Below are 55371 nucleotides of genomic sequence, written 5' to 3' on the forward strand. Positions count from 1 at the left end.
CGGCGGCCGCCGTCGACCGCATGCACGACGGCGTGCGCACAAAGTACGACAAGGAGCTGCGCGCGCAGGGCGTGGGCAACTTCCTGTGCGGCCTGTTCGGCGCGCTGCCGATGACCGGCGTCATCGTCCGATCCTCGGCCAACGTGCAGGCAGGCGGGCGCACGCGTCTGTCGACCATCATGCACGGTGCCTGGATTCTCGGCTTCGTCGCGCTGCTGCCCTGGCTGCTGCGCGAAGTGCCGATGGCGGCGCTGGGCGGCATCCTCGTCGTCACCGGCTGGCGCCTCGTCAGCGTGAAGCACGTCACCCACCTGTTCAAGGCGCACGGGCCCTTGCCTGCCGCGATCTGGGCGGTGACGTTCATCCTGGTGGTGACTACCGACTTGCTGACCGGCGTGCTTGTCGGCCTTGCGCTCTCGGTCGTCGAACTGCTGCCGCATTACCGCCACCTGCGTCTCAAGGTGGACGAGCACGAGGACGGCGAGGGCACCCGCGTGGCGCTCAATGGCGCCGCCACATTCGTCGGCCTCACCCGCCTCAACGCGGTGCTCGAGAAGCAGCCGGCAAACCGCCCGGTCCACCTCGACCTCGACCGTGTCAGGGCGATCGACCACACGACGGCCGAGACGCTGTCCGAATGGATCAGCCGCCGCCGCCAGGGTGGCCAGAACGACCGCGTGACCGGACCCGACGCCATTCTGAGGCCGCTGCCCGCGCCGGTCTGAATCTCGACACGTACACCTGGCGGGCCGGGAACCCTCACACCCGGCCCTCTAACCTTCCGGGCGGAGCGCGAAAGCGCCTCCGCCCGGCTTTCTGTTCGCAGGGCGGAGAAGGGCAACAGCCGTACTGGCCAAGTGGTCGTGCCCCTGCTTTGTGTTGCAATGCGAACACACATGTTGCGCTGCAGAATTCAGCAATGTTTCGTCACGATCAAGCAAGAAGCGGGACAACGGCTCTGCGTAGTCCTCGTCATGCCGGAGTGAAACGGGCCCGCCACGCAGCGAGGACCGCGCCCCGGACGCAGGACGGAACGTGATACAAACAGCAACATGAGGGTGTTCCGTATGAAGTCTCGTCTTTTTGCCGGCGTCGCCGGCTTCGCGGCCGCGTTCGTCGCCACTGCGACCCCCGCGATGGCGCAGGAGGAAGCGCCCAGCGAAATCACCGTCACCGGCAGCGTCGGCCTCGTCACCGACTATCGCTTCCGCGGCGTCTCGCAGACCGACAAGGAAATGGCGATTCAGGGCGGCATCACCGCCACGCACGCCAGCGGCATCTATGTCGGCACCTGGGCGTCGAACCTTTCGGGCTGGGGCACCTTCGGCGGTTCCAACATGGAACTCGACCTTGTCGGCGGCTTCGCCACCGAAGTATCGAGCGGCGTGACGCTAGATGTTGGCCTGACCTGGTACATGTATCCGGGCGGCGCTTCGGACACCGATTTCGCGGAACCCTACGTCAAGCTCTCGACCACCATGGGTCCGGCCAAGGCCCTGATCGGTGTCGCCTACGCGCCCAAGCAGCAGGCTCTCGGCCGCTGGTACCTTGACGCCGACTCCTACGCCACCGGCATCCCCGATGCGCCTGGCGCCAAGACCGACAACTTCTATGTCTGGGGCGACGTCAGCGGCGGGATCCCCAACACCCCGCTTTCGCTCAAGGCCCATCTGGGTTACTCGGACGGCAACTCGGGCCTAGGCCCCAACGGCACCAGCGTCGCGCCGACCGGCAGCTACCTCGACTGGATGCTGGGCGCCGACCTTGCGCTCGGCCCGGTGACGCTCGGCGTGGCCTATGTCGATACCGACATCTCGAAGTCGGAATCGGCCTACCTCAAGCCGAACTTCTCCTCGACCAAGAACGGCTCGCAGATCGCTGGATCGACCGTGCTGTTCTCGCTCTCGGCGGGCTTCTGATCTGAAGCGCGCGTCCTCCGCCAGGCCACATGCAAGGCCGGGCGGGGGATTGCCGCGACGAGCGGTGGAACGGTTACAATGTCACGCGGCAGTAACCTTCCTTTGTAAATTATTGTAAATGGCAGATATTTTTGCGACGAACCGAGCAACCTCGCGCCGTCTCGAAACTTGATCCTTCCGCAAAGGCGATAATCCGCCCCATGCTCAGGAAGGATCCTATGACCAATCTTCATCGCGCGATGTCCGCCATCGCGCTTGCCGCCACCATGACGGCAGCACCCGCCTTCGCTCAGGACGCCGCGCCCTCCGGCCGCGACAGCCACTTCGACGGCCTCTACATCCAGGGCTTCGGCGGTTACTCCGCCCAGAACAAGGACAACGCCGAGCGCCTCAAGTTCGACACCGACGGCGACGGCAGCTACGACAACACCGTCAGGACGGCCACCGGCGCCGACGCTTTCGCGCCGGGCTTCTGCAACGGCCGTGCCAATGGCGCCACCCGCGCTGCCGGCGGATGCCGCGGCGATCGTGACGGCGCCGAATACGGTGCCCGCATCGGCTACGACCGCCGCATGGGCAACTTCGTCGTCGGCGGCCTGATCGAAGGCGCCAAGACCGAAGCCAAGGACGCTGTCTCCGGTTACAGCAGCACGCCTGCCGGCTATGCGATCCAGCGCGAGATGGACTGGTCGGCATCGGCCCGCCTGCGCGCCGGCTACACGCCCGGTGGCGGCGCCCTGTTCTATGTCACCGGCGGTGGCAGCTACGCCAAGCTCGACCACACCTTCACCACCACCAACACTGCCAACTCGTTCGACGAGCAGCGTAACGGCAAGGGCGTTTGGGGCTGGCAGGCCGGCGGCGGCACTGAGATCATGCTCAACGACCACATGAGCCTGGGTCTCGAATACCTCTACAACCGCTACACCGACAACAAGTACAACGTCGTCGTGGGCCAGGGCACCGCGCCTGCGACCAACCCGTTCCTGCTCGATTCGGGTTCGACCCGCATCAAGGGTGGCGACAAGAACTTCGACTACCACTCGCTGCGCGCGACGGTCGGGTTCCAGTTCTGACCTGATCCTCCCGGAGGATCGCAGGAGGGACGACGGGCCGCGTCTGTGCCGGCGCCCCGTCGTCCTTCTGGCGAGCGTGAAACCCTTCGGGTCAAAAAACATGAAAAAAGGCGCGACGGTTTGACCGTCGCGCCTTTTTTCATGTGCCGCCGACCTAGGTCGGCGAGGACACGCCTCAGGCGTTTTCCTTCTTGCGGCCGGCCTTCTTGCGCTCGTTCGGGTCGAGCAGGGCCTTGCGCAGACGGATCGACTTAGGGGTCACTTCGACCATCTCGTCGTCGTCGATGTAGGCGATGGCCTGCTCCAGCGTCATCACGCGGGGCGGGGTGAGGCGGATGGCGTCGTCCTTGCCGGTCGAACGGAAGTTCGTCAGCTGCTTTGACTTCATCGGGTTCACTTCGAGATCGTCGGGCTTGGCGTTTTCGCCGATGATCATGCCTTCATAGAGCGGCTCGCCCGAACCGACGAACAGCACGCCGCGCTCTTCGAGTGGGCCGAGGGCGTAGGCAACGGCTTCGCCGGCACCGTTCGAGATCAGCACGCCGTTCTTGCGGCCTTCGATCTTGCCCTTGTGGGGGCCGTACTTGTCGAACAGGCGGTTCATGATGCCGGTACCGCGCGTGTCCGACAGGAACTCGCCGTGGTAGCCGATCAGGCCGCGCGAGGGCGCGACGAAGGTGATGCGGGTCTTGCCGCCGCCCGAGGGGCGCATGTCGGTCATCTCGCCCTTACGGATCGCCATCTTCTCGACGACGGTGCCCGAGAATTCCTCGTCCACGTCGATCACGACGGTTTCGTAAGGCTCGGTCTTCTTGCCGTTCTCGTCTTCCAGGAACAGCACGCGGGGGCGGCTGATGCCCAGTTCGAAGCCTTCGCGGCGCATCGTCTCGATGACCACGCCGAGCTGAAGTTCGCCGCGACCGGCAACTTCGAAGCTGTCCTTGTCGGCGCTCTCGGTGACGCGGATGGCGACGTTGGTTTCCGCTTCGCGGGCCAGGCGGTCGCGGATCATGCGGCTGGTGACCTTGGAGCCTTCACGGCCGGCCATCGGCGAATCGTTCACGGCAAAGCGCATCGACAGCGTCGGCGGATCGATCGGCTGAGCCTGGAGCGGTTCGGACACCGAAGGGTCGGCGATTGTGTTCGACACGGTCGCGGCGGTCAGCCCGGCGATCGAGATGATGTCACCGGCCTTGGCGACGTCGACGGGGACGCGGTCGAGCCCGTGGAACGCCAGCAGCTTGGAGGCGCGGCCGGTCTCGACGACCTTGCCGTCGCTGTCGAGCGCGCGGATCTGGTCGTTCAGGCGGACGGTGCCCGACTGGACCTTGCCGGTCAGGATGCGGCCGAGGAAGTTGTCGCGGTCGAGCAGGGTGACGAGGAACTTGAAGGGACCATCGACGTCGGCTTCCGGCGCAGGCACGTGCTCGATGATCTTTTCGAACAGCGGGGTCAGCGTCCCTTCGCGTGCATCGGGATCTTCGCTGGCGTAGCCGTTGCGGCCCGAGGCGTAGAGGGTGGGGAAGTCGAGCTGCTCGTCGTTGGCGTCGAGGCTGACGAAGAGGTCGAACACTTCGTCGAGCACTTCGCTGTGGCGGCCGTCGGGACGGTCGATCTTATTGACCACGACGATCGGCTTGAGGCCGAGGCCCAGCGCCTTGCCGGTGACAAACTTGGTCTGCGGCATCGCGCCTTCCGAGCTGTCGACCAGCAGGATCACGCCGTCGACCATCGAGAGGATGCGCTCGACCTCGGCGCCGAAGTCGGCGTGTCCGGGTGTGTCTACGATGTTGATGCGGTAGCCGTTCCACTCGATCGAGGTGGGCTTCGCCAGAATCGTGATGCCGCGCTCTTTTTCAAGGTCGTTCGAATCCATCGCGCGTTCTTCCACGCGCTGGTTGTCGCGGAAGGTGCCGGACTGGCGGAAGAGCTGGTCGACGAGCGTGGTCTTGCCGTGGTCGACGTGCGCGATAATCGCGATGTTGCGCAAGGGAAGCGGGGCGGACATTCAGGTCTTCTTTCGAAAGGAGGGCAGCACCTGCAGATGCGTGCTGCACTGCAAAATTTGCGCGCCATTAGCTGATAAGAGCCTTTTCGGCAAGGGCGCTGCGATGGACCGGATTGTGGCGTTGGCGCCACAATGGGTGCGAAATGACCGCAGTTGTTATCGGACTTCGATTGTAGCGCGTCCGGTTACTTCGTAAAAGCCTGTTTACGATACGCGGTGAGGCCGGTGCGCTCGATGCCGACACCCGCGTGGAGAGAACAGGGGATCCCGATGAAGGGTATGGCAGCAGGCTTCGCCGCGCGTGGACAGCGCATGGGCATTCAATTCGGTCGCTGGGGTCTCGGGGCAGGGGCCTCGCTGGGCGGGCTTGCGCTGGCGGCGCTGGCCTCGCAGGCCCATGCGCAGGACGCCGTTCCCCAGGTGGGGGAGGAGCAGTACTCCGATACCATCATCGTCACCGCCACCAAGCGCGAACAGACGCTACAGGACGTGCCCGTCGCCGTCTCGGTGACGACTGGCGCCACGCTGGAACGCGCGCAGATGCGCGATCTCAAGGACCTCCAGTCAGTGGTTCCGAGCCTGCGCGTCAATCAGCTGCAGTCAAGCGCGAACACCAACTTCTACATCCGCGGCTTCGGCAACGGCGCCAACAACGCGGGGATCGAGCCTTCGGTCGGTCTGTTCATCGACGGCGTATATCGCTCGCGCTCCGCCTCGATGATCGCGGACTTCCCCGACGTCGAGCGGATCGAGGTGCTGCGCGGGCCGCAGTCCACCCTGTTCGGCAAGAACGCCTCGGCCGGCGTCATCTCGATCGTGACGCGAAAGCCGCAGTTCGAATTCGGCGGCAACGTCGAGGCGAGCTACGGCAACTACGACGCCATCGTGGTCAAGGGCATGGTCACCGGCCCGATCAGCGAGAACGTGGCGTTCAGCCTCGGCGGCGGGCTCAACAAGCGCGACGGGACGGTCAAGGACCTCAACACGGGCGAGCGCACCAACGAGCGCGACCGCTGGTTCGCCAAGGGCCAGCTCCTGTTCGACAACCACGATGGGCTCGAAGTCCGCCTGATCGGCGACTATGGCAAGATCGACGAGAACTGCTGCGCCGTGGTCAACCTGCGGCAGGCAACCCCCACGGCGGCGATCTTCGCGCTCGGCGGCGCGGTCAACCAGCCCGGCGAGAAGTACGACAACATCGCCTACGGGAACTTCCAAAGCTCCAACGACATCGAGAACTGGGGCCTTTCGGGCGAGGTCGGCTATGATCTCGGCGGAGTACAGCTGACCTCTATCACCGCCTACCGCCGCACCAATTCATTGACCAACCAGGACTCCGACTTCTCCAGTGCGGACCTGCTCGGCCGCAACTGGCAGAACCTGCGGATCAAGACCTTCACCCAGGAACTGCGCGCCAACTTCGAACTGGGCGACAGGATCACCGGCCTGCTCGGCGGCTACTACTTCAACGAGAAGATCGACCAGAGCAATGAAGTGTTCTGGGGCGACGATGCGCGGCCCTATGCGAACCTGCTGGTACGTAGCCTTTCGGGCGGGGCGCTCAGCGTGCCGCAGTTGGAGACGACTTTCGGCGCGCTGGAGGGCAATCCGGCCAAGTACGTCGGCCGGTTCTTCGCCTCGGGCACCGGGCTCACCGAGGCCTACAAGCTCAAGGACGAGGCATTCTCGATCTTTGGCCAGCTCGACTTCGAGGTGGCGCCGGGCCTGATCGTAACTGGCGGCATCAACTACACCCACGACGAGAAGCGCTTCTCCACCGCGACGACCTCGAACGACGTCTTCGCCGCCATCGACTTCGACGATCCGCGCTATGCAGCGTTCCGCCAGCAACTGCTGCTCGGCGGGGCGCTGCGCTCGGTGGGCGTGGACCCGACCAACATGGCGCAGGTCGTGACCTTCGCCACCAGCCCGGCGACCGCGCCGGTCTACCAGCAGCTCGTCGCCTTCGCGAACGGCAACGCCAACAATCGCGCGGCGAATCCGCTGGGTCCGCTGCGGGCGCTCCAGTACTTCCCACCGTTCATGAATGTGCCCAACGCGGTCGAGCCGGGCAAGGTATCGGACGGGGACTTCAGCTACACCGCCCGGGCGGCCTGGGACGTGACGCCGAGCATCAACCTCTACGCAGCCTGGGCGACGGGCTACAAGGCGGCTTCGATCAACCTCTCACGCGATAGCCGGCCGACCCCTGCCGACCTCGTCGCGCTGCGGGCACAAGGGCTGGCGGTGACCAATCTGACCTCGGGCAGCCGCTATGCCGACCCCGAGGATTCGACGGTCTACGAACTGGGTTTCAAGGGCAACTGGGGGCTGGTCTCGGCCAACGTCGCGGTGTTCAAGCAGGTCATCAAGAACTTCCAGTCGAACGTCTTCACGGGCTCGGGTTTCTTCCTCGCCAACGCGGGCAAGCAGTCCGCCTTCGGCATCGAGTTCGAAGGCTCCGCCAAGCCGATCGAGCCGCTGACGCTGACGCTGGCCTGGACCTACCTCGATCCCAAGTACGACAAGTTCCAGCTCTCCGCCTTCGGCGACCTCTCGGGCACGACACCCGCCAGCGTCTCGCCGCTTTCGGTGACGTTCGGGGCGGAATTCGTGCAGCCGGTGGGGGCCAATGGCGACCGGATTATCCTGCGCGGCGACTATCACTACGAAGCGCAGTTCCGGCTGGTCGAGGGGCTTCCCGGCCTCGTCGTGCGCGACAGCGTCGGCAACGTCACCAGCGTGGCGGCGGCGCTCTCGGCGGCGGAGGAGTTCAAGCAGGACATCAACGACGTCAATGCTTCGCTCACCTATGCGATGGGCAGCGGGCTGGAACTGAGCGTCTGGGGTCGCAACCTCCTGAACGACCGCACCATCCTGCAGATCTTCGACAGCCCGGCGCAACCCGGCTCGATCTCGGGCTATCCCAACCAGCCGCGCACTTACGGCGTGGCGGCAAGGATGCGGTTCTGACGAGATGGAAATGGTGGGGCGTCCTTTGGCCAGGTCATCCCAATTTCCCCATGTTTGCAACGGAGTGAACTGCCCCGTTGCCCGCCAAGTCATTCCTCTTATAGTCCCGCCGGGCAAGGCAGGCACAGGCGCTTTTGCGTCCGCGCGGGTCTCCCGCGACGAATAAGGGGAAAGACATGCTCGAATACATGCTGATGCCGTTCCGGCGTTACGCCGACTTCAAAGGCCGTTCGCGGCGGATGGAATACTGGGCGTTCACTCTGTTAAACGTCATCGTCTACGCCGTGATCGGCATTCTTGCGATGGCGATGGGCCTGTCGTTGAGCGCCCTGACGAACCTCGATGGCGGCAACTTTTCGTCCGCGGCCGTCGGCGGCGGCTTCATGGTGCTCGCCGGCGTTGGCGGGCTCTATTTCCTCGCCACCTTCATCCCCGGCATATCGGTGGCCGTGCGCCGCCTGCACGACCGCGACATGAGCGGCTGGTGGTATCCGGGCTTCATCGTGCTGGGCATGATCCCGTTCGTCGGGTGGATCGCCAGCATCGCCTTCCTGGTGATCCTGTTCCTCCCCGGCACCCCCGGCCATAACCGCTTCGGCGAAGACCCCAAGGACCCGATGGGCGCCGAAATCTTCGCCTAAAGCTCCCTGAGCGCACGCGCCGGTTTCGCCCGCAGCAGCGGCAGCGAACCGGCCAGCGCGAAGCCGAGGATCAGCAGGAGGCCCGCGCCCAGCACTGCAAGGACGCGCGGCCAGTCGGGCATCCAGCTGAATTCGAACAGCTTGACGACCACCGCCCAGGCCATCGCACTGCCCGCCGCCAGTGCCACCACGGCAAGGACTGCGGCGATGAGCCCGTACTCGGCCATCTGTAGCACTAGCAGCTGGCGCCGGCTGGCGCCCAGCACGCGCAGGATGACGGTGTCATAGGTCCGGCTCGCCCGCGCGGCGGCGATGGCGCCGAGCAGCACCGCCAACCCCGCCAGAACCGCCACCGAGGAGGCCGCGAGGATCGCCGCCGACATCTGGTCGAGCAGGGCCCGCGCATCGCGCAGCAGGCTGCCGGTCTCGATCACCGAACTCGACGGGAAGGCGCGGACCAGCTTGGGCAGCAGCCCGGTGGTCGAGGCACCCGGCGGCACCTCGATCGTGGCGGCGAGGTTGTGGGGGGCGTCCGAGATGGCGCCGGGCGAGAACACCAGCACGTAGTTGAAGCCGAGCGAATCCCAGTCGATCCGCCGCAGCGCGGCGATTTTCGCGGTGCGCTCCACGCCCAGCACGTTCACCGTCATGTAGTCACCCACCTTGACGCCGATCGCTTCGGCAAGGTCCTGGTCGAGCGAGACCAGCGGCTCGCCCCACGGAATTTCCGGCCACCACTTACCGGACGTCACAGTGCTGCCTTCGGGCACGCCGACCGAGTAGGTCAGCCCGCGCTCGCCCCTGAGCGCCCAGGCGCCATCAGGCAGGTCCTTGCCGAGGCTCGACACCTTGGTCATGCGGTCCTTGGGGCCATAGGCGACGATCCGGCCGCGCAAGTTGGGCACCAGCTTGAGTTTCGCGCCGGGCACGGCCTGCTCGACCGCTTCGCGGAAAGGCGCGGCCTTGTTCAGCGGCACGTCGAGCACGAAGAAGTCCGGCGCTCGCTCGGGGACGGTGCGGCGAATGTTGGCGTCCAGGCTCGTCTGTACCGCGGCGATCAGCACGAAGGCGGAAAGCCCGAAGCCGAGCGCGGTGACCAGCGCACCGGTCTGCGCGCCGGGGCGGTGGAGGTTGGCGAGGCCCGCGCGCAGCATCGGACCGCGCGGGCGCGGCAGGCGGGCGGCGCCCTTGCGGATGCCGGTGCCGATCAGCGCCAGCAGTCCCAGCATCGCCGCCGATCCGCCGAGGAAGCCCAGCGTCACCAGCGGCTGCGCGGCGTTGACCAGCGCCAGCGCGGCGATGGCGGCAAGGCCGAGGCCCACCGGCAATGCCAGCGCCTTGCGGTCGGCGGCCAGCGGCGAGACGCGCGAGCGCATGAGCGCCATCGCCGGCCATCCGCGCGCCCGCACCAGCGGCGGCGCGGCAAACACCAGCGCCACCAGCAGGCCATAGGCCGCCGCCGTCGCCAGCGCTGCGGGCGAGACGGTGAAGCCGGTGTTGACGGGCAGCACGCTCGCCAGCGCCGAGGCCAGCAGCGGGGTCACCATAACGCCGGCGGCAAGGCCCGCCGCGCTTCCCGCAAGCGCCGCCGCGCCGACCTGCAGCAGATAGATCCGCGCGATGTCGCCGCTCGTCGCGCCCAGCACCTTGAGCGTTGCGATCGAGTTGCGGCGCGCCTCGAGGTAGGAGGAGACGCCGCCGCCGATCCCAATCCCGGCGATCACCAGCGCGGCGAGGCCGACCAGCACGAGGAATTCGCCCATCCGGCCCACGAACCGCTCGGTCGAGGGAGAGGCGGCCAGCCGGGTGCGGGTCTCGAACGCGGTGTCACCGAAGCGCGCCTTGAGCGCGTCGATCACCGGCTCCGGGTTGCGCAGCGGATCGGCGAAGCGCACGCGCACGGCACTGCGGTACATCGCGCCGGGGCTCGTGAGGCCGGCGCGGGCGGGGAGGTCTAGCGGAGCGACGGCGGTGTCGCCCAGCGCAAAGCCCTCGCTCATCTGCTCCGGGTCCGCGGCGATGATGCCGCCAACGGTGACCGGCACGCCGCCCATGTCGATGCGCGATCCGGTGGAGACGCCAAGCCGCGCGGCGGTGCCCTTGGCGATCCACACGGTGCCCTCGGGCGGCGCTCCGACGCGGCGGCCGTCCGTAAGTTCGAGCCTGCCGTAGAGCGGCCAGGCGCCATCCACCGCCTTGAGCGCGACCGGCGCCGTGGCGTCGCCCTTGCTGGCGATAGCCTGCATGCGCTGGCCTTGCGAGACCTTGCCCAGCCTGTCGAGCGCGGCGTTCTCCTGCGCCGTCAGCGGGCGCTGCCAGACCCTGAGTTCGATGTCGCCGCCGAGGATTTCCCGGCCGCGCGAGCCCAGTTCGCTCTCGATCGAACCGGTCAGCGTTCCGATCGCGGCAATCGCGCCGACACCGAGGAACAGGCAGACGAGCAGGAGCCGCAGGCCCCGGAACCGCGCCGAAAGGTCGCGCCGCGCGATGGTCCAGGCTGTGCGCCAGGGAAGGCTGGTGTCAGGCAAGCGTGTCGCTCGCGATCTGGCCGTCGGCCAGCGTCACCACCCGCCCGCACTGGCGGGCCAGCGTTTCGTCGTGGGTGATGATGATGAGCGTGGCGCCGCCCTCGGCGCGGCGGGTGAAGAGGAGGTCGACGATCGCAGCGCCAGTGGCCGCGTCGAGATTGCCGGTCGGCTCGTCGGCGAAGACCAGCGCGGGGTGGGGCGCGAGGGCGCGGGCGATGGCGACGCGCTGCTGCTCGCCGCCAGAAAGCTGCGCGGGATAGTGCGAGAGGCGGTGGCCGAGGCCGACCGCGATCAGCTCCGCCTCGGCCCTTTCGCGCGCCTCGGGCATGCCGGCCAGTTCCAGTGGGGTCGCGACGTTCTCCAGCGCAGTCATCGTCGGCAGCAGGTGGAAAGCCTGAAGCACCACGCCGATCCGTCCGCGCCGGGCCCGCGCGAGATCGTCCTCGCTCATGCCGACGAAATCCTGCCCGGCCACCTGCAACGTACCGGAACTGGCGCGTTCCAGCCCGCTCAGCACGGCCATGAGTGATGACTTGCCCGAGCCGGATGGCCCCAGCAGCGCAATCGTCTGGCCCTGCGGCACGGCAAGGTCGATGCCTTTGAGGATCTCCACCGCGCTCGTCCCCGAACCCAGCGTGAGCCGCAGGTCGCTTGCAAGGATTGTGGGATGGGGAAGGGCGATGGGGGAGTGGGCAGGGCTTGTCACGCTGCCCATATGGGATAGCACCATGCGGTCCGACAAGTCGGGCACCTGAAGGAGTTTGCCTTGCGCTTCCATTATCTCGCCCTCCTTGCCGTTTCCACGCTTGCACTGGCCGCCTGCGACAAGGCGCCGCCGCCTCCTTCCGAAGCCTCCGAGAGCGCCGTCGACGCGCCGCCGCAGATCCCCGTGATGGGTCCGGAGCGGCGCATCCTCGCCTTCGGGGACTCGCTGCTGGCGGGCTACGGGCTGGAGGACGGCGAGAGCTATCCCGACCGGATGGAGCAGGCGCTGCGGGCGCGCGGGGTGAATGCGCGGATCGCCAACGCGGGCGTCTCGGGCGACACCACGGCGGCGGGACTGCAGCGGCTGGACTTCACGCTGAAAAGCCAGGCCGCCAAGCCCGAGCTGGTGATAATCAGCCTGGGCGGCAACGACATGCTCCGCTCGCTGCCCCCGGCCGAGACGCGCGCGAACATGGAGGCGATCCTGAAGCGGCTGCAGGCAGAGAAGATCCCTATCGTCCTGCTCGGCATGCTCGCGGCGCCGAACCTGGGGCGCGACTATGCGGCGGGCTTCAATCCGATCTACCCGCAGCTGGCCGAGAAATACGGCGCGGTGCTGGTGCCGTTCTTCCTCCAGCCGGTGATCGACAAGCCTGATCTGCTGCAGGGCGACCACGTCCATCCCACTGCCATCGGCATCGACGCGATCGTCGCGGCGACGGTCGACGACGTGCAGGACGCGCTGCCGAAAATGAAGGGCTAACCTACCCGCCGAACCGCGCCGCCGCTCACTTCCCACACGGCGGCCTCGGCCGCGATGGCATCGAACGGGGCGAGTTCGGTGCCGGTCAGCCAGACCTGCGCGGAGCCGGCGCGGAGCCGGTCGAACAGCGCCTCGCGGCGCAGCGGGTCGAGGTGGGCGGCGACCTCGTCCAGCAACAGCAGTCGCGGGCGCGCCTCGCCGCTGCTCTCGAGAAGCTGCGAATGGGCGAGGGTGACGGCGATCAGCATCGCCTTCTGCTCGCCGGTGGAGCAGTCAGCGGCGGGCTGGTCCTTGCCGGCCATGGTCACCGCCAGCTCGTCGCGGTGCGGGCCGGTGAGGGTGCGCTGGGCGGCACGTTCACGGGGTCGGCCCTCGCGTAGGGCAGCGGCGAGCGCCTCGGCCTCCAGAGGTCCGCCGGGCACGTAGGCCAGCGATGGCCGCGCGAACGGCGCGTCGGGGAGGGTGGCCAGCGTAGCTTCCAGCTGTGTCACGAGGTCGGCGCGGGCGGCGGCGACCAGCGCGCCGGCTTCGGCGATTTGCACCTCGATGGCGTCGAGCCAGCGCGGGTCGGCTGCCCGCTCGTCGGAAAGCAGGCGGTTGCGTTCGCGCAAGGCCGACTCCAGCCTCGCCGCATTGCCCGCATGACCGGGCGCTAGCGCGAGCACCAGCCGGTCGAGGAACCGCCGCCGCGCGCCCGCGCTCTCGACGAAGAGGCGGTCCATGGCCGGGGTCAGCCAGCCGATCGACAGCCACTCGGCAAGGCTGAGGGCCGAGGCCTGTGCACTGTTCACCTGCACCAGCCTCCGCCCGGGGCGCTCCGCCGCGATGCCGGTGCCGAGCCGCACCGGCTCTCCCTGCCGCATCGCGAGGTCGGCGCTCACGGCGAAGCCGCCATCGCCGTTCTGTCCCGGCATATCGGCCAGCTGCGCGCGGCGCAGCCCCCGGCCGGGCGCGAGCAGACTGATCGCCTCGAGCACGTTGGTCTTGCCGGCGCCGTTCTCGCCCACCAGCAGGTTGAACTGCGCCGTGCCTTCCACCGCGGTCTCGCGGTGGTTGCGGAAACGGGACAGGAGGATGCGGTCGAGCATCGGCGCGGCCTAGCCGCTCAGCGCGCTGCGCTCAATCTCAGACCGACCGCGTCTTGGCGAAGGGCGAGAAGTCGACGTTGTCGTCGAACACTTCCACGCCCTCACGGCGCTTGAGCCAGCCGACGACGACATAGGTCACAGGCGTCAGCACCGCTTCCCAAAGCACCTTCATGCCCCAGTTGGTGACCATGACGGTGAGCACCTGCCCGGTGGTCCAGGTGCCGAGGAAGGCGATGGGGTAGAACAGGGCGCTGTCGATCGCCTGCCCGAACACGGTCGAGCCGATGGTACGGGTCCACAAGTGCTTGCCGCCGGTCAGCAGCTTCATCTTGGCCATCACGAAGGAATTGACGAACTCGCCCGCCCAGAACGCGGTGACAGAGGCGAGGACGATACGCCAGGTCGAGCCGAACACGGCCTCGTAGGCGGACTGTCCGTCCCACCCGTCGGCGGGCGGCATGGCGACGACGATGAAGCTCATGAACGCCATGAACACCAGCGCGAAGAACCCTGCCCAGACGCAGCGGCGCGCGTTGGCGTAGCCGTAGACCTCGGTCAGCACGTCGCCGATGACGTAGCTGACCGGGAAGAACAGGATGCCCGCGCCGAACGTCACACCGCCCAGCGAGGCAAGCTTGGAGGCCCCGATGAGGTTGGACAGCAGCAGGATCGCGACGAAGGCGACCATCACATAGTCGAAGTACCGGAAGTGCCGCCGCGCTCCGGCGAGGCCGTCGATGCGGGACAGGTTAGTGCTGGGCGGCGCGTCCGGGATGGCGTTCATGTCTCTTGCGTAACGCGGGTCGCCAGCACCGCAAAGCACAAGTTTGCGCGTCCGCGACGTTTGCCAAGTGGCACAACCGCGCTATGGGGAAACCGCGCGCGCCCGTAGCTCAGCTGGATAGAGCACGAGCCTTCTAAGCTTGGGGTCACAGGTTCGAACCCTGTCGGGCGCGCCAATAGCCCTAAAACCTACGGAACTCTGCCAAACCCGCAGGTACGTTGGGGTTTTGTTGAGAGATTGGTCCTAAACGTGGTCCTAATGGAGGACTGCAGATGAGGGCGACCAAGCGGCGGGTGCCGGGATTTGAGTACCTATATTCCCGAGGGCGGAGCTACGAGGTTCGCCTGCAGGTTCCCCGCCCTGTGCGAGGTATCGTAGGCAAGGGGGAACTCAAGCGGTCTCTGGGCGGTGATTTTGCGAAGGCAAAGGCCAGCTACCATTCTGTGGTGGTGCGATTGCAGGAGGTCATCAACGCAGCCCGCCGTGAGGCTAATCAGGCTCCACCAACCACGAACACAAGCTTGCGGGAGCCTTCCCAGGACGAGATCAACGCAGCCAGCTACCGCCATTTCAGGCTCACGGTCGAGAACATGCGCGGAAAGAACTGGTCGCCCACCGGTGAAAGCGCAACGAAGCGTTCGGAGCGGATAGAGGCTGCCCGCGAAATGTTAGAGTTCCTGTTGGACAGGGCGGAGCACGAGCAGTGGGGCGCGATGGCGGCGCAAGCGTCGTGGCTCTGCAAAGACATGGGATGGAGCCTCAACTCTGAAGGGGGGGCGTTTGAGTATCTCTGCCAGACGATGATGAGGGCGCGCATTCAAGCCCTCAAAAACGAAATACGCCGTTTGAAGGGGCGCTTCGGGGGTGATCCAGAAGCCGATCCTCTGTTTGGTCAGACGCCGCCCACCCCGGAAGAGAAGGGCATGACGCTTGCCGAACTTGTGGAGAGGTTCAAGGCGGCCAAAGATCAGAACTGGTCAGCGTCCACACGAAAAAACTACGCGATCATTTTTCGCGTCATCGATGAAGTTTGCGGCGGGGGGACGCGGCTTGACCTCATCGACCACGATTATTGTGTGAGCGTCTGGCAGACGTTTCGGCGATTGCCTTCCAACTTTCAAAAACACCCGGCGACGCGAGGGAAAGCTATTGTCGATGCCATCACGATAGCCGAGGAAATGGGGCACCCGACGATAAGTCCCTCCACGATCAATGGCCATTTGAGCAAGTTGGCTGCGATCGTCCGCTATGGCCGGGATAAGGGGTGGATCAGCGGCAATCCCATGGACGGGATCGAGGAACGCGATCCCGTTCCAGCGAGCGAAAAGCGTGATGCGTTTGACGATGACCAACTAAGCGTCATCTTTGAGAGCGAGCCGTGGAAGTCCGGGCCGCTCGCTTCGGTAGATAAGCCATCCCGGTACTGGGCTCCCCTGATTGCGTTGTACTCTGGAGCTCGGCTTTCCGAAATTTGCGGCCAAAGGGTCGATGAGATGATTGAGGAGCGGGGCATCAAGGCATTTCATTTCCGGCTTCGCCCTAATGATCGTTCCATCAAGAGTGGCAGCAGCAGAAAAGTGCCGGTGCACCCTGAACTCATCCGCTTGGGCTTCTGGAGATATGTCGAAGAGGCTCGCCGATCCAAGCGAGACATGCTGTTTCCGGACGTGTCGCGGGACAAGTTGGGTAAGTGGGGGGATAGCACGTCGAAATGGTTCGCGCGGTTGATTGATCGGCTTGAGCTGCAAGGTACGGCATTATCATTTCATAGCTTCCGCCATACTTTTGAAAATGCATTGAAGGAGGCCGATTTACACGACACTCCTGTGGGCAATAAAATCACTGGCCGTTGGTCGGCAGGCGTGTCGAAAAACTATGGGTCGGAATTTACGCTACGGAAGCTCGCATTGGCCATGGAAAAAATCGAGTTTCCTCACCTACAGCTTCCGGCTCCGTCGGCCCCGATCACAATGGAGGTTTAGGCGTGCATTCCAGGCAAAAGAGCTGTTGCAGACATCGTTCCCGATGAGAGCAGATTTGATGATCGTGCGTGTCAAGATGGGGGCGGGCCAAGGGACGAGAGCCGGGGGATAGAAGGTCGCTTCATCCTGGATGTCTCGGAAAACCTTGTATTTTCAAATGCACCAGTTTTTTTGATGCGTCGAACAAGTTTTATGTTTAGATCCCCCGTGCATCGACGAAGGTGGGCGTCCATGCCATGAAGCTAGTAGAATTGTTTTGCGGAACCGGGGGGTTCTCTCGGGGGGCGCACGCCGCTGGCTTCAATGTCACTTGTGCGTATGACATCGATCCAATCCTGACGTCATCATACCGGCTCAACTTTCCGGCCACCAAGTTATATCTGCGGGACATTAGTTCGCTCACCGGTGCAGAGATAGAGCGAGATGTCGCCGGTGAGGTGTTCGGTGTTTTTGGGGGGCCTCCGTGTCAAGGTTTTAGTGACATGGGCCGCCGAGATATTAGCGACCCGCGCCGCGACCTTTTAGGTCATTTTTTCCGGGTAGTTTCTGAGCTACAGCCATGTTTCTTCATCATGGAAAACGTTCGCGGGCTGAGCTACCCGGATGCCCTCCCGGTATTGAACGATGCACTCGACCAGGTGAGGAAAGATTACGACCTCACCGAACCCTGGATTTGGAACGCCGCTGACTTCGGCGCGGCCACTAACCGCAACCGTTTATTTGTGGTAGGCGTCCGAAAGGACCTGCGCACGCCATTCTTATGGGAAGATCTAGACGCCTTTCGGCGTACTGCAGCGACTGTTCAACAGGCGCTAGCAGACCTTGACCGGCCAGAGAGGTTGCCGGACTGCGAAAGCCATCCTGGCTTTGATCAATGGAAGATCACCAAACGAGGGCCACCGTCTGACTATGCCCGCGGTATAAGATCACGTGATCGCAAGTTTACCGGACATCTGCCGACTGCTCACACAGAAAAGGTGGTCGAGAGGTTTGCGAAAGTCAGGCCGGGGAGGATGGATACGATTGGTCGCCACCCCCGCCTAAAGCTCACCGGGCAATGTCCGACATTGAGAGCGGGTACCGGGTCAGACAAGGGGTCGTACCAGGCCGTCCGGCCGATCCATCCTATCTTTCACAGGGTTATTACCGTTCGCGAAGGTGCGCGTCTCCAGGGCTTTCCGGACAATCATTTGTTTCATCCCACCATTTGGCATAGCTTTAGAATGATAGGTAACAGCGTTTCCCCGGTGATGGCCGAGGCGATTTTTAGCGCCGTCCGTGATCGCCTTGGGCTAGAAGTTGGTGAAGCCGTAAACGTGATGGCGGAGGCAGCGGAGTAATATCTGACAGATAGAATATCTCCTGAACGTCGGTCATGGCTAATGTCCCGCGTGGGTAGCAAGGATACACTGCCGGAATTGGTGGTGCGTCGCCTATTGCATTCAATGGGTCTGCGCTTTCGTCTGCACCGAAAGGACTTACCTGGTCGCCCCGATCTTATTCTGCCAAAATATCAAACTGCCATCTTCGTTCACGGGTGTTTTTGGCACAGGCATCCAGGCTGTTCGAAGACTTCCAATCCCAAAAGTCGGCCAGAATTTTGGCAGGCAAAATTTTATGCTAACGTTCAGCGGGACGCCCGTGTAGTTTCCTCGCTTGAAGCTATCGGATGGAAAGTAGAAGTTATCTGGGAGTGTGAAACTCGCGATAAAGTTAAGCTCGAAAAGCGCTTGCGCGACATATTCTGCTTGGATGAGGGTTGGGGTAATCGACCATGAAGGCAGTCTTGGACACAAAAGTCTCGTCTGCTTACGATGATGAAGTCGCCGAAAGGTATCATTTTCCTAAGAGATACTTAGGACTTCTTGTGCAGTCCATTGGTGATTGGGTAATATTTCGCCAGCCTCGCGCCTCTGGAGGCAGCTTGGCCTATTTTGCGACTGGTTTAGTCCGTGAAATACTAGAAGACGCGACAATGCCAGGGCACTACTACGCATATATTGAGAATTTCTTGCCTTTTGATGTGGCGGTCCCTTGGTTCGCAAATGACCGATACGCAGAGCGGACTTTGCGCGAGATGCCGAGTCGTGCTCAAGTTGGCATTTATCTGCGGGGCAGGTCAGTAAGAGCGCTTGGTGATGACGACTTTTTCGCAATCATCGAGGCTGGATTTGAGGAAGCATGGAACGAAGATGTGCTCACCATCGACGAGATCGCCTCACCGTTGCTGCATCGTTCGTTAATCGACACAACTATCTTTCATCGCGAAAGAGCTATCCTGACGCGTCTCACCAATCGAGTTATTCGGGATCGGAGTTTTCGCCGTGCCGTGTGCACGGCTTACGAGAACCGTTGTGCTATCACCGGCTTACAAATATTTGATCGGAAGGGCGGGGCTGAAGTCCAGGCTGCCCATATTCTTCCGGTAGCGAACGACGGACCCGACATAATATCAAATGGTATAGCACTGTCGAGCACTGTTCACTGGATGTTTGATCGACATCTAATTTCTATAGGCGAAGACCATCGCATACTAGTTGATCATGAGGCCGTGCCGAAAGTCATACAATCATATCTCGCCTCGCTGTCGGGAATGGTGTATCTTCCAAAATATAGTCAGTACTGGCCGTCAGAAAAATTCCTGTCTATTCACCGCAGAATTTTCTTTAGCGGCAATTTGCGGGATTCTTATTAAGAGAGTATTTGAGCAAATGTCGGATAATGGCGATAGTGCTCTTCAAATGCTCTCAGCTGTTCTTCTTCTAAATCAAAGCCGAGTTCGCGCACATCAGAACGGGTGAGGTTCCCCCGCCCCGGTACGGCCGCTTGAAGCACCGCAACCTCCTTGGAAGTGAGATGGGGCGCAACGATTGGCTCTGTGACAAACCCGGGCCAGTCTCGACGTAACATCGATTGTCGAATTTCTTTCGTGAGCGCTTCGTGGGGAAAGACTGACCCAATTGTCACCATCGAAGCCTTATCCTGATAAGGTAAATGAAACGCACGAATGGATGGGTTGGGTTTCGATGCCCGCCTACTTGCATTATCAAGCAATGTGAGCAGCAGTTCGCCAATCGTTGTCGATAATTGGAGTCCCGCCACATCCGAACGTGTTAGATGGCGCGTGCTTCGGCTACCAAATAATTCAGCTAGCCGCTCCAAAATTTGACGAGGATTGGCGCCATATCGTTTTTCACTCGTATCGACGGTTACCAATATGACACTGTCGTCTTTTGCTTCAGCGACGACCGCTCTTAATTCCTCAACGATCGATTCCTTTACTTCGCAATCATAGTCTAGCCACAAAAGGGTTGGTGTATTAACGAATCGTGCCTGTCCAAGCAGGCTAGGCAGCACTACGTCAGACGTCCCACGCTTTACTTCTACGAAACGGTAGGGGCGATTGAACCGTGCTCTTCTGAAGCCTATCAAATTTTGCTCGATAGAGACCATCCGCTTTATGCCAAGAATTTTATGGGCAAGGATGAAGTCAGTGAACCATATTGATCCAAAGCCGATGTACGCGGCGTTGCGCCATTGCAACTTGTCTTGCAACCGACGGAGGCCATCAAAAACAAGTCCACGTTGGATAGTTTTACTCGGGCGAAGGCTGTAATTTATCGCCGTGAATGATGGCGGTTTCATTCTTCATCCACCATGTCGTTATAGGCGTAATCAAATGCCTTTTGCCCAACATCCCGGTTTGACAACGTAGTGTCGCCCATCGCGCGAGCAAGATTTTTTACACGGTCTAAGGCTACTCGAAACTGAATGCTAGTTTCTCTAGGACCTGAACGCTTTAACGCAGGAAGTGTAACTTTCGCGCTATGGGTCATTGAAAATATCGAGGTTTGCTTCGCAAGGCTTTCTCTTTGCTCGGCTGCGGCGACTTCATTTTTACGAGCGTTAGTATAGTCGATCCAAGCTCGCGTAGGAGGCTTCATTTTCGGTCTGGCTCGGCGATAAACAACAGATGAAAGATCGATGCTTCGCTTGGTGGTTGTAAGGGGAAGCAGCTCCGTGTTGTCAGAAGAAAAGATCATGATACCGTAGAAGCCGGTGTATTGGGGGTGCCAGGCGGGAAAGTCATCTCCCCAAACTGAAAGCATGCTTTTATCAGCCGCCATAACAACGCGGCCATTACATGCTACGTACCATCCCGATTTTTCTTCACGTTCGGTCTTTTCTGTCGGATCATTGCTCTCTGGAGGGGGGAACGCATATCCAGCCGCAATTTCCACATGAACTTCATCTTCACCAATTTTTTCGACATAGCTGTCATTCAGAGGTTCAAAATCTCCACCACTTAGCAGTTTAAACACTTCGCCCCGGACCTTATGCCCATTCACTTTGATTGTTAGGCCATGATGAAGGTGTAGCGCGTAATCGCGGGCAATGGTATCTATCAGTAGAGGTTCAAAATCACCGTCTCCCAGTCTCGCTTTGGCTGGATCGGTTAATTTTGTCACAGTAATTTTTAGACCATCATTCTCAAGATCGGCTGCCGATTTAATCGGAAAGTCCCAATCTTTACTCTGTCCTTTGACCCACGTAGGCACGTCGATCGGGACTACAAACGATGACCGCTTCGTTCCGACTTTGTAGGTGCTGTTGATGTCAATCTTCTCACCAAGTTTGAAGATGGCGCGCTTTAGGCCGATCCCATATACACCGATACTAAATTCAGCTTCTTCTTCGCGAGCAACGTCTGTTCGTCCGAAAGTAAAAGCGTACGCTTTTGCAACTTCCAATGACATGCCGCCGCCATTGTCCGTGATTGTGAAGCCTTTTTCGTCGAATTTTACGTCGATCATAGCTTTGGAGAAATTGGGCCCAGATTGCAGCCCAAGGCGTTTTTTTCCTAGCTTACGCCACGCCGCGTCGACGCTATTATCAATTAGATCAAGAATACAGTCTTCGACGGATATGTCGCGGGTCAGCATTCTAACAAAAAATGCTCTGCTAGCATTTGCATTTGCACGGGCTATCTCAGGCACTGCGTTCTCCTAGTGCTCTTATCCCAATCGCTTTAACGTCATCTTATTGGACTGGACTTGTCCATTGGAAGACCAGCCGCTCCAGTAACCTGATCCGTGATTGAGGGAGCCATGCAGCGTCACTTGAAAAACGCCGAAATAGCCACGACCTTCATCCTTAGGGTCATACCATCGTCCGGTGAGCGTGCGCTCCGATAGCTTGCCGACGAACACGCACTTTTCTTTGCCGCCGTCCAGCAGCACGGTGTTAGTCGTAAATGTGACATTGCCGAGCACGGCGTGAATGCTGACCTGGTCCGTATTTTCGTTTGCAAGCCGTGAGCCATTCACGTGCCACGTGACTTCCCAAAGGCCGTCAAAAGGCTTGCGTGGAAAAATAACGGAAAGTCCGCGGATAAATCGGGCCCGATCTGTTGCCGCTTTTACGGGCGCGATCATAACTGAGCGGATGCCGAATGTAATCGCCGAGGCCGCTGCTCCGCCCACCGCAGACAGTACGTCAATGCCTAGAATTTCCACGTTAAATAGTCCCCCTGGCTAGGTGACATAATCTGCGACCAGGGGAATATCAACACGCTGGTTATCATGCAGATATTTGGTCCAGTTCCGACGACGTGCCCCAGAAGGTCCTGCCCATGTGGGAATGGGAAAGGGGGCGAGCCTGGCCTCGTTTCGTGTCCCACACGGGTCGGCCCTCTTTTTTGAAACAGTCGTCCCTCAAGGTCTAAACTCATGTGGGGCGTTGCCTGCTGCTGGACGGTCCCGGCCTGACCTATAGGGGCTGGCAGTGCCCACAGGCTTTCGAGAATGACCCGTCAGCCCGGCCTAGCCTCCGAGTGAAGGATCGTAGGTCGGCGATGTCGTTGGCCACGACTTTCCGGTAGCCCCGTTCTGTGTAGGAACCGTCATCCCTGCCGGTAGCGATGGTGCGGCAGGTCGCGCGATGCAGGACGGTATAGGCCGGTCGGAGCCCGCGTTCGACGTTCAGGACAAAACCATCTGGATGATCCGCAACCCAACGCAGGTAGCCTGCGTCATCGTCGGAAAACTCGAACGCTGGCACCGGGGTCAAAGCGGGTTCGCGATTGTCAGGCATAGCTTGCAACTTGTTGCACGGCGGGGGCCTTCACCATTCCGGCCATCCCTGGCGGCGAGGGCCAGATGATCGCCGCCGTCTCGAATAGGGTCGCCGCGCGCGCGGCGATGGTACTCTCGTTCCACTCGGTCGGATGGTCGCGCAAAAGTCGGGCGTTGAGTTCCAGCTTGGTATGCAGTCCGAGCCCGGCTTGCTTTGAACTCTGTCCGTCCGGTGCGGTCCACGGGCCGTGGCTTAGGGCTTTATTCAAGGCAGCGCTTACCAGCGTCAGGTTTCCTATTCCCTGCACCCGCCAGTTACGGTCGTCGCGCGTGACGGTGGGGTCGTGGATCGGCCAATGCGTGTCCCACGTCTGCGGCATGATGTGCTCGATCTCCAACTTGTCGAAGTTGAAGACCAGCACCGGCTCGGACTTTACCGCCTGCCGCTGGTAGTGCTCCTCAATGGCGCGCAGGACCATGAGGACGCGGTTTCTTCGCAGATTGCCGTAGAACTTCTTGTTCAGCCAATCGGACCTGAACGCTTCGTCGGTGGGCCACCTGTCCGGCCCATCGGGCGCTGCTGACAATGCGGCGTGCAGCGTAGGGGCCGCAGGGCTGTCGTCGGGAAGGCCAACGACCTTGTCCAGGAGGGCAAGCGCCAGCGTGCCGTAACCGCGCGTCTGCATTCCGCAGACCGTGCGGCGGACCAGATAGCTTTCCAAAATCTGGCCGCACAGGTTGCGGTCTACGGCATCGGACCCCGGACGCCCCATAATCGCCAGCAGGAGCGGATGAAACACGATCACATCCAAGACCTTCAAGCGGCGCAGGAAGGTATCGAAGCGGGTCTTCCCGGAGGGGCCGTCAATCTCGCGGAACCGGACGGCATCGGCCTGAACATCCTTCATCAGGGCTGAAACGTCGAGCTTGCCCGCCTCGGTGCGGGCACCTCCAGAAGCAACATATGACAGGAAGCGATCATACAGGTGCTTTGCGGAGACCTGTTCACGAACGTGGCGCGTGATCCAGTTCAATAGGAACGTGTCGATCCGGGCTCGGGCGGCATGGCCGGTGCCGACATTGGCGCGCCAGTAGTCGCTGTCACTGTCGAATGGCCGCCAGTGTTCCGAGTACAGGTCTACGGTCTCCAGCCTTTGCCGAGTGCCCTCCCAAAGCAGCCAGTTCTTGATGAGGTCTGCCGGGAGAAGGGGCGTGCCATGCGCATTCAGTGTCTCGAAGATCGCTTGAGGTTCATCGCTGCTGTCCAGATCGAGAACGATCAGACGCAAATGATCCTTCAGAGCGCTGGCGAGCGCCTTGGCGCGCTCTCCATGCTGGTCCACGTTCAGCCACGTGGCGAACTCCTGACGGAAAAAGGCATAGGCTTGAGCCATTCGCGTATGGTGATGCAGGGGCCCATCAGCGGCGTTCGCATCCATGACATCGCGGAAGGGTACCCTGTCCTCATTGGTCGGCCAGACCTTGTAGCGCTCCTCATCCTCGGAATACGCAGGATTGCTTGTCAGTGGAGCGATCTGGCGCGCGGCAATGTCTACAGCCTTGGCGGCGGCCTCATCGCCCGTGACGAGAGGGCGCAGTGCTTCAAGGGCGTGCTCTGCCGCCTTCAGTACGAGTTGCAGCGTCGTAAGCCGCTGCTGGCCATCAATAACTTCGCGGCGAGGGAGGCTAAACACCGGGTTCGGGGTCTGCTCCAGCACCACCGTACCAAGGAAGTGGGCAGGCACCGCCTTGCCGTCGGCATTGAGAACCCGATCTGCCGCCGCCCGGACATCTTCCCACAGCGGCTCCCATTGATCTTCCCGGCTCCAAACGTATGGGCGCTGGAACAGTGGCACCGTGTAGCGGGTCTGCTGGGTAAACACATTCATCACGGAAATGTAGCTCGGCTGCATTTCTACCCCTGTTGGATCGCGCGGGCCGGAAGTGGCGCTTCTGCCTACGAATAGAGCGAAGTGACATTACCAAATCTACAAAGCCGACCACTTTTTTTGTCAACGCCGACTATAGCACGTGACATGTTATGTGCCTCTTGTCATTGTTTATAAACGATAAAAGAGGTGAAAATGCTTGTCGGTTACGCCCGTGTATCCACGGTCGATCAGGTTGCCGGGCTGGAAGGCCAAGTGCGCGACCTCGGTGCAACAGGTTGCACGAAGCTGTTTTCGGAACGGGTCTCCTCGGTCGCGCAACGCGATGAGTTGGCGGCGGCGCTGGAGTTCGTGCGCGAAGGTGACACGTTGGTCGTAACCCGTCTTGACCGGCTCGCCCGGAGCACGGCGGACCTGTTAGCGATCATCGCAACTCTCGAAGGCAAAGGAGTGGCCCTGCGCATTCTCGACTTCGGCGGGCAAGCTGTGGACACCACCTCGCCATCGGGCAGGCTTATCGTGACACTTTTCGGCGCTGTTGCCCAGTTCGAGCGGGAGCTTCTGTTGGTCCGAATGCGTGAGGGCATTGAGAAGGCGAAGTCCGAAGGGAAATACCGTGGCCGCGTCCCTACAGCCTTACGGCAGGCTTCTCGTGTCCAGGCCATGCGGGCGTCAGGTGCCGGAGCGTCACAGATCGCAGCTTCGCTGAAAATCAGCCGGAGTTCCGTGTACCGCATTTTCGCGATGGGTGCCTCCTGTGAGAGCGTTTGATCCAGACCGGTTGCTGGCCTCGCTTCCAGTTGCTTCGCTATGCCCACCACGTGATAGGGCCCCTACGCGCTTCCGGGAATGGCGATGGCCGTCAATGAAGCCTTACAACGGCTTCGGGCATGTCGAGCGGGTACGTAGCTGGCAGATCGGGCGGTGGTTAGTCGATGCAGGCTGCTTGCTCCGGCCAGATCACTGCTCGATTTGTGGCGGCTCGGATCGTGTTCGGCGGCATGGGGAGAACTATGCCGATGTAACCCGGTCACCCGCCGTCTGCCATCGCTGCCACATGAGGGTTCATCGTAGGTTCGTGAACCAGCAAGCATGGCGGACCATGATCGACACCTATATCGTAAGCGGCGAGGAATGGTTTGCTCAACTTCCTGCCGAGCCCTTCGATCTCGCGCGCCATCTTCGGAACCTCCATAGCCCGGAGGGGGCGGTGATCGAGTGGGCATTGCCGCCAGCGTTGATCGAGTTCGCGGCAATACGTGATGCACTCCCGTCAGGCTCACCATGACGGGCAAAACGCGGACCTACGAGACCGCTTAGGAAGCTATGCGTGCCCGCGAGATTGTGGCGATAAGGGCGTTCGCTTCTGCATTGATCCGCTCGCGCTTGCGCTCGAAAATGGTGATCTCGCCCCAGCCCGGCATGTGGTCCGGGATGAAATAGTATGGATCGCCATGCGGGACGCAAAGATGGGCGAGGACGACATCTCGAACCGCCGTGCCTAGGTTTTCCGGCGTCGAAAAGGCGAAGTAGCGGGCGCAGGATAGGGAGGCGCGATCTTGGGCCTCGCTCGTGCCCTTATCTCGCCAAAATGGATAGGAACGGTGATATGCCGCGACCTTGCCCTCGGCGCGCTCAATCTCGGACAAGCTGGGGCTGCTTCCGTGCTCCCAAATCCAGTGTTGCGCCCGTTTCTGTTCGTTGGGCTCCCACGAAAAGTCTCCGGCGCTGTCAACCAAGCCGATTTGGCCGACGAACGGCACGCCCATCGAGAAGTGGTCAACTCGTTGCGTGCCGGGCTGCATCATGTGTCCCCGGCCTTTCTCCCTCAACCTCAATCCACCGAAAGCTGGCTCTTCAGCCAAAGCCACTAGGAGGTCTGCTCTCGCAGCCGCTTCCTGCTCTGATGACCCAAGGACCAGCAGATTGTCGGCGTAGGTGATGACGCTCGGACCGAAGTCGATCCGGTTGTCGGCCAGCAGTTGGCCTATCAAAACCTCTCCGGCAATGGGAGACGACGCGGCACCCAACGGCAAGCCGTTCGATGAACCGAGGGGAGGAGAACCCGGTACACTCCGTACAATAGCACGGGGACGATCATCGCCTCGTTCGATAGTCTCGTTGAAGACCACGAACCTGACGACGGCCTCCGGTAACGGACGCAGCGTTACCGCCAGCGATGAACGCTCGATGCTTCCGTAGAAGTTCGTGGCATCCAGTTCGACGGCATGTGTCATGCCGCCGTCGCGGGCGACTTCGACAGCTTTGAGGGCTGCCGGTATCCCACCGTTGAAGAGAAACTGGTTCTCGCGGGGGGGATGGAGGGCGCGGATCAAACGAGCCGCGAAGTTCTGATGTGCCCGCTTGAGCGGGCCGAAGGATTGGACCGTGCGGACACGGCTATCGGTTTCTGTGATTTGCCGGATCAGCACGGGTTCATGACTTGGCCTGCGCAGATCGAACCGCTCGGCGAGGGCCGTTATGGCGGCTGGCGTGGTGCCGTGCAGGCGACCCGCCCGCACCATGCCTTCGTATACGAAAAGAACCGCCAGCTTGCGGTCGTGCAACAGTTGTCGGACCCTGTCCCGCTGCGCGCGCCTCGGCAAAGCAACGAGGGCCGCGAAAACCCGTTCACGCTCCGCCCGTAGTGCGGTGATCAACGCAATGAACTCGGGATTGGCATCGACGAACCTACGCCAGTCCCAGTATCGCGGCGTCATGCGTAGCGTCGGGTATATCTGTGCGCGCGGTGCCGTAGCCATTCCCGGCAGTCTACTGTCGGTGCGTAAACAACATCTTACGGGCGGTCAGTGAAGTCGCATCCCACTCGGCCAACCTGTGTCAGTCGAGCAACGTCCCGGCGTTGACCCCCAGCGCCTTTGCCAGCCGCTCGACCACTTCAATCGTGGGGTTGCGAGCGCCGCGCTCGATGTCGCTGATGTACGACCGGGCGATAGGTACGTGATCCGCGAACGTCTCCTGTGACATCCCAGCCGCCTTACGCAGGCGGGCTACGTTACGCCCCAATCGATTTTGGATGTCGCCCATCGACGAGCGTAAGCCGCAAATGCCACCGATCAGGCAACCCGCGATGAGTGGCATTCCGCTCATGCTGTCCTCGCCAAATGTCACTCATCGTATACGAAGGCTTCACGTTTTTCCCGTATGCTCCAGAGCATTGCAGCAAGCGGGATATGTATGACTGGTGCGCAGGTGATCCGGGTTCCGGCCTATCGGGCCGAGACGACAGAGCGGCAGAGGAGATGGTCACGGATTTGCGCCGTGGCTGGTGTGGGGGCCATCATCTTGGGGATCGCATCATGCACGTGGGCGAACTGGGCGGAACGGGCGAGTACGCAAAGCGAAGCAGTGCAACATGTTGCACCCGCCGCCCCGGTCGATCTGAAGGCCAAGATAGCGCCGGACGCCGTGGAGATCATGAAGCGGTCGGACTATTCCAAGACCTATGCCAAGCTCGGCAAGGCCCAGTTCGCAAACGCCAATGAACTGGCCCCTTGGGCCGCCATGGCGGCGGCAGCGGACGATGCTTGCCCGAAGGTCAACCTCGTCGGCATTTCCGACACTGCCACCCGCGCGAAGCTGGTCTGGTACGTCGACTGCGATGGGGGGAAAAGGATGATGATAGATCAGGAGAGCGCAGAGGCTGCACGGACGCAGCATGACGCCGAGGGGGGCGCGTAACCATGTGGTTCGTCATTATCGGATGTGTGTTGCTCGTTGCCAGCCGCCTGTGCCTCCCAATGGAAAGCCCGGAGAAGCGGAAGGCGCGTGCCCTGTCGCTGGTGCCGAACTTCACTCCCGTCGTGGAGCATCAGCAACCGGACAAGGCTCTGACCCTGATGCTTGACCCGGCCAGCGACCGCTTCGTGCTCATGAAGGGTCTCGACGAGTTGCGCGTGTTCGACTTCGAGCAACTGGTTTCGGCGGAAACTGTCAGTGACGGCAAGAGCATCGAAAAGACCAACCGGGGGAGCCAAGCCATGGGCGTCGCGGTCGGCGGTGCGCTACTCGGCCCGGTCGGCATGTTGATTGGCGGCCTGTCAGGATCGAAGCGCCGCCACGCCACGGTGAAGCAGCTATCGTTGAAGCTCTACACCAACGATGTCCATTTCCCGGTATCCGAGATAGTCTTCTTCAAGAACAGTGCGGGACTTCCCGTGGACAGCCGCCCGGTCAAGCAGGCAGCATCCCAGCTTGATGAGTGGTACGCGAAGTTCCTCACGATCTTGCATGGTCAGCGGAAAGAGCACCCTGAACCTCTCCCGGTGCAACCGGTCGCCTCAAGCGCCGGTTTCGGGCGACGCCGAGGATTGCTTTCGGGCAACTAACTCTCGCCGTCGAATATCGGTATGATCAGCGCTCACTTGCGAGGGTACCATGCTCATTAGGGCCAAAGTGGTTTCAGTTGTCCCCGCTTCGACGTTTCATATCATTATGGTACCGGGTAGAGAAATGGGAGGCTAGGGTGCGGTTTTCTGCCTTGTTATTCTTGATATGTGCGCTTTCGGCCTGCTCAAAATCCAACGGTGAGTTATGCGTCGATAACTACATGGAGATTTACGATCAAGGCCATCCTAAAGCGTCGGCAAAGACCCGAAAGGCCGTGAAGCAGTTGGTGACCGTGGAGTGTACCGACCCAAACAGCAAATGATCGCCTAAATGCGCAGTGGTTTCATGGCTTTTTGCCGTTCCAGAGGCATGTTCCTGTGTCCAAAACATCTAATCCTTGCCCGGCCCGATGCATCGCTGCGAAACCTACGCAACATGACGTAGACGAAGAGGCGCTTAGTAATGCTGGCATTTTAGGCGACTGGAAGAACCGTGCGATGCGTTGCGCGCATTGTGGTGAGATTTACTCTAACGAACCGCACGGGAAAATCCGTCGTGGTTATTTCAAGGGCAATACCCTCATGACGGCGGAAAACTGGCAGCCATTCAACGGCTAGTCATGATAAGTTGCGCTACCACCAAATAGCACATTACGTCGTCTAGAAAGGACGATTGAGCGTTTTTATGTTCTTCCGTGAGAGGTTTTCATGATTTGGCTTGTTGGTATCGCTGTTGTGCTGCTGGCCATCCTTGCCGTGATAGGTATCCAGTTGAATACCCATCTTTATGAAGTCCGGTGTGCTGTAGACCGCTTATCATCTATCCGGCACTTGGCCGAGGGCCAAAGGGACTTGGCGCAAACAGCGCTGGAGACTTTAGGGCACATAGAGAGGCACACGGCTACAATCGCCGCCCCCGAATATGACCGGCAATATGAAGCTGACCACTATCCGTGGGGCAGGCCGAAGGGAGAGTAAATGTCTCTGCGGCATCGCTTACAACGTAAGCGTCCGGCCTCCGGCGTGTTGCGGCATTTCGGCTCGGCGCTGATGGACCTCCGCTAAGGAGTCTCTTTCTGGACTCCAGAAGGAGGCTAAGTGAAGGATCGGGTGGAGATCATTGCGCGTACCGAACGGCGCAGGAAGTTTTCGGATGCTGAGAAGGCAGCGATCCTCGCCGAGGCGGATGCAGACGGAGTATCGGTCCGTCAGGTCGCAGAGCGCCGCGAGATTGCCGAGAGCCTAATTTACAACTGGCGATCGGCGCGTCGCCAGGCGGCGGCCATCGCCAGTGAAGCTTTGGAGTTCATTCCCTACGGTGCGATAATAACGACGGGGCCTGCGGCTGCGCCGGCGGTGCCGGAGACCCAGAAGGCACCGCGACCTGTTTCGTCGCCGATGCCGTCAGCGCCGGAGGAACTGGACCGCCCGCATCCCGGTGCCCGCCCCGGCGCAATAGATATAGACCTGCCCAGCGGCGTTCGCCTGTCGGTGGACAGCTACGTCAACGAGAAGGCGCTGGCCCGCGTGCTGCGTGCATTCCGGGATGTCTCGTGATCTCGTTGGCACCCGGAACGAAGGTCTATCTGGCAAGCAAGCCGGTCAGCATGCGGCTCGGCTTCGACGGGCTGGCGGCATTGGTCCGCCCCCTGTTCGCGGTCGAGACCTACGGGGGGCATGTCTTCCTTTTCCGCAGCAAGAGCGGCAACTACCTGAAGGCGCTGCATTGGGACGGAACCGGGCTTTGCCTGTTCGCCAAGCGCCTGGAACGGAGCCGTTTCGTCTGGCCGCCGCTCATCGAGGGCGGTGTCGTGCTGACCCCAGCACAGTTCGCATTGCTGATCGAAGCAATGGATTGGCGGCGCACAGTGGCCCCCGATCCGCCCCGCCTGCCGGTGCAGATTTGACGCGATAATCGCCGCATTTCCGGGCTTTCTGCTTGGGCGGAAGACCGGATTCTGCTATCGGGAAGCGTGTCTCCCGACGATCTCGAACTTCCTGCTGACCCTGCAGAACTGCGCGCTTTTGCCGAGGCGATGCGCGCGCGTCTGGCAGCTTCGGAGCAGGCGCTGGAGGCCGAACGGACGGCCCATGACGCGACCCGCGAGAAGCTTGAGACCGCCCAGAACTCCATCAAGCTGACGGCACTGCAGATCGAGAAGTTCAAGGTCCAGTTAGCCCGCCTCCGGCGCATGAAGTTCGGGCAGTCGTCGGAACGCCTTTCTCTTCAGGCCGATCAACTCGAGCTGACGCTGGAGGATCTCGAGGCCGAGCATGCCCATGCCGAGTGCGTGATCGAGGGGCATGTGCCCGAAGATGCTTCGGCCAAGGCTGCCCCTCGCAAGCCTCGCCGTGCTCCGCTGCCCGACCACCTGCCTCGCGACGAGGTTATGCACGCAGCGCCGGATGCCAACGGCTGCTCCGCCTGTGGGGGCACGATGGGCAAGCTCGGCGAGGACGTGACCGAAGTGCTGGAATATGTCCCCGGCCGCTTCCGCGTCGTCCGTCACGTCCGACCCAAGATTTCCTGCAACCGCTGCGATGTGATCAGTCAGGCACCGGCGCCGGCGCTGCCCGTTCCACGCGGCCGTGCCGGTCCCGGCCTGTTGGCCCACGTCATCGTCTCCAAGTTCGCCGATCACCTGCCGTTATACCGTCAGTCGCAGATCTACGCCCGCGAGGGTGTGGAGATCAGTCGCTCGACAATGGCGGACTGGCTCGGCCAGGCAAGCTGGTTGCTGCAACCGCTCGTCGATCGGATTGCCGATCACGTCATGGCCAGCGTGAAGCTCCATGCCGATGACACACCCGTCCCGGTGCTGGCGCCGGGGACCGGCAAGACGGCTACCGGCAGACTATGGGTCTACCTTCGCGATAACCGACGATGGAGCCATCTGGATAAGCCCGCGGCGCTGTTCCGCTACAGTCCCGATCGCAAGGGCGAGCGACCGCGCGAGCATCTCAAGACCTTTGCGGGCTTCCTCCAGGCGGATGCCTATGCCGGTTTCGAGCGTCTCTACGCGAGTGACCGCAAGCCAGCGCCAATCACACCGGTTGCCTGCTGGGCCCATGCGCGACGGAAGCTGAACGATGTTTATAAGGCGGACCCGAACTCGGCTGCGCTCGATGGGTTGCAGATGATCGGCGAGCTTTACGACGTCGAGCGGCAGATCGTGCGCGAACCCGCAGATTTCCGTCGCAAGGCTCGTAAGCTCTCAAAGCTCAAGGCGCTGGATTTCTTCGTGTGGGCCGACGAGGTGCTGTCCAAGGCATCGGCCCGGTCACCACTAGCCGAGGCGCTGCGTTATGCGGTCAAGCTGAAGCCGCAATTGCTCGCTTACACCGACGACGGCAGGCTGGAGATCGACAACAATCCGGCGGAGAATGCTCTCAGGGGCATAGCCGTCGGCCGCAAAAACTGGCTCTTTGCCGGTGCCGATTGCGGCGGTGAGCGCGCCGCTTCCATGCTTTCGCTTCTGGAGACGGCCAAACTTAATGGCGTCAATCCGCAGGAATGGCTTGCTGATGTGCTCGACCGCATCGGCAAGGGCCACCCGATCAACCGGATCGATGAACTGCTGCCTTGGCGATGGATTGAAGCGCGCCTTAACGTCGAAGCTTAAAATGTTGCGCAAGTCTCCTCAGTGGAGGCGTCAGGCGCGCCAATCTGCGGTAAAATCCACTGAGTTGATCAATACGCCAGGCCACACCATCGGATTTCGCAACTGCGAGAAGGCCGGGCAAACGTTGGCTGGACGTTACATCCCCGAGATTAAGGCCGAGAAGGGCGATCTTATCCCCCGCCCTCATCCAAACCATTCCCTCAGAGGTCATCACCCCATCTATCGTTTCACCTGGACCATTTTGCCACCCAGCACCCATACGGGTAATACGCCGCCCCGCTGCTTCACATAAGTCTTTGGCAAGATCGTATCGAGGATGAGACTTGTGGGTCTCGATTTCCGCAACAGCGCGAGAATGCTGTCGTGGATTAAGCCTTCCGATTGCCGTTATCGTCGATCGCAATGAACTATCTTGAACAGGATCAAGATCAGCCTGATGCCGCAGAAATCGGGCGAGTTCAGTCCAAACTGTGGATCTTTCAAGCGCCAGAAACGCCGCGTCTATCCTCTCAATCTCGGGTTCCAATTCGCCGAAGCCGCACCCTTCGGCGATAAGGTCGGCTCGAGCATGATCTGCGTCGAGAAATTTCCTGAATCGCAGATATAAGTCGAGAAAGGGCTGAGCATTCAACGCACTCAGACCTTCTTGCACTATAGGGAGAAGGTTCTCATACCTGCGTCCATTGCCAAGGAATTGACCGTGCCCGCCATTCTCAACCTGGTGAACATAGTACTCGACCAAGTAAGCCATTGCGGACGCGTGCGGGATTTCATTAATATTGTAAAAATGATCTCCAATCAGCCTTCGGATAGTGCTGGAATGACTGTCGATCAGGTCCATTGGATCTAAAGACTGCAGCGCGCCGTCAGACACCGGAACTCGAAAAGGGGGCAGGTACACAGCACTCTCCGCAGTGGCCGATTTCCTGTATGTCCGATCAGAATCTCCATCGCAACATCAGGCTACGGGCCGGGGCAGTCCCTCCTCACCATACAGATATGAGTTTCCCCTCAGCCATGATCGGACGCTTACCTTACAACTGATGTGATCTTTCGCTGATCAGGTAACTGAAATGAAGTTCGATAGATCATCGCTTGAGGATGCCGGGTTCAGAGGTTGGCTATCATTCCACGAGGTGCGTGCCAGCGACGCGATCCCGACAACTGGCGGGGTCTATGTCGTCACCTACGCCTGTGCGCCTCCAGCGGCCTTCCTGTCGCAAAATCCGGGCGGTAGGTTCAAAGGCCGTGATCCCAGTGTTCCCGCCACTGCTCTTGCCGCGAACTGGATCGACGCCGAGGTGGTCTATATCGGGAAAGCTAACCAGCTACGACGGCGCATCCGTGAGTATGCCGACTTCGGGGCAGGCAAACCCATAGGGCACTGGGGCGGTCGCCTTATCTGGCAGCTTGCCCGGCCAGACCTACTTCGCATCGCATGGAGAGAGACACCCGGTGAGGTGCCGCTTGTCGTCGAAGGAGCGATGATTACCGAGTTCAGGCGGCAACATGGCAAGCCGCCCTTCGCCAACGATCCTCACAAGCTGGGTCGGTAGAGCGCGATCAAAATCGGGCTGCTGACCGGCACGCAATAAGCGAATATCGTGGCATGAACGTCAACCGTAACGTCAGGCATTCCGTCGTTTTCGGCTGCGGACGGACACGCCTGTTTGACAATGAGACCAAGAAGTCTAGCGATCTAATATGGTCCTAAGGGTGGTCCTAACACTGTCGTCGAGGACATGCAGAAATGGCGGAAAACCGTGCAACTTGTTGCATGGCGCGCTTCCCTGTCGGGCGCGCCAGTTTCCTACTTCTCCTGTGCGAACCACCTACCCGGTGCGGCGCGGGGCTGCGGGCCGGTGATTGCCAGCGTGTCGGGGTCGTAAAGAAAACCGCCCTTCATCACGCCCGCGATCTTCGTGGTGTTGGTGATGTCGGCGGCCGGGTCGGCATCGAGGATGACGAGGTCGGCGTACTTGCCGGGCTCGAGGCTGCCGACGTCGGCCTGGTGACCGATCACTTCGGCCGAGCCGATGGTCGCCGCGTGCAGGACTTCCATGGGCGTACCGCCGCCCGAGGCCAGCGCTTCCATCTCCCAGTGATAGCCCAGGCCCTGGATTTCGCCGTGGCTGCCGACCCCGATCAGGCCGCCGGCGCGCTGGACCTCCAGCGCGTCGTGGGCAAAGCGCTGGTAGGTCTCGGCCTCGTCCGGGAGCCAGGGGCGGTTGCGCAGCTTGGAGCTGGCGACGCCGGGGGGCACGAAGTGAGACCAGCGCGGATCGCGGTCTGGCCGGCGCTCGCGGATGAACTGTGCATAGGCGCCCGCGCCACCGTAGAGCACGCCGATGGTGGGCGTGTACGACATGCGGCTGCGCGCGATGAGCTGTATCACGTCGCCATGGAGCGGGGAAATCGGCAGTGCGTGCTCGTTGCCGGAATAGCCGTCGAGCGCGTGGGTGAGGTCCATGGTCAGGTCGGCAGCACCTTCGGTGGTGGGCATCATGCCGAGGTCCTTCGCCGCCTCGATCACGTATTGCCGCACCGCCCGGCCGCCCGCCATGTACTGCTTGATGTTGCGGGTGCCGTAGTGGTCGCGGTAGCGTGTGAGTACGTCGATTGCGTCCTGCTTGGAGGCGATGTTGCTGTTCACGAAGACGCCGGGGCCGGTCGACCATGCGCGGGGTCCGGGCATCATGCCGGCGTCGATCATGTCTTGGTAGACGAAGGCGTCCCAGGTGAACGGCTGCGGATCCAGGCCCGAGGTGACCCCGTAGGCGAGGTTCACCGCGAAGTCCCAGTGCTCGGGGTCCTGGATGGTGCGGCGAATCTCGAACCAGTGGGCGTGGGTGTCGACGAAGCCCGGGACGATGAACTTGCCGGCGCAGTCGCGTATGGAAGCGCCCGCCGGTATCGCCACGGACCCGCGCGGGCCGACCGCCAGCACGCGGTCGGCGGAGATGACCACGTCGGCGTCGCGGATCACTTCGGGGCCGGCCATCGGGTAGACGGTGGCACCGCGCAGGACCTGAACGCCCTGCGGCACGAACCGGGGCACGGTGATTTCGACGCGGTGGGTCTCGGCGGCGGCTTCGGCGGTTCCGGGGGCGGATGAAGCGGCGGCGCTCGCGGCGATGCGGCGGAAGGTGGAGCCGACCGACCAGCTGAGGGTCTTGCCGTCGTCCGACCAGTCGGCGAAGTCCGCGCCGATGCGGGTCAGCTTACGCGCGGCGATGGAGGGCGCGTCGAGGTCGATGGTCGGTGCCTGCGCGCCGTTGGCGGGCGGGATGTTGACGAGATAGAGTTCCGAGGCGGCGCGGGCGAGGACCTGGTGGCCGTCGGGGCTGAGGCGCAGGTCCTGCACCGGCGTCGGCACGCCGACGTACTGCCCCATGTTGCGCGCGACGACCTTGACCTCGACCTGCGCCGGACCGCCGCTGAGCGGCACCGAGGATAACCCGGCCGGCGCCAGGAACCACACGCGCGCTGCGTCGGGACCGAGCTGGAGCGAGCGCGCGCCGAAGGCATGGGCGACGAGCCGGGGCTCTCCACCGGATGCCGAAATCGTCACGATGTCGGTCGGGCGATCGGGGTCGATCTCGCTGATGGTCTCGAGCCGGTCGAACTGACTGGCGCGCAGCAGGACCACGCTGCGCCCGTCACGCGTGAAGCGCGGTTCGGTGTAGTAGGCGGGGGCCTTGGTCAGTTGCCGGGGTTTGCCGCCGCTGGCGGGCACGGTCCAGACCTGACCGCCATCCTTCGCGGTCCAGGTGACGTAGACGAGGGTCTTGCCGTCGGGCGACCAGTTCGGCTGGAAGGCGTCGGCGGGGACCAGCTTTCGTGGGGCTCCCCCGCTCAGCGGCTTCACGTAAAGCGCGCCTAGTGCGGTGAAGGCGAGGGTCTTGCCGTCCGGCGACTGGCGCGGGCCCTGGATGATCCGCGCGCGGACCGGGCCGTCCTTCTGCTTCTGCGAGACGCGGGTGAGCGGGCCAATGGCCTGATCGACCTCTGCGGTGAAGGGGATCGGCGTGGACCGGCCGCTGGCGATGTCGAGCCGGGCGATGCCGCCGTTCAGGCCCATGACGATCGACTTGTCGTCCGGCGCGAAAGTGAAGCGCGGGGTGAGGTCTGCGTAGTAGCCGCCCTCCTGCGCGTCGTGGTCGATCCTGGCCGCGATCCAGCGGTCCTCGCCGGTGACCAGGTTGCGCAGGCGCAGGCCGGTCTGCGCGCCGTTGCGGCTGGCGTAGGCGAGCAGCCGGCCATCGTGCGAGAGCGCGGGGTGGAGGGCGCCGCCGGGCGCGCTGACGGCGGTATCCTCGGCGCCGGTGCGCAGGTCGCGGCGCGCGACCTGCCAGTTCGGCGGGTCGTCCTGGGTCCAAGTGTGGCCGAGCTTGGCGGAGTAGTAGAGGAAGTTCCCGTCGGGCGAGACCACCGCGCCCAGCGCGTTGTGGCGGGTGTCCCAGTTGGCGGGCGAGCCGGCCTCGGTGATCTGGACCCCCGCGCCGCCGTCCACGTCGAACAGGAACAGCTCGAAGGCGAGGATCGGCCGGGTCATGCGCGAGGCATAGACCTTGCTGCCGTCGGGAGACCACGCAGGCGAGGACCAGACCTCCATGCCGGTATCGCGGGACAGCTGCTTCAGGCCGGTGCCGTCGATGTTGGCGATCCACAGGTTCATCGCGCCCGAGCGGTCGGATACGAAGGCGAAGCGCTTGCCGTCGGGCGAGAACACCGGGTTACTCTCGAAGGCCATGCCGGTGAGCACGGGCCGCGCCGCGCCGCCGCCCTGCGCGTCGAGGGAGTAGATGTCGCCGAGGAGGTCGAACAGCACGATCCGGCCGTCGGGCGAGAGGTCGAGCTGGGTCCAGGTCGCGGTCGTCGCGGTGAACTTGAGCGGGCGGGTGGGCCGGAGCGTGAGCGCTTCGTCTGCCGCGTGGGCGGGGACGGACAGGGCGAGCAGGCTGGCGGCGAGGAGGAAGGCGCTCGAACGCATCTGAGGAAATTCCCGCAAAATGAAAGCAAGGCGGCAGGCCCCTCCGGTGAAGGGCCTGCCGCCGGTCGTTGGCAGTCTTACATCGTCCAGTCGAGCTTCACGCCGATGGTGCGGGGGCGGATGATCGAGCCGGCCGGCACCGCCTGCGACGTGAACGGCGCGTTGAGGATGCCGAACTTGTCGAAGATGTTATTGGCGAAGGCCATCACGCGGATGTTCTCGCCAAGGCCCATCGAGGCGCGCAGGTCGAACACGCTGAAGCCGCCGCGCTTGGCGTCGTTGCCGAAGGCGACGGGAGCCTTCGAGAGGTAGCGGTGCGCCAGCTCGATGCTGGGCGCGCCGGGCGTGTCGACCATCTCGAAGCGCACGTTGCTGGCGACCGACCACTTGGACGAACCCGGCAGCGTGGTGCCCGATCCATAGCCGCCGCCGACGGCGAAGGTGTCGGGCAGGAACTTGCTGAGGCGGCCGTCCTGATGGGTCACGTTCGAGCCGAAGCTGATCATGCGGCTCGCCTGCACGGTGCCGGCGAACTCGACGCCGTCGATCTTCGCGCCGCCCGCGTTGGTGACGTAGGAGTAGTAGTAGGGCGCGTCGGTGAAGAGGCGGGCCTGGATGTCGTTCCACTGGATGTGGAACGCGGCGAGGTCGATGGTCAGCACGTTGTCGAACAGGCTGGCCTTCACGCCGGCCTCGTAGTTGTCGACGGTGTCGCTCTTGTAGCTGGTCGGGATGCCAGTGAGGATCGCCGCGTTGGGGTTCGGCCCGCCTTCACGGTAGCCCTGCGAGTAGGTGGCGTAGGCCAGCAAATCCTTGCTCGGCTTCCACGAGAGCGAGACCTTCGGCGTGAAGCCGTCTTCCTTCTGCTTCACGCCGAAGCTGGAGGCGACCGTGGTGTAGCTGCCGGGCGCCAGCGAGCCGGGGGCGTTGGTGATCTCGGCTGTGTTGCGGGTGTTGTAGTAGCGCCCGCCCAGCGTCAGGGTCACGGTGGGCACGAACTCCCACGAGGCTTCGCCGAACACGCCCCAGTTCTTGTTCGAGGTGTCCGAAAGGTACCCGTAGATCGCGTCGTTCGGTGCGATCAGGCTGCCGGGATTGCCGCCGTAGAGCGCGGGGTTGGCGTCGATGAACGCTTCGGCGCCGCCCTGGTAGATGCGGTCGTCGCTGTGCTTGCGTGCCTTCATGTAGCTGAAGCCGATCAGCCACTGGAACGGGCCGTCGCCGGACGATGCGAGGCGCGTCTCGAACGACTTGATGTTCGCATGGGCGTCACCCAGCGAATAGGCGGCATCGTCGCCGGTGGTGACGCCGGTGACGTAGGCATACGGGTACGAATAGAGCGTGGTGTTGTTCTTGGTCGTGATCGAGCCGAGCATGGTCAGCGTCGCGAAGGACAGGTCCTGGTCGAGGCGCAGGCTGTTCAGCCAGAAGTCGGTCTTCTGCGGCTCGGCGCGCGGCGTATTGCGGATGTAGGGGTTGTCGAGGTCCAGGTAGGTCTGGTCGTCGAGCTTGGTGTCCTGGTAGGTCGACAGGTAGGTGAGCGCGGTCCCTTCCACGGGCGTGGCGACGATCGACCCACGCAGCCCGCGCGTGCGATAGTCGCTCGAACCGTTCACGCCGATGCCGGGGTTGTCGAGGTAGCCCGCGTCCACGCGCTGCAGCGCCATGACGCGAACCGCAAGCTGGTCCTTGACCAGCGGGATGTTGACCATTGCCTTGGCCGCGTAGTTCAGTTCGCCCGAGGCGTTCTTGGTCGTGCCGACGAGACCCTGCGCCGCAGCATCGAACTTCGAGGCGTCGGCCGTCTCGGCCACGTAGTTGACGGCGCCGCCCAGCGTCGAGGTGCCGAACAGCGTGCCTTGCGGCCCACGCAGCACTTCGACGCGCTTGAGGTCGAAGGTGTCGATGTCGGGGATGCCGATCGGGAAGCCCGGCTCCACCAGCGGCACTTCGTTGAGGTAGTAGCCGACCGTGGTCTGGCCCTGCTCGTGGTACGTGGTGGCGGCGATGCCGCGGATCACCACTTCCGAGATGCCCGGCTGGTAATCGTTGAAGACCACGCCCGGCAGGCGCGTGATGTAATCGGCCAGCGAGTTGGCGTTCATCGCCTTGAGCTGGTCGCCCGAGACGGCGCTGATCGGCATCGGCACGTCGTTGATGCGCAGTTCGCGCTTGGTCGCGGTGACGATGATGTCGTCCTTGGCGAGGCCGTCCGCGGCGGCGTCCTGCGCCAGAGCGGGCATGGAAACGCCCAGCCCGAGAACGGTGGAGGTGAGTATCGCAGTCCTGAACATGGTCTTCATCGGCTTGCCCTCATGTTGTCGGGGGCGATCCCGTCTCGTGGACGGTCCACCCTCGTTCGATTGTGCCGGCATTATGGCCGGCTTCCCTGACTTCCTCCGGGCCGCGCTGTCGCGCGATCCGGAAAACTCCCTAAATTGCCGTCTCACCAGCTTGCGCCGGCGGCGGCTTCATTCCGAGGCGAGCGCTTCCTGGGGGAGGCGCTGCGCGTTCATGCGTGTCATCCAGCCGGCAAGCGCATCGTCGCCGGTGCCTGAAATCAGTTCGGACAGCGCGGTCAGCGTCTCGTCCTGGCCCATCTTGAAGCTGGCCCAGGTCGAGCGGACCTGCGCGCGGAAGGCGATGATGCGGCCGAGCATCGGCTCGACGCGGGGGCCGGCGCGCTCTATCGTCCAGGGATCGGGCAGGCCCTCCTCCATGGTGTCCGACAGGCGGACCACCGATTCCAGCGTCTCGTCCGGGACGAAGTCGACGTCCACCTCGATGGCGGCGACTGCGTAGTTCCAGGTCGGCACCCACACCGGATTGCTCACCAGCGAGGGCGACATGTAGCCGTGGGGGCCGGAGAACAGCGCCAGCGCGCGCGGGTTGGCGCGCAGGTGCTCGACCTGCGGATTGGCGCGCGAGCAGTGGCCGAACAGCGAACTCAGTCCGCCCGAGGCATCCGTCTCGGCCAGCAGCGGCAGCGGGATCGCCTGGAAATGGCCGCCCTGCGCGGAGACAAGCCATGCGAGGGGATGCTCGCGGATGAGCTTCAGCAGGTCTTGCGCGGTGCCGGACGGGAACTTCATTTCCGCACTGTCGCGCCGAGCGATCGTCCCTTCAATCGGCCAATTTCGAAAGACTCAGGGGTCCAAGCGGGACCAATGCTCAGCCGTCGCCCGGAAAGGCTTGCGACCGGCAGCAGCGCTGCGCCCAGCGCGATCGGCGGGCCGCGCCGTCCTGGGACCTGCGGCTCCGGCTACGGGCCACATTTGGTTTCGCGCCTTGCCTCAGGCCCCAAGCACCCTGACCCAGGCTCGGCGCCTAGCGCCGGCGTGTTTCACAAAGGCGACGGCGCTTCGCTCACGGACCCGTCACCACCGTGCCGTAGGATGCGGGCGGCGACTTTTGCATGGTGGCAAGAAGATCGCGCATCGGGGTCTGCGGCTCGCGGATGCCGCCGCTGGTCGGGCGGTCGATGTCGAGGATCAGCAGGTAGGCGAGGGTCACCAGTCCCAGCAGCACGGCGGTGGCGGTCCGCTTGGGCGAGCGGGACATGACGTAGCCCAGGATCAGCGCCGCGATGACCATGTAGACCAGCAGCACTACCAGCACCCGCGGCGGGACGTGTGCGCGGCGCGCGGCGACGCGGGCGGCGCCTTCGTCGATGGTCAGGTTCATGGCGTCCACGAAGGTCGATGCAACCTCCAGCCCCCGTATCGGCCGGATCGCGGCCACCGTCTGGTTCCAGAGGCGCTTCTGCAGCACCTCGGACTGGGCGAGCAAGCCGAGCTGGAGATCCCCGGCGGGGTTTCGGCAAGTTCCAGTCGGTTGCCGGTGTACTCATGCAGTGTCGCGCTTATCTGCGAGCAGTAAGGCTCGTCGAGCAACTGCGCGCGCAAGTTGGTCGTGCCGATGGCGTTCGCATCCTCGAGCACCAGCGCCCGGCGCCCGTCGTGGCGGTCGACGACGAAGGTGAACCCCAGCAGAAGCGCGAGCAGCCCGAGCGCACCCGAGACGATGTAGCCCTCGTGCGTGTCCTCTTCTGCCTCCTCTTTACTGACGGCGGCGCCCTTGCGGCGGCGGCGGACCAGGATGCCTACCTGCATCGCGCCCCAGAGCAGGAGCAGCAGCAGGATGCCGAGCAGGGGCACCGGAGCCTGCGTGAACACGCGTGCGGTAAAATCGTCCGTCCCGTATCTCCCTATGCGGCGCGTGTGGCGATGCTGACGAACAGCGCGACGCCCGCGATCGACATGATCAGCGCCATGACCAGCACCGGTCGTCCCATTCGGAATTCGTTTGCCCGGCGCATTTCATGGAGCGTTGCCCAGTAGCTTATCGTGCCCAGCACCATCGCGGCCGTGCCCATCGCGGCCAGGAACAGGCCGACGCGCTGGGGGCTGTCCTCGTGGGCCTGCCCCGGCGCGCGCGGGATGCTGTCGAGGAACTTGTAGATCGTGAAGCCGAAGCTCAGCATCGAGAGCGAGGTTCGGATCCACGCCATCAGCGTGCGGTCGGCCGCGAGAATCGTGCGCTGTTCGCCGAGGTCCTTCGGCAGGATCGGTGGTCTCGCCATGACTTACGTGTCCCTCCTCAAGTCTTCACGGCTTCGGACTGTCCGAAGACTTCGACGTCGCGTCCCAGGAAAAAGCCGAGACCCGTGCGGATCGCAGCGATCGAGGCGAGCTGGCCGATGTCGTTCCAGGTCGGCGCGACGGCCGTCTCGATGATGTCGGCGCCCAGCGCGAACTCGAGCGCGAGCAGGATCGAGGTCGCGAAGTTCACCCAGATCGCACGGGCGGCCGGAGTGTCCAGCGAGCGCCTGGCGAGGGCCGCCACCAACTCGACCAGCGCGCGAACGCTGCCGGCGAGCACGACGACGACAACGACGAACTCCAGCAGCAGGCCGGCAGATTCCGCTATGTCCTTCAGCCAGCTTTCCATCGCTGTCCCCAGTTGCGAGCAACCGACAATGCCGCCTGCGCACGGGGAGGCGGCATCAGCAATTTCCCGCAGGAACGCCGTGCCGATTGCCTAGCCCGGCTTGCAGGTCGCGGCTTGCGGGCATGCGAGGCCCTCGGGCGAGGGGCAGGGAAATAAACGGCGGGAACTCGGCAATAACCCCGATGGGATAGCTCGCGCCAAGGCCGATAGTCTCGGTCGGCAAGAGAGCCGACGGCCGAAGCAAGGAGTTCGTCATGACTTCGAGGATTACAGGCATCTGCGTGGTCGCCTTCGCGGTGATGGCGATGGGCCCCGCGCAGGCCCAGACGACCGCTGCGCCGGACGCCGCGCCAGTCATTGAACCCGAGGCACTTGCGGCGATGGACCGCATGAGCGCAGCTCTCCTCGCGCTGCCCGGCTTCGTTCTGACGTCCGACGTCACCACCGAGAAAGTGCTCGAAACCGGGCAGAAGCTGCAGTTCGGCGGCACCGTCGATATGGCGATGCACCGTCCCGACTCGTTCAGGATCGTCGCCAATTCCGACATCCAGCAACGCGAATACTATTTCGCGAGCGGGAAGTTCACCGTCCTGTCGCCGCGCCTGAAATACTATGCGACCGCAGACGCCCCCGAAACGATCGGCCTCGCACTCGACAGGCTGAAGACGAAGTACGGCATCGAACTGCCGCTGGTCGACCTGTTCACCTGGGGGACCGACCAGACCATCCGTTCGCGGGTGGTGTCGGGCTACATGGTCGGGCCGGAGAAAATCGGCGGCCGGACCTGCGATCACATCGCCTTCCGCCAGAAGCTGGTCGACTGGCAGATCTGGATCGACAAGGGCGCGAAACCGCTGCCCTGCAAGATCGTCATCACCAACACCGACGACCCTTCGATGCCCCAGTACAGCGCGGTGCTGAACTGGGACGTGAGGACGGTCCCGAACGCCGCCGACCTCGCCTTCGTCGCGCCCGCCGGCGCCCACCAGATCACGCTGGTCGACCAGATCGCGAAAGCCGCTCAAGGAGACAAGCAGTGAATCCACTCCGTTCGCGCCGCCTGGCTGCGCTCGCATCGCTCGCGCTCGTCGCCGACCCGGTCGGGACGGGGCTGGCCGGCATCTCCGCGCTGGTCCTGACCGCGGCCGCACTTGTCCCGGTGCAGACCGAGGCCGCGCAGCGCAAAGGGGGCGGCGGTGGAGGCCGCGCAAGACCGGCTTCACGGCCTTCCGGCGGCGCCTCGCGTCCTGCGGGCGGCGGTGCCCGGCCTTCGGTCGGGAGCGGCGCCCGCCCCGGCGGCGGCGGCGCGGGGCGGCCTCCCGTTCGCGGCGGCTCCACCAACAACATCAACCACAGCAATCGCAACAGCGGGAACGTCAACGTCAACAACGTCAACGTGAACCGCAACGTGAACGTCAACGGCGGCGGAGGCTATTACGGCGGCGGTTACGACCATTACGACGACTGGGACGATCACTGGCATCCGCTGGCGACTGCTGCGGCCGTGACGATGACGGCGGCGGTGGTCGGCTCGATCGTGCGCAGCGTGCCTCCCAGCTGCTCCACAGTGATCGTGAACGGCACGAGCTATTCGCAGTGCGGGAGCACCTGGTATCAACCGCAGTACTCGGGCTCCTCGGTGCAGTACGTCGTGGTCAATCCGCCGCAGTAACGCGGGGAGACGTTGTTCGGTCATCCAAGAAGGGCGGCGGCCAAACCTGGCTGCCGCCCCAACCGTGTTCAGAAAGAGGCCTGGAGCACCAGCGCCGGCCCCCTCAGCTTGTATTGGATGCGCCCGTCCCAGCGCTGCTTGTCGATCCCGATTCGGTAGTCGACGTAGCGGTAGACGGCGCCGATCGCGACGTTCTTCATAATCGAATAGTTCGCGCCGACCTGCGCATTCACCAGGCGTCCGTCGTAGTCGTCGATCTTGAGCGACAGATAGTCGACCCGCGCATTCAGTTCGAGGCCCGGTGCCACTTTCCAGACACCGAAGACGCCGAGCGTGGGCAGCGGCGCGAGCACGTCGCGGCGCTTGGTTTCGATTTGCACGCCTTCGCCGCCGGCCGTGCTTTGGCCCGCCAGGGACAGTTCGAATTTCGTGACGTGCGCCCCCAGCGCCGCGCCCAGCTCCAGCGTGGGCGTCTGGACGATGGCGTAGCCGACGGTCAGCCGGTAGATGTCGCTGTCGAACCCACTCTGCACATGCGCCGCAACCGGATAGGTCACGCCGTCGAAGGTTATGTCGCGGGCGAGGTCGATGGAGCCGTTGCGCTTGAGCTTGTAGAAGTCCGCCCCGACGATGACCCTTCCGAAGCGGGCTCCCGCCGTCACCGAGGGAAGGACCTCGTCGTTGTCCATGTTGAGGTCGCTTTCGAAGTCGATGTCGGTGCCGACGGGCTGGTTGGGGCCTTTGACGGATACGCGGACGTCGGTGTCGATCTTTGGATAGAACGCCATAACGCTGATCCAGTACTTGTTGTCGAGCGTCTGGGCCTGCGCGGGTGACGCGATGGTGAAGGCGGAGCAGGCCGTCGCGCAAAGACAGCTCGCCCGCAGGGTGCGCTGGAGCAGCGTGGTCGTTCCCGGTGTCCTGCCCGACTTGTCGTGTACCATGGTCTGCTCCTGGCGAGGCCGCCTGCCGTTCGGGTCAGTCGGCGAGTGAAATGCGCGGCTTTTCACATCAGGGGATATGGTCATCGGGGCTCGGCGCGTATTGGGATTACCCAGCAGCATCACTCAGCATAAACCCTGAGGCCCCGGCATGCGGAACGCGGCTCCGGTTAAGCGATGATAAACGGAATCGCCGTAAGACCACGCGATGACCCGCCGCATCCTTCCTCGACGTTCGCAACGACGCCCCGTGGCGATGGCCGTCCAGTGCCGGACGCAGACCGGGCTGCGCGATGACGGCGAGATTTCCGACATTTCCTCCGAAGGCTGCTGCCTGCGGATGCGCGGCCTCTATTTCCGCGTCGGTGCCCGCCTCATCATCCGGCCGCAAGGGCTGGAGGGCATGCCCGGCGTGGTGCGCTGGATCAGCAGCGACCTTGCAGGCGTGGAGTTCGACCGCCCGATCTACGGCCCGGTGCTGGAGCATCTGGCAAAAGCGCACGCGATTCCCCAGCGCGCGTAACGTCGCCCCTGCGAATTCTCGTTCACGATAGCTGAAAGTTCTGGCCAAGCCGCCGGAGCGCTGCACACTCCCGATGGTATACGATCGGCGCGCTCAGCGCTGGCGGCCGCACAAGCATCGGGAGAGAGCGCTTGGCACTATCGACTGGCCCCGTGAGCGAGGCCCCCAATCACCCGCTCGCAGTCCGCATGGGCGTGATCGCGGGCGTATCGCACAACATGGTGATAGGCACCGTCATGGGCTCGTTCGGGCTCATGCTGGCTTCCGTCGAGCAGCGCCTCGGCGTCAGCGGGGAGCAGGCGGCGGCGGGCATCCCGCTGGTGCTGGTCGGCTCCTCGGTGCTGGCGCCCTTCGTCGGGGTGCTGATCGCCAAGGTCTCGCTGCGACTGCTGCTGCTGATTGGCGCGATGCTGACGGTGGCGGGCTATCTGACGCTGGCGTTCACGCATAGCTACGCGCTCTACCTCGTCGCCTATGGACTGTGCTTCGGCCCGGCGATGAGCTTGGCCGGATCGATCGGCCCGGCCACGCTGGTGACGCGCTGGTTCAACCGCAACCGGGGTCTCGCGCTCGGCATCGTCCACCTGCCGGTGGTGATCGCCGTGGTGCCCTGGACACTGGAGCGGGCGCTGTCGGTGACTTCGCCCTCGACCATCTATCTCGTCATCGGCGTGCTCTGCGCGGTGCTGATGCTGCCGCTGATTCTGCTGGCTATCGACCACCCGCCGGGCAAGACCGAGACCGTGGCGCCCGAACCCAGTGAAAAGCGGACCGCCGACGGCTCGTTCAGCATGGGCCAGCTACTCGCCCGCCCGCGCTTCTGGGCGATCTCGCTGGCGGCGGTCGCCAGCATGACCAGTTCGGTCCTGCTCGGCTCGCTGCTGGTGCCGATGGGCATGTCCTGGGGCTTCACCCGGCCCGAGGCGGCGCTGCTGCAGTCGATCATGTCACTGGTCGGCATCGCCGGCTCGATCCTGTTCGGCTGGATCGCGGACAAGCTGGGCGGCGGCCGTTCCCTGGCGCTGATCGGCTTCAACTGCGCGGTCCTCTGGCTGATCCTGCTGCAGCACCCGCCGTTCTGGATCGCCGCCGTGGTCATCGGCCTCATCGGCATGCACGGCGCGGGCGCAATCCCGACGCTGGGACGCGGGCTTTCGGACGCGTTCGGGCAGGCGAGCTACAGCCGCGGCTTCGGCCTCAACACGTTGATCGGCCTGCCGTTCATCGCCTTCGCGGTGGTCGGCTCGGCGCGGGTCTTCTCGGTTACGCGCAGCTACGACGGCGCGATCGTGGCGATGTGCGTGTTCTTCGTCGTGGCGATCGTGCTCGGCATCTACGCCGCGAGCGGGCCCAAGGCCAAGGAGCCTGTGCCGGCGGCGGTATAAGTCACCCTCGCCGCGCGGTGGCCTTGGGCTGGCCCAGCACCGGGTAGCCATGGCTGCCTGCGATGACGAGCCATTCGCCGTCGTCGCGGTCCTCCAGGCTGGGATGGATACGCGCCACCGGATGCGCGGCGATGTCGGCCAGCGCGTCGGCATGGTCGGCGTACTGCGCGAGCCGTTCCAGGTTGCGGCGGGTGGGAAAGATCACCGAGATCTCGCCCCGGTCCGCCATGGCCAGAGCCTTGGCCGCGCTGGCCCAGAACAGGCGGGTGTTCTCGGTGGCGTCGACCGCGATATCGACCGCGCCGGTGCCGAGGTCGGTCACGAAGAACCGCGTGTCGAAAGCCTTGTCCCACAGCGGGCACCAGTGCGCGAAGAAGGTCAGGGCGCCGGGATCGAGCGCCCAGCCGAACCGCTCCAGCACGGTGTCGAGCCGGCCCGTCTCAAGCAGCAGAGCCCGCGCGGCCACTGCTTCCGCCGCGCCGACGGGCTGGCGGGTGGCGATCATCAGGCCGGTCTCCTCCAGCGTCTCGCGGATGGCCGCGATTCGGGCTGCAGCGATCTCCAGAGCCTCCTCCGGGAGCAGGCGCCGGGCCAGTTCGTAATCGGCGGGATCGACCCGGCCGCCGGGAAACACCGCGGCGCCGCCGGCAAAGCGCATCTTTTTGGCGCGCTGGACCATCAGCACGTCGGGTGGCCCGCCCTCGGCGGAGCGGCGGAAGATCACCACGGTCGCGGCGGGGACGACGGCAGGCCCGTCTGCGGGCATCGGCTGATCGGAAGGAGCACTGAAGGACATGGTCAGGATGTCGCGCGCATGCGCGGCACGGGCAAGGGGAAACTGCGCCGCTCCGGCGGGGGGCGGTGTCGGCCTGGTTTACAGATCGAGTGACGAGCGCTGAAGGCGACTACGTGGAAATCGCGGATTTCCGGCGATATTCGAAACTGGCACGCCCCATGCTTATACAACCGCGTACCCCGAGAAGCAGTCTCGACAGAGGCGGGGCCGACAGTCTCACGGCCCCGCCTCCCCGAGCCCTCCGGTACGATCCCCGAGTTTCCGTAACCCAAACGAAAAGGCCCGGGCGTTCACCCGGGCCATCGAAATTCGGCGTTGCCTTAAATCAGCGCGGGATCAGCCCTGCGCGGCGATCCCGGCTTCGGCGACGAGCTGGTGCAGTTCACCGGCCTCGTACATTTCCATCATGATGTCGCTGCCGCCCACGAACTCGCCCTTGATGTAGAGCTGAGGGATCGTCGGCCATTCCGAAAACGCCTTGATGCCCTGGCGGATTTCCATGTCCTGCAGCACGTCGACAGTCTCGTAAGGGACGGCGAGGTGATCGAGGATGGCGATCGCACGGCTCGAGAAGCCGCACTGCGGGAACAACGGCGTGCCCTTCATGAACAGGACCACGTCGTTGCTGTTTACGATGTCGCCGATGCGGGCGTTGACGTCGGACATTTTCGAATAACCTCTAACTGTATGCGACGTCAGTTGGGGACGGCGGTGGTGAGTTGCAAGGCGTGGAGCACGCCGCCCATGCGGCCGCCCAGTGCTTCGTAGACCAGCTTGTGCTGGGCGACACGGGGCTTGCCGGCGAACGTAGCCGAAACGACGTGCGCGGAATAGTGGTCACCGTCCCCGGCGAGGTCGGTGATCGTCACCTGGGCATCCGGGAGCGCATCGCGGATGAGGGTTTCGATTTCGGTGGCGGTCATGCCCATGACGGTAATTCCTTAACCCAGGAAAGCGCGGCGCGCCTCGACCTGCTTGGCTTCCAGCGCGGCGCGGATTTCGCCTTCGCTGGTATCGACGCCGGCGGCGGTGAGGTCGCCGAGCAGCTTGCGGATCACGTCCTCGTCGCCGGCTTCCTCGAAGTCGGCCTGGACGACGGACTTGGCGTAGGCGTCGGTTTCTGCCGGAGAAAGGCTCATGCGAACGGCGGCCCACTCGCCGACGAGGCGGTTGCGGCGGGCCTGGATGCGGAACAGGGTATCGGCGTCGTGCGCGAACCTGGCTTCTTCGGCGCGCTCGCGATCCTCAAAACTCGTCATCGGACAACCTCGATTGATAGCGCCTCGCAAATGCGAAGGCGCGATGCTCGGGTAAGCCGATACGTGGAGGCGGGAGCAGGTTCAATCCCGATTCGACCTGTCCTCCCCCGGCGAAGAGGGAGGATCGCCGTTTCAGTTCACGCTCGCCGGCGTCCGCGCCAGGAACGGCAGGCCGCCGCGCGCCTTGGCCTCGTAGGCCGAGATCGCGTCGCCCTGCGCCATCGTCAGGCCCACTTCGTCGAGGCCGTTGAGCAGGCAGTGCTTGCGAAAGGCGTCGATCTCGAAGGTGAAGCGGTCCTGGAATGGCGTCGTCACCGTCTGGGTTTCGAGGTCGATGTCGATGGGGTCGGTCAGAGCGACTTCCATCAGGCGGTCGATCGCCTCCTGCGGCAGCGCCACGGTGAGTATGCCGTTCTTGAAGGCATTGCCCGAGAAGATGTCCGAGAAGCTCGGCGCGATCACGCAGGTCACGCCCATGTCGAGCAGCGCCCAGGCGGCGTGTTCACGGCTGGAGCCGCAGCCGAAGTTGTCGCCCGCGATGAGGATCGGGGCATCGGCGTTGGCGGGGTCGGTGAAGACGTTGCCCGGTTCCTTCTTCACCGCCTCGAACGCGCCGCGCCCGAGGCCGTCACGGGTGACGGTCTTGAGCCAGTGCGCCGGGATGATGACGTCGGTGTCGACGTTCTTGCGCCCGAAGGGGATCGCCTTGCCGGCGACGTGGTTGATCGCCTGCATCAGTCCGTCTCGGTGGGGTAGTGCGGCGCGGTGCTGGTGGCGCCGGGCTTGCCGTCGGCCTTCTTGCGGTCGCTCCGGCGCTTCACGAAGAGGAGCGCGGCGGCGATCGCGGCCGAGCCGATCGCGGCGCCGGCGGCGAGGGCGGCTTTGCCGGCCAGCGAGTTGTCGTTGTCGTCGGACATGGGGGCTATCCTATCAGTTTGCGGCAGCGAGTTCGGCGGGGGCGAGGTCGCGCACGTCGGTCAGCTTGCCGGTGACGGCGGCGGCGGCGGCCATCGCCGGGCTCATCAGGTGGGTGCGCGCACCCGGGCCCTGGCGGCCGGTGAAGTTGCGATTGCTGGTGGAGGCGCAGCGCTCGCCCGAGGGGACCTTGTCGGGGTTCATGGCGAGGCAGGCCGAGCAGCCCGGCTCGCGCCATTCCAGCCCTGCGTCGATGATGATCTTGTCGAGACCCTCGGCCTCGGCCTGTTCCTTGACGAGGCCCGAGCCCGGCACGACGATTGCCCACTTGACGTTGTCGGCCTTGTGGCGGCCCTTGAGGACCTGCGCGGCGGCGCGGATGTCCTCGATGCGGCTGTTGGTGCAGCTGCCGATGAAGACGTTCTGCACTTCGACGTCGGTCAGCTTCGTGCCCGGAGTCAGGCCCATGTATTCCAGACTCACCTTGACCGCGTCGCGCTTGGAAGCGTCGGCGAAGTCTTCGGGCGCGGGGACCACGCCGCCGATGCCCGAGGTGTCCTCGGGGCTGGTGCCCCAGGTGACGGTGGGCTGGATGTCCTCGGCGCGGATGTGGACGGACTTATCGTAGGTCGCGCCCTCGTCGGTGGCGAGGCCCTTCCACCAGGCGAGCGCCTTGTCCCAGTCGTCGCCCTTGGGTGCGTAGGGGCGGCCCTGCACATAGGCGAAAGTGGTTTCGTCAGGCGCGACGAGACCGGCGCGGGCGCCTGCCTCGATCGCCATGTTGCAGACCGTCAGGCGGCCTTCGACGGTCATTTCCTCGAAGACGTTGCCGCAGAACTCGATGACATGGCCGGTGCCGCCGCCGGTGCCGACGACGCCGATGATGTGCAGGACGACGTCCTTGGGCGAGACGCCGACGCCGAGCTTGCCCTCTACGCGAACCTCGAAGGTCTTGGACTGCTTGAGCAGCAGCGTCTGCGTGGCGAGCACGTGCTCGACCTCACTGGTGCCGATGCCGAACGCCAGCGCGCCGATGCCGCCGTGGCAGGCGGTGTGGCTGTCGCCGCAAACGATCGTCGCGCCGGGCAGCGAGAAGCCCTGCTCGGGGCCGACGACGTGGACGATGCCCTGCTCACGGTCGGTGTCGGCAATGTAGCGGATGCCGAAGGCGGGGGCGTTCTTCTGCAGCATGTCGAGCTGCTGCGCGCTCTCGAGGTCGGCGATGGGCACGCGGTTGCCCGCCGCGTCCTTGCGCGCGGTGGTGGGCAGATTGTGGTCGGGCACTGCGAGCGTAAGGTCGGGACGGCGCACCGGGCGGCCGGCGGCGCGAAGGCTTTCGAAAGCCTGCGGGCTCGTCACTTCGTGGACGAGGTGCCGGTCGATATAGACGAGGCAGGTGCCGTCGTCGCGGGTGTCGACGACGTGGGCGTCCCAGATCTTCTGGTAGAGGGTGCGCGGTGTGGTTGTCATGATAGGGCGCGATTAAGCGCGCGAGGCGTGCAATTCAAGGGGCAAGGCCATACGCAATGAAAGTTTGGCGAAACTTTCATTCAAATGAAGGTGCTTTCGCGATTTTTTTATTGCCTGAGTGACCTCGTGCGACCGCAACGCGAAACGCACCCGACCTTCCGGTCGGATGCGTCCGTATCATTGTCGATCAGCGATGGCGGCGGTCGTGGTGGACCGGAGCGTGGTGGGCGACGTGGCGGGGCGGGGCGCGGTGAGCCACGCGGTGGTGGGTCACGCGGCGCTTCTCGACGTGGCGCTTGGGCGCATGACGGGCGTGGTGGAGCGGCTTGCGGTGCTCGACGCGCTGGTCGTGGTGGCGCGGGGCTGCTTCGGCGACCGTGGGGGCCAGCGAGGCCATGCCGAGCAGGGCGACGAGGGCCGGCGCGACGATCTTGGTGAACTTGCGCATGGGCGTAAACTCCTATGAAGAATTGAGAATGTTGCCGGGCTAGAACCGTGGTCGGCGAGGAAGGCTGCCACGGTCCTGGCGAATTCAGCTTAGGCGGGGATCAGCCGCGGCGGCCTTCGTAGTCGCGGCGTTCCATGTGGAGAGCTACGTAGACCTTGTTGACGCGGGTCTGGAGGGCGCGCGTCTCCTGCTGGCTCAGGCCGCCCCGGGCATATTGGCCGTAGAGCCGCTGGACGTTTGCGGCATCGCGGCGCAGGCCGGTCGCCTCGCGCTGCGAGATCGTGCGGCGCGACGCGGCGCGGTCGATCTGGGCGCGCAGGCCCTGGATGTCGGAGCGGATGTTGGCGTTGCGGTTCGGCGTGTAGCGAGCCGCTTCGTGGCGGTTCTGGCTGTAGGGCGCGGCTTCCGCAATGGCGGGAGCGATGGCAGACAGGCCGAGCACGGCGACGAGGGCGGGGGCGACCAGCTTGGTGAACTTGCGCATGGGTGACACTCCTTTGCTTAAACCTTGAAAACCGGCGGAAGGGGAGGATCGTCCTCGCTTCCGATGCATTCAGGTTTAGGGCTCGCAAGCTGAACGCCAGAGATATGACCCGTCGCACGAATGTGTGCGTTTGTAAGAGAGTGTCGCATGTCGCGGACCGCCTGCTATAAGGCCGCCCATGTCGCTGACCGCCGTGATCCTCGTCGTCCTTGCCTCCGTCGCCGCGATGGAGTTCGTCGCCTGGTCAAGCCACAAGTACGTGATGCACGGATTCGGCTGGGCCTGGCACCGCGACCACCACGAACCCCACGACAATCTGCTCGAGAAGAACGACCTTTTCGCGCTGTTCGGCGCGGGGATCAGCATCGGAATGTTCGCTCTGGGCTCGCCGATGGTGATGGGCGCCGCGGCATGGGAGCCGGGGACGTGGATCGGGCTCGGCGTGCTGATCTACGGCGTCATCTATACGCTGATCCACGACGGCCTCGTCCACCAGCGCTACTTCCGATGGGTGCCCAAGCGCGGCTACGCCAAGCGGCTGGTGCAGGCGCACAAGCTGCACCATGCGACCATCGGCAAGGAGGGCGGCGTCAGCTTCGGCTTCGTCGTCGCGCGCGATCCCGCCGTTCTCAAGCGTGAACTGCGCGATCAGCGGACGAGGGGCATCGCCGTGCTGCGCGAAGCGGTGGACGAGCGGTAGCGCCTGCCGCTGTGCCGGGCCTCCCGACTCGGGAAAACCTTCCGGCAGGCACCGCGATTCCCTGACTTCGCATGGGGGATAATCCTGAGCCCCTGTCGTTGGAACGCAGGCACCGGCCGGGCGTTTTTCCCTCGCCGCACACTTAGGGAGGTACCTGTATGAAGAGAGGTCTCATCATCCTCGCGGGCGTCGGCGGCATTGCCCTCGCCGGTTGCGCCGCCAAGCAGGAATCGCTTCCACCCGCGCCGCCCCCGCCCCCGCCGCCTCCGGGCGCCGTTGCCGGCACGACCGCCGCGGACCGTGACGGCGACGGCGTTATCGATGGCTACTACACCCCGGACGGCATCTATCACCCGAACTACACGACGCCGCCGCCCCCTCCGCCGCCCCCGCCCAGCAGGAAGGGCGAACGCGGCTGAGTGACGTAACCGAAAGGCCGCGATGATTTTCCGCCGGTTTCTCCGCGGCCACGCAACGGCCGTGCTGATGAGCATGACCGTCCTGACCGCAAGCCCGGCTCTGATCGAGCCGGTGCTTGCGGCGCCGGCCAAGGCGCCTGCCAAAGCCAGGCCGAAGGCCAAACCCAAGGCGCCTCCCAAGGCTCCGGTGGCGAAGAAATCCGTCCCCGTCGATCCGGCGACCGTCTCGGCCATCAGGGGAGAGGCGGGCGGGAGGATCGCCAGGTTCTATGAAACCCGCGAGTACCGACCGCTCTGGATAGTCGGCGGCAAGGCCGGCGACCTCATTGGGGCGGCGGCGCAGGACTTCCTGCGCGATCTCGACGATGCCAAGCTCGATGGGCTCGATCCCGCGCGCTACGACCCTCAGGGCCTGCGCGAAGCGATCGCCGAGGCGGACCGGGGCGGGCCGGAGGAACTGGCTGTCGCCGAAGTCGCGCTGACCAGAGCCTTCACCAAATATGTCGGCTACATGCGCAAGGTCCGTGACGTGGGCATGATCTACGTCGGCAAAGGGCTCAAGCCCGCGAAGCTCGCCGACGACGCCGTGCTGCGCGTCGCCGCGATGAAGGACTTCACCAGCTACGTGGAGACCATGGGCTGGATGAGCCCCCACTACGTCCGCATGCGCGAGGCGCTGCGCGCCGCCGAGAAGGCCGGCGCCGACCGCGAGACGCTGGACGTCCTGCGCCTCAACCGCGAGCGGGCGCGGGCACTGCCTTCGGCCGCCGTGCGCCACATCGTCGTCGATGCAGCCGCGGCGCGGCTCTATTACTATCAGGACGGCGAGCAGGTGGGCACCATGCGCGTCGTCGTCGGCGCCAAGGAAACGCAGACGCCGATGTTGGCGGGCACGATCAACTGGGCGATCTTCAACCCCTACTGGAACATCCCCGACTACCTCACGCGCGACAACGTGGCGCGTAAGGTGCTGTCGGGCCGCACACTCGAATCGATGGACATGGAAGTGCTGTCCGACTGGAGCGCCTCGCCGGAGGTGGCCGATCCTTCGACGATCGACTGGCAGGCGGTGCGCGACGGCAAGGTGGTCCTGCGTATCCGGGAACTGCCCGGCCCGGCGAATTCGATGGGCAAGGTCAAGTTCCTGTTCCCCAACGACGAGGGCATCTACCTCCACGACACGCCCAACCGCGACCTTCTCGTCAAGGTGGACCGCCACCTCTCGAACGGCTGCATCCGCCTGGAGGACGCGCCCGCGCTGGGCCGCTGGATGATGGGCAAGTCTTTCGGGGTAAAGAGCAAGGCGCCCGAGCAGGCGGTGGCGCTCCCCGCGCCGGTGCCGGTCTATCTCACTTACCTGACCGCCACGACGACCAAGAAGGGCGTGGCCTTGCTGGACGACGTGTATGGTCGGGACGACAGGCGCGGGCCGAAACTGGCGTTCTGAGGGCGGCCTACTCCGCCCGGGTCCAGATCCAGGTCCCGACCGTTGCCAGCACGCCGAGCGGGATCAGCGTCCACCACCCTCCGGCAGTGAACCACACTACCGCCACGCTCAGGCTCATGGTGAGGATCGCGGCGATCTTGCCCTTGCGGCTGATCGCCCGCCGGTCGCGCCAGGCGACGAGGTGAGGGCCGTACTTGGGGTGGGCATAAAGCCGCTCGGCCCATTCGGGGTGGCTGTTCGAGAAACACCACGCCGCCAGCAGGTAGAACACGACTGTCGGCAGCAGCGGCACGAAGATGCCCAGCGTACCGATGCCGACGAATACCACCCCGCCGACGATCCAGAGGGCGCGGCGGGCCTTATGCATAACGCGCAGCGGTCTCCCGGATCAGCGCGATCATGTTGGGGATGCCCTGCGTGCGGTTGGACGAGAGCTGGTTCTTCAGGTCGAACGGGGCGAGGGCCTGGGTGATGTCGGTCCCGGCCACGGTCGCGGCGGGCCGGTCCTGCACGGCGGCGATCACCAGGGCGACGATGCCCTTGGTGATGCCGGCGTTGCTGTCGGCC

56 protein-coding genes and 1 tRNA gene (1 of these 57 only partly in view) are annotated in these 55371 nt (G+C 63.6%); 26 read left to right on the forward strand and 31 right to left on the reverse strand.

The annotated features are described in order from the left end of the window. The 3 genes from PMI02_RS21430 to PMI02_RS21440 all read left to right on the forward strand — a co-directional run. On the forward strand, nucleotides 1–725 hold a 725-nt coding region (locus PMI02_RS21430; protein ID WP_007686884.1), incomplete at its 5' end, for a SulP family inorganic anion transporter. A gap of 342 nt (nucleotides 726–1067) precedes the next feature. Beyond that, nucleotides 1068–1919 (forward strand): TorF family putative porin, encoded by an 852-nt coding sequence (locus tag PMI02_RS21435; RefSeq protein ID WP_007686886.1) that lies wholly within the window; start codon nucleotides 1068–1070, stop codon nucleotides 1917–1919. Nucleotides 1920–2137: 218 nt separating this feature from the next. Continuing rightward, the gene (locus tag PMI02_RS21440) at nucleotides 2138–2995 is read left to right on the forward strand and encodes an outer membrane protein (RefSeq protein WP_007686888.1); all 858 of its coding nucleotides are present in this window, start codon (nucleotides 2138–2140) and stop codon (nucleotides 2993–2995) included. A 175-nt stretch (nucleotides 2996–3170) separates the two neighbouring features. Here the strand turns inward: PMI02_RS21440 and typA are convergent, their stop codons facing one another. Continuing rightward, nucleotides 3171–5003 carry a translational GTPase TypA gene (typA, locus tag PMI02_RS21445; protein ID WP_007686890.1) on the reverse strand — a complete coding sequence of 611 codons (1833 nt, stop codon included), beginning with the start codon at nucleotides 5001–5003 and terminating at the stop codon, nucleotides 3171–3173. A 270-nt stretch (nucleotides 5004–5273) separates the two neighbouring features. On the opposite strand from typA, the gene PMI02_RS21450 reads away from it, so the two are divergent. After that, nucleotides 5274–7976: a TonB-dependent receptor gene (locus tag PMI02_RS21450; protein ID WP_007686892.1), complete on the forward strand. Its 2703-nt coding sequence runs from the start codon at nucleotides 5274–5276 to the stop codon at nucleotides 7974–7976. Nucleotides 7977–8152: 176 nt separating this feature from the next. After that, nucleotides 8153–8617: a DUF805 domain-containing protein gene (locus tag PMI02_RS21455; RefSeq protein WP_007686895.1), complete on the forward strand. Its 465-nt coding sequence runs from the start codon at nucleotides 8153–8155 to the stop codon at nucleotides 8615–8617. On the opposite strand, the gene PMI02_RS21460 is transcribed toward PMI02_RS21455, so the two are convergent. Together PMI02_RS21460 and PMI02_RS21465 are read right to left on the reverse strand one after the other, a co-directional pair. Beyond that, entirely contained in the window at nucleotides 8614–11145 is a 2532-nt protein-coding gene (locus PMI02_RS21460; protein WP_007686896.1) for an ABC transporter permease, read from the reverse strand. The two genes, PMI02_RS21455 and PMI02_RS21460, sit on opposite strands and share 4 nt — an antisense overlap. Further along, nucleotides 11138–11860: an ABC transporter ATP-binding protein gene (locus PMI02_RS21465; protein ID WP_036504952.1), complete on the reverse strand. Its 723-nt coding sequence runs from the start codon at nucleotides 11858–11860 to the stop codon at nucleotides 11138–11140. The genes PMI02_RS21460 and PMI02_RS21465 overlap by 8 nt, the downstream gene beginning before the upstream one ends. A 51-nt stretch (nucleotides 11861–11911) precedes the next feature. Here PMI02_RS21465 and PMI02_RS21470 point away from each other — a divergent pair, with 51 nt between their 5' ends. Then, complete coding sequence (locus PMI02_RS21470; RefSeq protein WP_007686899.1) at nucleotides 11912–12613, forward strand: arylesterase; 702 nt, start codon at nucleotides 11912–11914, stop codon at nucleotides 12611–12613. On the opposite strand, the gene recF is transcribed toward PMI02_RS21470, so the two are convergent. Together recF and PMI02_RS21480 are read right to left on the reverse strand one after the other, a co-directional pair. Then, a complete protein-coding gene (gene recF, locus PMI02_RS21475) occupies nucleotides 12610–13701 on the reverse strand; it encodes a DNA replication/repair protein RecF (protein ID WP_007686902.1) in 1092 nt (363 codons plus the stop codon). The two genes, PMI02_RS21470 and recF, sit on opposite strands and share 4 nt — an antisense overlap. A gap of 37 nt (nucleotides 13702–13738) precedes the next feature. Further along, complete coding sequence (locus tag PMI02_RS21480) at nucleotides 13739–14485, reverse strand: queuosine precursor transporter (protein WP_007686904.1); 747 nt, start codon at nucleotides 14483–14485, stop codon at nucleotides 13739–13741. Between the two features lie 98 nt (nucleotides 14486–14583). Between PMI02_RS21480 and PMI02_RS21485 the strand changes: the two genes are divergently transcribed. The 5 genes from PMI02_RS21485 to PMI02_RS26050 all read left to right on the forward strand — a co-directional run bounded on the left by PMI02_RS21485 (nucleotide 14584) and on the right by PMI02_RS26050 (nucleotide 19162). After that, nucleotides 14584–14660: transfer RNA gene (locus PMI02_RS21485), tRNA-Arg, on the forward strand. Nucleotides 14661–14757: 97 nt separating this feature from the next. After that, nucleotides 14758–16467, forward strand: a complete 1710-nt coding sequence (locus tag PMI02_RS21490; RefSeq protein ID WP_007686906.1) for a site-specific integrase — start codon at nucleotides 14758–14760, stop codon at nucleotides 16465–16467. Nucleotides 16468–16703: 236 nt separating this feature from the next. Then, complete coding sequence (locus tag PMI02_RS21495; protein WP_007686908.1) at nucleotides 16704–17807, forward strand: DNA cytosine methyltransferase; 1104 nt, start codon at nucleotides 16704–16706, stop codon at nucleotides 17805–17807. A 15-nt stretch (nucleotides 17808–17822) separates the two neighbouring features. Next, a complete protein-coding gene (locus PMI02_RS26045) occupies nucleotides 17823–18245 on the forward strand; it encodes a very short patch repair endonuclease (protein ID WP_255348720.1) in 423 nt (140 codons plus the stop codon). After that, nucleotides 18242–19162, forward strand: coding sequence for an HNH endonuclease (locus PMI02_RS26050; protein ID WP_081496750.1), 921 nt, complete (start codon nucleotides 18242–18244; stop codon nucleotides 19160–19162). Before PMI02_RS26045 ends, PMI02_RS26050 begins: the two co-directional genes overlap by 4 nt. On the opposite strand, the gene PMI02_RS27400 is transcribed toward PMI02_RS26050, so the two are convergent. The 4 genes from PMI02_RS27400 to PMI02_RS21510 form a co-directional block, all read right to left on the reverse strand. After that, nucleotides 19159–20112, reverse strand: coding sequence for an O-methyltransferase (locus PMI02_RS27400; protein WP_007686912.1), 954 nt, complete (start codon nucleotides 20110–20112; stop codon nucleotides 19159–19161). The genes PMI02_RS26050 and PMI02_RS27400 overlap by 4 nt on opposite strands. Continuing rightward, nucleotides 20109–21464, reverse strand: a complete 1356-nt coding sequence (locus tag PMI02_RS26595; RefSeq protein WP_007686913.1) for an ATP-binding protein — start codon at nucleotides 21462–21464, stop codon at nucleotides 20109–20111. Before PMI02_RS26595 ends, PMI02_RS27400 begins: the two co-directional genes overlap by 4 nt. Nucleotides 21465–21482: 18 nt before the next feature. Continuing rightward, complete coding sequence (locus PMI02_RS27405; RefSeq protein WP_007686916.1) at nucleotides 21483–21983, reverse strand: hypothetical protein; 501 nt, start codon at nucleotides 21981–21983, stop codon at nucleotides 21483–21485. A gap of 569 nt (nucleotides 21984–22552) precedes the next feature. Further along, nucleotides 22553–24454, reverse strand: a complete 1902-nt coding sequence (locus PMI02_RS21510; RefSeq protein ID WP_007686918.1) for a DUF262 domain-containing protein — start codon at nucleotides 24452–24454, stop codon at nucleotides 22553–22555. Nucleotides 24455–24625: 171 nt separating this feature from the next. Between PMI02_RS21510 and PMI02_RS21515 the strand changes: the two genes are divergently transcribed. Both PMI02_RS21515 and PMI02_RS27410 read left to right on the forward strand, forming a co-directional pair. Next, nucleotides 24626–25201 carry a recombinase family protein gene (locus PMI02_RS21515; RefSeq protein WP_007686920.1) on the forward strand — a complete coding sequence of 192 codons (576 nt, stop codon included), beginning with the start codon at nucleotides 24626–24628 and terminating at the stop codon, nucleotides 25199–25201. 331 nt (nucleotides 25202–25532) lie between these two features. After that, nucleotides 25533–25718 carry a hypothetical protein gene (locus tag PMI02_RS27410; protein WP_162130170.1) on the forward strand — a complete coding sequence of 62 codons (186 nt, stop codon included), beginning with the start codon at nucleotides 25533–25535 and terminating at the stop codon, nucleotides 25716–25718. A 28-nt stretch (nucleotides 25719–25746) separates the two neighbouring features. Here PMI02_RS27410 and PMI02_RS21520 read toward each other — a convergent pair whose 3' ends face one another. Both PMI02_RS21520 and PMI02_RS21525 read right to left on the reverse strand, forming a co-directional pair. Next, nucleotides 25747–27150, reverse strand: coding sequence for a hypothetical protein (locus tag PMI02_RS21520; RefSeq protein WP_036504957.1), 1404 nt, complete (start codon nucleotides 27148–27150; stop codon nucleotides 25747–25749). A 121-nt stretch (nucleotides 27151–27271) separates the two neighbouring features. After that, complete coding sequence (locus tag PMI02_RS21525) at nucleotides 27272–27541, reverse strand: helix-turn-helix domain-containing protein (RefSeq protein WP_007686924.1); 270 nt, start codon at nucleotides 27539–27541, stop codon at nucleotides 27272–27274. Nucleotides 27542–27628: 87 nt separating this feature from the next. On the opposite strand from PMI02_RS21525, the gene PMI02_RS21530 reads away from it, so the two are divergent. From PMI02_RS21530 to PMI02_RS21555, 5 genes are all read left to right on the forward strand, one after another. Beyond that, on the forward strand, nucleotides 27629–28132 hold the full coding sequence (locus tag PMI02_RS21530) for a hypothetical protein (protein ID WP_007686925.1): 504 nt from the start codon (nucleotides 27629–27631) through the stop codon (nucleotides 28130–28132). Nucleotides 28133–28134: 2 nt separating this feature from the next. Further along, entirely contained in the window at nucleotides 28135–28779 is a 645-nt protein-coding gene (locus PMI02_RS21535; protein WP_007686927.1) for a hypothetical protein, read from the forward strand. A 1098-nt stretch (nucleotides 28780–29877) separates the two neighbouring features. Then, entirely contained in the window at nucleotides 29878–30336 is a 459-nt protein-coding gene (locus PMI02_RS21545) for a transposase (RefSeq protein ID WP_007686931.1), read from the forward strand. Next, a complete protein-coding gene (gene tnpB / locus PMI02_RS21550; RefSeq protein ID WP_007686934.1) occupies nucleotides 30333–30686 on the forward strand; it encodes an IS66 family insertion sequence element accessory protein TnpB in 354 nt (117 codons plus the stop codon). The genes PMI02_RS21545 and tnpB overlap by 4 nt, the downstream gene beginning before the upstream one ends. Before the next feature lie 129 nt (nucleotides 30687–30815). Next, entirely contained in the window at nucleotides 30816–32402 is a 1587-nt protein-coding gene (locus PMI02_RS21555) for an IS66 family transposase (protein WP_007686937.1), read from the forward strand. On the opposite strand, the gene PMI02_RS27415 is transcribed toward PMI02_RS21555, so the two are convergent. Next, nucleotides 32386–33243 carry a DUF4375 domain-containing protein gene (locus PMI02_RS27415; protein ID WP_157222641.1) on the reverse strand — a complete coding sequence of 286 codons (858 nt, stop codon included), beginning with the start codon at nucleotides 33241–33243 and terminating at the stop codon, nucleotides 32386–32388. The two genes, PMI02_RS21555 and PMI02_RS27415, sit on opposite strands and share 17 nt — an antisense overlap. Before the next feature lie 232 nt (nucleotides 33244–33475). Here PMI02_RS27415 and PMI02_RS26600 point away from each other — a divergent pair, with 232 nt between their 5' ends. After that, the gene (locus PMI02_RS26600) at nucleotides 33476–33958 is read left to right on the forward strand and encodes a hypothetical protein (RefSeq protein ID WP_007686940.1); all 483 of its coding nucleotides are present in this window, start codon (nucleotides 33476–33478) and stop codon (nucleotides 33956–33958) included. Between the two features lie 254 nt (nucleotides 33959–34212). On the opposite strand, the gene PMI02_RS21565 is transcribed toward PMI02_RS26600, so the two are convergent. The 7 genes from PMI02_RS21565 to PMI02_RS21590 form a co-directional block, all read right to left on the reverse strand. Beyond that, nucleotides 34213–37395, reverse strand: a complete 3183-nt coding sequence (locus tag PMI02_RS21565) for an amidohydrolase family protein (RefSeq protein WP_007686942.1) — start codon at nucleotides 37393–37395, stop codon at nucleotides 34213–34215. Nucleotides 37396–37472: 77 nt separating this feature from the next. After that, on the reverse strand, nucleotides 37473–39698 hold the full coding sequence (locus PMI02_RS21570; protein WP_007686944.1) for a TonB-dependent receptor: 2226 nt from the start codon (nucleotides 39696–39698) through the stop codon (nucleotides 37473–37475). 168 nt (nucleotides 39699–39866) lie between these two features. Further along, entirely contained in the window at nucleotides 39867–40487 is a 621-nt protein-coding gene (locus tag PMI02_RS21575) for an FMN-binding negative transcriptional regulator (protein ID WP_007686946.1), read from the reverse strand. A gap of 274 nt (nucleotides 40488–40761) precedes the next feature. After that, nucleotides 40762–41079 (reverse strand): hypothetical protein, encoded by a 318-nt coding sequence (locus PMI02_RS26055; RefSeq protein WP_052025696.1) that lies wholly within the window; start codon nucleotides 41077–41079, stop codon nucleotides 40762–40764. Then, the gene (locus PMI02_RS26060) at nucleotides 41076–41570 is read right to left on the reverse strand and encodes a hypothetical protein (protein ID WP_052025697.1); all 495 of its coding nucleotides are present in this window, start codon (nucleotides 41568–41570) and stop codon (nucleotides 41076–41078) included. The genes PMI02_RS26055 and PMI02_RS26060 overlap by 4 nt, the downstream gene beginning before the upstream one ends. 32 nt (nucleotides 41571–41602) lie before the next feature. Beyond that, nucleotides 41603–41977, reverse strand: coding sequence for a YidH family protein (locus tag PMI02_RS21585; RefSeq protein ID WP_007686952.1), 375 nt, complete (start codon nucleotides 41975–41977; stop codon nucleotides 41603–41605). A gap of 17 nt (nucleotides 41978–41994) precedes the next feature. Next, entirely contained in the window at nucleotides 41995–42345 is a 351-nt protein-coding gene (locus PMI02_RS21590; protein WP_007686954.1) for a DUF1622 domain-containing protein, read from the reverse strand. A 254-nt stretch (nucleotides 42346–42599) separates the two neighbouring features. Between PMI02_RS21590 and PMI02_RS21595 the strand changes: the two genes are divergently transcribed. Together PMI02_RS21595 and PMI02_RS21600 are read left to right on the forward strand one after the other, a co-directional pair. Further along, a complete protein-coding gene (locus PMI02_RS21595; protein WP_007686955.1) occupies nucleotides 42600–43385 on the forward strand; it encodes a DUF2092 domain-containing protein in 786 nt (261 codons plus the stop codon). Next, the gene (locus PMI02_RS21600) at nucleotides 43382–44017 is read left to right on the forward strand and encodes a hypothetical protein (RefSeq protein ID WP_007686957.1); all 636 of its coding nucleotides are present in this window, start codon (nucleotides 43382–43384) and stop codon (nucleotides 44015–44017) included. Before PMI02_RS21595 ends, PMI02_RS21600 begins: the two co-directional genes overlap by 4 nt. Before the next feature lie 68 nt (nucleotides 44018–44085). Here the strand turns inward: PMI02_RS21600 and PMI02_RS21605 are convergent, their stop codons facing one another. Then, nucleotides 44086–44961 carry a hypothetical protein gene (locus tag PMI02_RS21605; RefSeq protein ID WP_007686959.1) on the reverse strand — a complete coding sequence of 292 codons (876 nt, stop codon included), beginning with the start codon at nucleotides 44959–44961 and terminating at the stop codon, nucleotides 44086–44088. Nucleotides 44962–45166: 205 nt separating this feature from the next. Between PMI02_RS21605 and PMI02_RS21610 the strand changes: the two genes are divergently transcribed. Together PMI02_RS21610 and PMI02_RS21615 are read left to right on the forward strand one after the other, a co-directional pair. Beyond that, a complete protein-coding gene (locus tag PMI02_RS21610) occupies nucleotides 45167–45481 on the forward strand; it encodes a PilZ domain-containing protein (RefSeq protein ID WP_081496752.1) in 315 nt (104 codons plus the stop codon). A gap of 152 nt (nucleotides 45482–45633) precedes the next feature. Continuing rightward, the gene (locus tag PMI02_RS21615; RefSeq protein WP_238539135.1) at nucleotides 45634–46866 is read left to right on the forward strand and encodes an MFS transporter; all 1233 of its coding nucleotides are present in this window, start codon (nucleotides 45634–45636) and stop codon (nucleotides 46864–46866) included. 1 nt (nucleotide 46867) lies between these two features. On the opposite strand, the gene PMI02_RS21620 is transcribed toward PMI02_RS21615, so the two are convergent. The 9 genes from PMI02_RS21620 to PMI02_RS21660 form a co-directional block, all read right to left on the reverse strand. Further along, entirely contained in the window at nucleotides 46868–47662 is a 795-nt protein-coding gene (locus PMI02_RS21620; protein ID WP_007686965.1) for an NUDIX domain-containing protein, read from the reverse strand. A gap of 336 nt (nucleotides 47663–47998) precedes the next feature. Next, nucleotides 47999–48328 (reverse strand): Grx4 family monothiol glutaredoxin, encoded by a 330-nt coding sequence (gene grxD, locus PMI02_RS21625; protein ID WP_007686967.1) that lies wholly within the window; start codon nucleotides 48326–48328, stop codon nucleotides 47999–48001. A 29-nt stretch (nucleotides 48329–48357) separates the two neighbouring features. Continuing rightward, complete coding sequence (locus tag PMI02_RS21630) at nucleotides 48358–48591, reverse strand: BolA family protein (RefSeq protein ID WP_007686969.1); 234 nt, start codon at nucleotides 48589–48591, stop codon at nucleotides 48358–48360. 12 nt (nucleotides 48592–48603) lie between these two features. Then, the gene (locus PMI02_RS21635) at nucleotides 48604–48921 is read right to left on the reverse strand and encodes a DUF1476 domain-containing protein (protein WP_007686972.1); all 318 of its coding nucleotides are present in this window, start codon (nucleotides 48919–48921) and stop codon (nucleotides 48604–48606) included. 132 nt (nucleotides 48922–49053) lie between these two features. Further along, nucleotides 49054–49656, reverse strand: coding sequence for a 3-isopropylmalate dehydratase small subunit (leuD, locus tag PMI02_RS21640; protein ID WP_007686974.1), 603 nt, complete (start codon nucleotides 49654–49656; stop codon nucleotides 49054–49056). Continuing rightward, a complete protein-coding gene (locus PMI02_RS21645; RefSeq protein ID WP_007686976.1) occupies nucleotides 49656–49838 on the reverse strand; it encodes a hypothetical protein in 183 nt (60 codons plus the stop codon). Before PMI02_RS21645 ends, leuD begins: the two co-directional genes overlap by 1 nt. A gap of 13 nt (nucleotides 49839–49851) precedes the next feature. Continuing rightward, nucleotides 49852–51306, reverse strand: coding sequence for a 3-isopropylmalate dehydratase large subunit (leuC, locus tag PMI02_RS21650; RefSeq protein WP_007686978.1), 1455 nt, complete (start codon nucleotides 51304–51306; stop codon nucleotides 49852–49854). A gap of 187 nt (nucleotides 51307–51493) precedes the next feature. Beyond that, complete coding sequence (locus PMI02_RS26760; protein WP_007686980.1) at nucleotides 51494–51754, reverse strand: hypothetical protein; 261 nt, start codon at nucleotides 51752–51754, stop codon at nucleotides 51494–51496. Between the two features lie 100 nt (nucleotides 51755–51854). Then, the gene (locus PMI02_RS21660; RefSeq protein ID WP_007686982.1) at nucleotides 51855–52238 is read right to left on the reverse strand and encodes a hypothetical protein; all 384 of its coding nucleotides are present in this window, start codon (nucleotides 52236–52238) and stop codon (nucleotides 51855–51857) included. A 178-nt stretch (nucleotides 52239–52416) separates the two neighbouring features. On the opposite strand from PMI02_RS21660, the gene PMI02_RS21665 reads away from it, so the two are divergent. The 3 genes from PMI02_RS21665 to PMI02_RS21675 all read left to right on the forward strand — a co-directional run bounded on the left by PMI02_RS21665 (nucleotide 52417) and on the right by PMI02_RS21675 (nucleotide 54804). After that, a complete protein-coding gene (locus tag PMI02_RS21665; RefSeq protein ID WP_007686984.1) occupies nucleotides 52417–52938 on the forward strand; it encodes a sterol desaturase family protein in 522 nt (173 codons plus the stop codon). Between the two features lie 158 nt (nucleotides 52939–53096). Further along, on the forward strand, nucleotides 53097–53357 hold the full coding sequence (locus tag PMI02_RS21670; protein WP_007686986.1) for a hypothetical protein: 261 nt from the start codon (nucleotides 53097–53099) through the stop codon (nucleotides 53355–53357). A 67-nt stretch (nucleotides 53358–53424) separates the two neighbouring features. After that, complete coding sequence (locus PMI02_RS21675; protein ID WP_238539136.1) at nucleotides 53425–54804, forward strand: L,D-transpeptidase family protein; 1380 nt, start codon at nucleotides 53425–53427, stop codon at nucleotides 54802–54804. Between the two features lie 7 nt (nucleotides 54805–54811). On the opposite strand, the gene PMI02_RS21680 is transcribed toward PMI02_RS21675, so the two are convergent. Together PMI02_RS21680 and PMI02_RS21685 are read right to left on the reverse strand one after the other, a co-directional pair. Beyond that, complete coding sequence (locus tag PMI02_RS21680; RefSeq protein WP_007686991.1) at nucleotides 54812–55171, reverse strand: YbaN family protein; 360 nt, start codon at nucleotides 55169–55171, stop codon at nucleotides 54812–54814. After that, nucleotides 55164–55371 carry the 3' portion of a SufE family protein gene (locus PMI02_RS21685; RefSeq protein WP_036504986.1) on the reverse strand. Its footprint extends 197 nt past the window's final position, so the window shows 208 of its 405 coding nt (coding positions 198–405); the start codon falls outside the window, past its right edge; it ends in the stop codon at nucleotides 55164–55166. The genes PMI02_RS21680 and PMI02_RS21685 overlap by 8 nt, the downstream gene beginning before the upstream one ends.

It is taken from the genome of Novosphingobium sp. AP12, from assembly GCF_000281975.1.
GTDB lineage: Bacteria > Pseudomonadota > Alphaproteobacteria > Sphingomonadales > Sphingomonadaceae > Novosphingobium.

Bases quoted from the DNA above. Each gene is read 5' to 3' on its own strand.
- PMI02_RS26600 (WP_007686940.1), top strand. From the start codon at position 33,476: ATGAAGTTCGATAGATCATCGCTTGAGGATGCCGGGTTCAGAGGTTGG.
- PMI02_RS21495 (WP_007686908.1), top strand. From the start codon at position 16,704: ATGAAGCTAGTAGAATTGTTTTGCGGAACCGGGGGGTTCTCTCGGGGG.
- PMI02_RS26050 (WP_081496750.1), top strand. From the start codon at position 18,242: ATGAAGGCAGTCTTGGACACAAAAGTCTCGTCTGCTTACGATGATGAA.
- PMI02_RS21535 (WP_007686927.1), top strand. From the start codon at position 28,135: ATGTGGTTCGTCATTATCGGATGTGTGTTGCTCGTTGCCAGCCGCCTG.
- PMI02_RS21645 (WP_007686976.1), bottom strand. From the start codon at position 49,838: ATGTCCGACGACAACGACAACTCGCTGGCCGGCAAAGCCGCCCTCGCC.
- PMI02_RS21635 (WP_007686972.1), bottom strand. From the start codon at position 48,921: ATGACGAGTTTTGAGGATCGCGAGCGCGCCGAAGAAGCCAGGTTCGCG.
- PMI02_RS21630 (WP_007686969.1), bottom strand. From the start codon at position 48,591: ATGGGCATGACCGCCACCGAAATCGAAACCCTCATCCGCGATGCGCTC.
- PMI02_RS27400 (WP_007686912.1), bottom strand. From the start codon at position 20,112: ATGAAACCGCCATCATTCACGGCGATAAATTACAGCCTTCGCCCGAGT.
- PMI02_RS21480 (WP_007686904.1), bottom strand. From the start codon at position 14,485: ATGAACGCCATCCCGGACGCGCCGCCCAGCACTAACCTGTCCCGCATC.
- leuC (WP_007686978.1), bottom strand. From the start codon at position 51,306: ATGACAACCACACCGCGCACCCTCTACCAGAAGATCTGGGACGCCCAC.
- PMI02_RS21670 (WP_007686986.1), top strand. From the start codon at position 53,097: ATGAAGAGAGGTCTCATCATCCTCGCGGGCGTCGGCGGCATTGCCCTC.
- typA (WP_007686890.1), bottom strand. From the start codon at position 5,003: ATGTCCGCCCCGCTTCCCTTGCGCAACATCGCGATTATCGCGCACGTC.
- PMI02_RS21590 (WP_007686954.1), bottom strand. From the start codon at position 42,345: ATGGAAAGCTGGCTGAAGGACATAGCGGAATCTGCCGGCCTGCTGCTG.
- PMI02_RS21605 (WP_007686959.1), bottom strand. From the start codon at position 44,961: ATGGTACACGACAAGTCGGGCAGGACACCGGGAACGACCACGCTGCTC.
- PMI02_RS21575 (WP_007686946.1), bottom strand. From the start codon at position 40,487: ATGAAGTTCCCGTCCGGCACCGCGCAAGACCTGCTGAAGCTCATCCGC.
- PMI02_RS21465 (WP_036504952.1), bottom strand. From the start codon at position 11,860: ATGGGCAGCGTGACAAGCCCTGCCCACTCCCCCATCGCCCTTCCCCAT.
- grxD (WP_007686967.1), bottom strand. From the start codon at position 48,328: ATGTCCGACGTCAACGCCCGCATCGGCGACATCGTAAACAGCAACGAC.
- PMI02_RS21675 (WP_238539136.1), top strand. From the start codon at position 53,425: ATGAGCATGACCGTCCTGACCGCAAGCCCGGCTCTGATCGAGCCGGTG.
- PMI02_RS27410 (WP_162130170.1), top strand. From the start codon at position 25,533: ATGATCGACACCTATATCGTAAGCGGCGAGGAATGGTTTGCTCAACTT.
- PMI02_RS21565 (WP_007686942.1), bottom strand. From the start codon at position 37,395: ATGCGTTCGAGCGCCTTCCTCCTCGCCGCCAGCCTGCTCGCCCTGTCC.
- PMI02_RS21435 (WP_007686886.1), top strand. From the start codon at position 1,068: ATGAAGTCTCGTCTTTTTGCCGGCGTCGCCGGCTTCGCGGCCGCGTTC.
- PMI02_RS21440 (WP_007686888.1), top strand. From the start codon at position 2,138: ATGACCAATCTTCATCGCGCGATGTCCGCCATCGCGCTTGCCGCCACC.
- PMI02_RS21660 (WP_007686982.1), bottom strand. From the start codon at position 52,238: ATGCGCAAGTTCACCAAGCTGGTCGCCCCCGCCCTCGTCGCCGTGCTC.
- PMI02_RS21525 (WP_007686924.1), bottom strand. From the start codon at position 27,541: ATGAGCGGAATGCCACTCATCGCGGGTTGCCTGATCGGTGGCATTTGC.
- PMI02_RS21530 (WP_007686925.1), top strand. From the start codon at position 27,629: ATGACTGGTGCGCAGGTGATCCGGGTTCCGGCCTATCGGGCCGAGACG.
- PMI02_RS21595 (WP_007686955.1), top strand. From the start codon at position 42,600: ATGACTTCGAGGATTACAGGCATCTGCGTGGTCGCCTTCGCGGTGATG.
- PMI02_RS21585 (WP_007686952.1), bottom strand. From the start codon at position 41,977: ATGGCGAGACCACCGATCCTGCCGAAGGACCTCGGCGAACAGCGCACG.
- PMI02_RS21520 (WP_036504957.1), bottom strand. From the start codon at position 27,150: ATGACGCCGCGATACTGGGACTGGCGTAGGTTCGTCGATGCCAATCCC.
- PMI02_RS21680 (WP_007686991.1), bottom strand. From the start codon at position 55,171: ATGCATAAGGCCCGCCGCGCCCTCTGGATCGTCGGCGGGGTGGTATTC.
- PMI02_RS21610 (WP_081496752.1), top strand. From the start codon at position 45,167: ATGACCCGCCGCATCCTTCCTCGACGTTCGCAACGACGCCCCGTGGCG.
- PMI02_RS21515 (WP_007686920.1), top strand. From the start codon at position 24,626: ATGCTTGTCGGTTACGCCCGTGTATCCACGGTCGATCAGGTTGCCGGG.
- PMI02_RS21490 (WP_007686906.1), top strand. From the start codon at position 14,758: ATGAGGGCGACCAAGCGGCGGGTGCCGGGATTTGAGTACCTATATTCC.
- PMI02_RS21620 (WP_007686965.1), bottom strand. From the start codon at position 47,662: ATGTCCTTCAGTGCTCCTTCCGATCAGCCGATGCCCGCAGACGGGCCT.
- PMI02_RS21665 (WP_007686984.1), top strand. From the start codon at position 52,417: ATGTCGCTGACCGCCGTGATCCTCGTCGTCCTTGCCTCCGTCGCCGCG.
- recF (WP_007686902.1), bottom strand. From the start codon at position 13,701: ATGCTCGACCGCATCCTCCTGTCCCGTTTCCGCAACCACCGCGAGACC.
- PMI02_RS21570 (WP_007686944.1), bottom strand. From the start codon at position 39,698: ATGAAGACCATGTTCAGGACTGCGATACTCACCTCCACCGTTCTCGGG.
- PMI02_RS27415 (WP_157222641.1), bottom strand. From the start codon at position 33,243: ATGGACCTGATCGACAGTCATTCCAGCACTATCCGAAGGCTGATTGGA.
- PMI02_RS26760 (WP_007686980.1), bottom strand. From the start codon at position 51,754: ATGCGCAAGTTCACCAAGATCGTCGCGCCGGCCCTCGTCGCCCTGCTC.
- leuD (WP_007686974.1), bottom strand. From the start codon at position 49,656: ATGCAGGCGATCAACCACGTCGCCGGCAAGGCGATCCCCTTCGGGCGC.
- PMI02_RS21510 (WP_007686918.1), bottom strand. From the start codon at position 24,454: ATGCAGCCGAGCTACATTTCCGTGATGAATGTGTTTACCCAGCAGACC.
- PMI02_RS26055 (WP_052025696.1), bottom strand. From the start codon at position 41,079: ATGAACCTGACCATCGACGAAGGCGCCGCCCGCGTCGCCGCGCGCCGC.
- PMI02_RS21555 (WP_007686937.1), top strand. From the start codon at position 30,816: ATGCGCGCGCGTCTGGCAGCTTCGGAGCAGGCGCTGGAGGCCGAACGG.
- PMI02_RS21450 (WP_007686892.1), top strand. From the start codon at position 5,274: ATGAAGGGTATGGCAGCAGGCTTCGCCGCGCGTGGACAGCGCATGGGC.
- PMI02_RS21455 (WP_007686895.1), top strand. From the start codon at position 8,153: ATGCTCGAATACATGCTGATGCCGTTCCGGCGTTACGCCGACTTCAAA.